Consider the following 57,671-nt stretch of genomic DNA (forward strand, 5'->3'; position numbering starts at 1 on the left):
CCACCACCACCACCACCACCACCATCTTTCGCGTAGGCGGAGCTCATGATGGACAGGCCAGCGGGCAATAATGGGGCGGCTGCAAGCATCATCACGCATGACATGACAGCTGCAAAACTCTTGTTTTTTAATAACATGGGTGGGTTCCGTGAGGTTGATATTGCACGAAGTAATTGACCGTTTCGGCCCCACACAGTTCAAAGGTCAACGACCAACGGGCAGGCAATGTGCAGTTATCGAACAATGCACATTGCTTCCCGTAGTTTACTGATCGTTATGCAGCGAGGGCGCGATTGGAATTTGTGGTTCCACTTCAATCGAATGCGCCATTGAGAACCTCGTAGATGATCCCGGTAGCGATGGCCACCAGTATCAAGTCAGTGCCAGCCTGCCGCCACTCGTAGCCATCGTAATGCGGAAGCCTGCCGAGCAATCGGCCATCGAGTTTTTTGGCGATCCCCGGCGGTAGCGGTTTTCCGCGGGCGAGATTTTTTTGAATACCGGGTGGCAAGGCGGGCCCGGGGCTCCAGTAGTCGCGATAACCACCCACGACTCCAAGAACACTTCCGTGATTGATGCTCGGGCCGTGACTCCAATCGTCACCCCCTGAACCTTTGCCTTTGTTTCCATGGCTGGCGTTGCCATGGTCCTGGATGTTTTGTGGATTTCCCTTGCCGTTTCCCTGGCCCTTCCCGTTTCCCGGGTCGGCCAATGCAGTCATTGAACCGGACGCCAAGGCAAGACACGTCATAGCGGCAATCAACGAGCGAGATCTAAACATATCCGTTCTCTCAGAAAGGGGATGCCCCCTGCAATGTAGACGGTTATGGCTGTGTTAGTTCAGAAAACGTGTGCACTGGAGGTGACGACAGGGCCAGATGGGAAAATCGAACGAACGGAGACATTCAGGCATTGATAGGGCACGACGAAAAGAAGATCGAGCACCTGGAGGTAGGCGCCGAGCTGGCGTTTTGAGTGGGGTCAAATCACAGACAACAAAAAAGGGCCCACCTTTCGGTGAGCCCTTCCAGACCGCCCAGCAGAGCGGATTTTGTTTGGTAGGCGCGATTGGACTCGAACCAACGACCCCCACCATGTCAAGGTGGTGCTCTAACCAACTGAGCTACGTGCCTGCTGTGAGGCGGCATTCTACGGAATTCCGGAGGGGTGTCAACACCTTTTTTTCACCTAACCCTATGAATATGCAAAATATTTAATTTTGCTGTGGCAAAGAAGATTTTCCGCTGGCTGGCGGTCGTTTTTTAACTCGGGTAGGATCGATGCACTCGTAAAATATATTAAACAGAGGCTGCAGGATGGCGAACACTCCCTACCCAGAGTCCTATTACGCCGCGTCGGCTAATGCGGCGCCGCCGCGTCCGGCCCTGCTGGATGATGTAGAGACTGATGTCTGTGTCATCGGCGCCGGTTATACCGGCCTGTCCTCTGCCCTGTTCCTGCTGGAGAACGGCTTTCGGGTAACGGTTCTGGAAGCGGCCAAAGTGGGTTTTGGCGCATCGGGGCGCAACGGTGGCCAGATCGTTAACAGTTACAGCCGTGATATCGATGTGATCGAGCGCAGTGTCGGCCCCAAGCAAGCTCAGCTATTGGGGCAAATGGCGTTCGAGGGTGGACGGATCATTCGTGAGCGGGTGGCCAAATACAACATCCAGTGCGACCTGAAGGACGGCGGTGTGTTCGCCGCCATTACCGCCAAGCAGATGGGCCATCTGGAATCCCAGAAGCGCCTGTGGGAGCGCTTCGGTCACACGCAACTTGAGCTATTGGATCAGCGACGCATCCGTGAAGTGGTGGCTTGCGATCAATACGTCGGCGGCATGCTCGATATGAGCGGCGGGCATATTCATCCGCTCAACCTTGTCTTGGGCGAGGCAGCCGCCGTGGAGTCGCTGGGCGGCACCATTTACGAGCAGTCGCCAGCGGTGCGCATCGAGCGCGGCGCCAATCCGGTGGTGCATACGCCTCAGGGCAAGGTCAGGGCCAAATTCATCATCGTCGCCGGCAACGCTTACATCGGCAATCTGGTGCCGGAGCTGGCGGCGAAGTCGATGCCCTGCGGGACTCAAGTGATCGCCACTGAGCCCTTGGGCGATGAATTGGCCAAGCGCCTGCTGCCTCAGGACTACTGCGTCGAAGACTGTAACTACCTGCTCGACTACTACCGCCTGAGCGCCGACAAACGCCTGATTTTCGGCGGCGGCGTGGTCTATGGCGCGCGCGATCCGGCGAACATCGAGGCGATCATTCGACCGAAGATGCTCAAGGCCTTCCCGCAGCTCAAGGACGTGAAAATCGATTACGCCTGGACCGGCAATTTCCTGCTGACGCTATCGCGACTACCCCAGGTCGGACGGCTAGGCGACAACATCTACTATTCCCAGGGTTGCAGCGGCCATGGCGTGACGTATACACACCTGGCGGGCAAGGTGCTGGCCGAGGCATTGCGCGGTCAGGCCGAACGCTTCGACGCCTTTGCCGACCTGCCCCACTACCCGTTCCCCGGCGGACAATTGCTGCGTACACCGTTCGCTGCGTTGGGCGCCTGGTATTACGGATTGCGGGACAAGTTCGGATACTGACCGATAGAGGTGAAAAGGTGCCAGCGAAGGCGTCATCACGTGCGCCTTCGCCGGCAAGTCGGATCGCCGCACCGCTGGCTCCGACGAAAAGCGGTTCACTCAGAAGTCGACCGTTGCCGAAAGGAGGTAGGTGCGCGGGGTCGCAAGCGTCAAGCCAGGCTCGCTGTCATCCGAGGCCCCGGCCGAACTCCAGTAGCGTTTGTCCGCCACGTTCTCGACATTGGCCCGCAGGGTGATGTTCTTCTCGTCGACCTTGAACGCGTAGCGTGCACCCACGTCGAAACGCTCCCAGGAGTCGATTTCCTTATTGTTGGACTGGTCCAGATACTGCGAGCTGGAATAGAGGCCGCGACTGGTCAGGGTCAGGCCCTGCACGGTCGGCACATCCCACTCCGCGCCCAGGTTGACGTTGTATTTCGGCGTGGCCGGTGCCCGGTTGCCGTCAAAGGTGCCATTGGTGGTGTTGCTCAACTCACTGTCGATGTACATGACACCGCCGAGCAGGCGGAAACCATCGAGTGGCTCACCGAACACACTCAGCTCCACACCCGTGTTCTCACGCTTGCCGTTCGGGCCGAAAACCCGCGTCGTGGCGTTGGTCTCATAGGCCGGCTGCTTGATCCGGAACACGGCGGCGGTGACGGCGAACGCTCCGGCGTCATACTTGGCGCCGACCTCGACCTGTCGACTGATGAACGGCGGGAATATCTCGTCCTCGTTCACAGAGGTCGATGGCGCGATCTTGCCCTGGCTCAGGCCTTCCATGTAGTTGGCATACAGCGACAGCTTATCGGTTGCCTTAAACAGGATGCCGCCCGACGGCGAAACCTTTTCCTCGTCGTAGGCCGTGGCGCCTTTGACATTATCCGTCCAGTCGTCAACCTTCACGCGCTGCCAGCGGGCGCCCAGGGTCAGCAACAGCCGGTCATCGAAGAAACCCAGGGTGTCGGACAACGCCACGCCGCTGAAGCGGTTCTCGGTGTAGACCTTCGAATCGAGTCGAGTGGGTCTGACAGGTGTTGGTGTCTCTACGGGATCGTAGAGGTTGCTGCGGGCCGCGGCATAACGGGCGCCGCCATTTTCGAAGTCCATGTAGAAATAGCTGGCGGCCAGATTGACTTCATGGCTCACCGGGCCGGTATGAAACCAGTTGCGCACCCCTGCCGTGGCTGTCCGGACATTTTCGTCACGGGTGAAGTCACGGGGCTGAACGCTGAAATCGCCGGCATCATTGGTGACCGCAACGGCATGCCGGAGGAAGTCATGATTGCTTTTGCGCGCACCCACGCCGCCGTACAGCATGACGGAATCGCTGACATCGAATTCGCCGTTCACCGCTCCGAAGGTGTCGTTGGTACTCGCCTTGCTCCAGGGCTGCGCATAGTTGTCGCGCACATCGTTCGCATTCGGCACCTTGGCATTGGCGCCGACCTGCACGCGTTCCTGCGGGGCATCGGTGTCACGCTCGGTGCGCCCGATGTCCGTCGAGAGTCGCAGGCGCTCACCGCGAAAATCCAGGCCCAGCACGGCCATCTCGCGGTCGACACTCTGGTGATCCCATTCGGGGTCGCCAGACTGCTTCACGCCGTTGAAACGAATACCGAACTTGTTGTCTTCACCAAAGCGCCGACCGACATCCACCGCACCGCCGACCTGGCTGTCGGAAGCGTAGCTACCGGTAAACGAAGTGATGGGCTTGTCGTTCGCGCGCTTGGGCACCACGTTGATCCCGCCACCCACACTGCCCCGCGGCGAGATGCCGTTGATGAGCTGGCTCGGGCCTTTGATGATGTCGACGCGGTCGGCCATCTCCATGTCGATCGTATAGGTCGGCAGGACGCCGTAGAGACCGTTGTAGGCGACATCACTGTTGAACAGGCTGAGCCCGCGAATGGTGAACTGCTCATAACGCCCACCCGCCGGATTGGTGGCGCGAACCGAGGGATCACTGGCGATCAAGTCGCCCAAGGTACGAGCCTGCAGGTTTTTGACCGCCTCACCGGTGTAGGTGGTCATGCTGAACGGCGTTTCCATGAAGTCTTTCGAGCCTAGCAAGCCTTGCGAACCGCGGCGCGCGACCTGGCCGCCGGCATACACCTCGCCGCCCGCCCCGCCCGTGGCACCGAGAATCGAAGTGGGGGCCAGTTGCAGGCTGCTGCCTTCTGGCGCCGGGGTCAGGATGTACGCCTGCTCGCCCACCGGTTGCAGTTGCAGACCGGAACCCTGCAACAGCCGAGCAAAGCCCTCCTCGACCGCGTATTCACCGGAAAGACCGGGGCTGGTGCGACTGCCCACCAGTGCCGGGTCAACCGAGAGATTGACGCCAGACAGACCGGCAAACCGGGTCAGCGCATCGCTCAGGCTGCCGGCAGGCACCTGATAATTGCGCCGGGCACTGTCTTCGGCCCAACTGGCAGTGATAAATAACGGACTGGCACTCAGGCCCAGCATCAGGCTCAGGTGCAACAACGGACGCAGGCAGGAAGAAGCCGGGCGCGGACAGCAATGTATTACTGCGGGCATTGATAGAGTTCTCTTGATTCGTTCACATGCCTTGAATGACAAGCGAGTCGAAAAAAGGGGACAGGCTTCACACACTATTTTTGCGCGGCAGCAACGTCACCCAATAACGGGTACGTGAATGCACCTCCAGCGGCAGGCTGGCCGCGAGCAACGCGAGGACGCGATCGGTGTCGTCCAGGCGGAAACTGCCGGTGACACGCAACGCTTCAAGCTCCGGCTCCCAACGCAGCACACCCGGTCGATAAGTGCTGAGTTCGCGCAGGAAATCTCCCAGCGGCTGGTTTTTCGCCATCAGCACGCCCTCTCGCCAACCCGGCGCAAGCACATCGAATGGACTGATCGGCCCGACACCGGCTGCTTGAAGACTGACTTGTTGACCACCGCGCAAAGCCAACACCGGCCCCTGCAAGGGCTGCAGTTGCACGGCGCCGCTGTACACCGACACGCGGCAACCGCGCGCCTCCTGCCGGACACAGACTTCGCTTTGGCTGACGATGATTTGTCCAAACTTCGATTGGATCGTCAGCGGTGACGCGCTTGGCACCTTCAGCGACAGTTCGCCCTCAATCAGCTTCAAGCGACGGCTCTGCAAATCCACATCGACGGCACTGGCCGTGTTGAGTTGCAAGGAACTGCCATCAGCAAGCTGCAGCTGTTTGCGCTCCCCCGTGGCCGTATGCAGATCGGCTCGCCAGACATCCAGAGGCAATTGTCGACTGATCAACCAAGCGCCCGGCACCAACGCCACCGCACTCAATGCACGCTTGAGCACCACACGCCGACCCGGCTCGGGGCGATCCAGACTTTTGAGCGCCAACGCTGAAGGCAGACTGGCAAACCGCTGACGCAAGGCTTGAGCCTTCTGCCAAGCCTGCTCGTGACTGACGCAACTGTCGCGCCAACGCTGCAGATTCGCACGATCCTGCTCATTGGCACTTCCAGATTCCAGCAAGGCGAGCCACTGCGCGGCAGCTCGCACTGCTTGACGGGCATCGGCCACCGGACTGTTCACAGTTCCACCAACAGGCAATGCTCATAGGCTTGCGCCATGTAGCGCTTGATCGTGCGCTCCGATACCCGCAGGCGCTCGGCGATTTGCTGATAGTTCAAGCCTTCCAGCTGACTCCAGAGAAACGCCTTACGCACTGCCGCTGGCAATCCATCGAGCAGTTCATCCAGGGCTTGCAGGGTTTCGAGCAACAACCAGCGCTGCTCGGGCGACGGCACACAGTCTTCCGGCAACGCCGCCAGTGCCGTCAGATAAGCCTGCTCGAGGCTTCGACGCTTATAGAAATTACTCAGCAGGCGTTTGCCCACGGTCAGCAGATAGGCACGGGGCTCTTGCAGGTCGGCAATTCGTTGAGAGCTGGCGAGTAAACGCAGGAACGTATCCTGACTGAGGTCCGCTGCATCACAGCCATTGCCCATGCGTCTTCTCAACCAGCCTTCAAGCCAGCCACGGTGATCGCGGTACAAGTCGTGGAAAGTTTGCTCCTTCGGCATCGCCACATCACTCATCTCAAGAAGCCCTGTGCCAAGGAGTTATCGTAAATGAGAGTGATTCTAATTAATGTCGGAGCTGTGAACCAAGTCCTTTATGCAATTGGGGCGCAGAAAGGTTGGACGGGAAGGACATGAGAGAGGAAAAGCCAAATCGCAGACACAAAAAACCCCGGTCTTTCGACCAGGGTCTTTGCTATCGACTCGAAACAGACACTGGCTTTACCAGCAGCTTGCTTCGTAGCTCCAAGGCGTTCAGTGGGCCTTGAGGCAGATATGGCGCAGCGGACGGGACTCGAACCCGCGACCCCCGGCGTGACAGGCCGGTATTCTAACCGACTGAACTACCGCTGCGTATCGCTTTGGACTTTCGCCCAAGTAACTCGTCTGACTGGAAAGCTTCGAGGCTTTTCAATCTCGAGACAGGTAAACCTGACTCGGAAAATATGGCGCAGCGGACGGGACTCGAACCCGCGACCCCCGGCGTGACAGGCCGGTATTCTAACCGACTGAACTACCGCTGCGCGTCGGTGGAGGCTTTTAAAAGCTTCCATCTTGCTTTCGCAAGACTCTCGGAAGTGGTGGGTGATGACGGGATCGAACCGCCGACATTCTGCTTGTAAGGCAGACGCTCTCCCAGCTGAGCTAATCACCCGTTTGCATCTCCGAGGCCGCGAAATTTACGCAGGTACCGAAGCTAAGTCAATACCCCGCTTGAAGTTTTTCTGAAAAAGACAAAATTGTGTCTTAACAGTCAGACCGCTTTCGCGAGCAAGCCCGCTCCCACACTGGATCTGCGACAGGCCACTGGTTGGTGATCGAGATAAATTCAGTGTGGGAGCGGGCTTGCTCGCGAAGACGGCGGCACATTCACATCAATGCTGGCTACATCCATCGCAACCACGCTTGGATTTACTCGCTGTAAATCATCTTCTTGGTCATGCCACCATCGACCACGAACTCCTGGCCTGTGACGAACCCCGCGTTCCTCGACAGCAACCACGCCACCATCGCCGCCACGTCCTCGACCGTCCCTACCCTGCCCGCCGGATGCTGCGCATGATCGGCGTCGGTCAACGGTTCGGCACGCCGCACCGCCGGGTCCCGCGTGTCGATCCAGCCCGGGCTGACCGCGTTGACGCGAATCTCCGGCCCAAGGCTGATGGCCAAGGCGTGAGTCAGGGCCAACAGACCGCCCTTGCTCGCCGCATAAGCCTCTGTGTCGGGTTCTGACTGGCCGGCACGGGTCGAGGCCAGATTGACGATGGCGCCGCTGTGAGCACGCAGGTACGGCGCGCAGTGCTTGGCCAACAGCATCGGCCCGCTGAGGTTCACCGCCAACACCCGATTCCAATAGGCCAGATCGAGGCTTTCCAGGGTGATGTTGTGCGGGTCGGCCACCGCGGCATTGCACACCAGCGCATCCAGACGCCCGAATTGCCCGAGCACCTCGGCCACGCCCAGTGCCACCTGCGCTTCATTCGCGACGTCCATGGCGATGAACCAGGCGTTTTCGCCAAGCACCTTCGCCACTTTCGAACCGCGCTCCCGATCCAGATCGGTCAGCACCACCTGCCAGCCTTCGCTGATCAGCCAGGCCGCAATCCCCAGACCGATGCCGCGCGCAGCACCGGTGACCAGCGCGACGCGGCCATGGGTGCCCGTGGTCGGCGTCGACAACTCGATCACAAGGCAGCCAACCCGCGCGCCAAATCGGCCTGCAGGTCTGCCACGTCTTCCAGACCAACCGCAACGCGGATCAGGCTGTCACGGATCCCTGCCGCTTCACGCTCTTGCGGCGCGAGACGACCGTGAGAGGTGGTGCTCGGGTGCGTGATGGTGGTTTTGCTATCGCCCAGGTTGGCGGTGATGGAGATCAGGCGAGTCGCATCGATAAAGCGCCAGGCGCCCTCTTTGCCGCCCTTGACCTCGAAACTCACGACCGCACCGAAACCCTTCTGCTGACGCTGGGCCAGTTCGTGCTGTGGATGGCTCTTGAGACCGGCGTAATGGACTTTCTCGATACCGTCCTGCTGCTCCAGCCATTCGGCCAGTTGCTGGGCATTGGCGCAGTGCGCCTTCATGCGCAGGCTCAGCGTTTCCAGACCCTTGAGGAAGATCCAGGCGTTGAACGGGCTCAGGGTCGGCCCGGCAGTACGCAGGAAACCGACGACTTCTTTCATCTGCTCGCTACGACCGGCCACAACGCCGCCCATGCAACGGCCTTGGCCATCGATGAACTTGGTCGCCGAGTGCACAACGATGTCCGCGCCCAGCTTCAACGGTTGCTGCAACGCAGGGGTGCAGAAGCAGTTGTCGACCACCAGCATCGTGCCCTTGGCGTGAGCAATTTCTGACAGCGCCTTGATGTCTACCAGCTCGGCCAGCGGGTTGGACGGCGATTCGACGAACAGCAACTTGGTGTTGGCCTTGATCGCCGCATCCCAGCCGGACAAGTCCGCCAGGGGCACGTAATCGACTTCGATACCGAAGCGCTTGAAGTACTTTTCGAACAGGCTGATGGTCGAGCCGAACACGCTGCGCGAGACCAGAACATGGTCGCCGGCGCTGCACAGGCTCATCACCACCGCCATGATCGCGGCCATGCCGGTCGCGGTGGCCACGGCTTGCTCGGCGCTTTCCAGCGCGGCAATACGCTCTTCGAACGCGCGCACGGTCGGGTTGGTGTAGCGCGAGTAAACGTTGCCCGGCACTTCGCCAGCAAAGCGCGCGGCCGCGTCAGCGGCGGTACGGAATACGTAGCTGGAAGTGAAGAACATCGGATCACCGTGTTCGCCTTCCGGCGTGCGGTGCTGACCGGCGCGTACGGCCAGGGTATCGAACGCTACGCCTTCGAGGTCGCTGTCCAGCCGACCGGCATCCCAATCCTGACTCATGCTGTCACTCCTTGCCCTGCTCTTGATTTAGAGAGTCTTTAGTAGATACAAAACCGGCCCCTAGGGGCCGGTAGTTACTCAGTTGTTGTACAGATCAATGATCGCACTGACTGCCTGCGTCTTGACCTTGGAGGCATCATTACGTGCCTGCTCGATCTTGTTCAGGTAAGCCTCGTCGACGTCACCGGTGACGTACTGGCCGTCGAACACCGCGCAATCGAACTTCTCGATCTTGATCTTGCCGCCACCGACCGCTTCGATCAAGTCAGGCAGGTCCTGATAGATCAGCCAGTCAGCGCCGATCAGGTCAGCCACGTCTTGGGTCGAACGGTTGTGGGCGATCAGCTCGTGAGCGCTCGGCATGTCGATGCCATAGACGTTCGGGTAACGCACGGCCGGTGCCGCGGAGCAGAAGTAGACGTTTTTGGCGCCGGCTTCGCGAGCCATCTGGATGATCTGCTTGCAGGTGGTACCGCGAACAATGGAATCGTCCACCAGCATCACGTTCTTGCCGCGGAACTCCAGCTCGATGGCGTTGAGCTTCTGGCGTACGGATTTTTTCCGTGCAGCCTGACCCGGCATGATGAAGGTCCGGCCGATGTAGCGGTTCTTCACGAAGCCTTCGCGGAACTTGACGCCCAAGTGGTTCGCCAGCTCCAGGGCCGCAGTGCGGCTGGTGTCCGGAATCGGGATGACCACATCAATGTCGTGATCCGGACGCTCGCGCAGGATCTTCTCGGCGAGCTTCTCGCCCATGCGCAGGCGGGCCTTGTAGACCGAGACGCCGTCGATGATCGAGTCCGGACGCGCCAGGTAGACGTGTTCGAAAATGCACGGAGTCAGCGACGGGTTGGTCGCGCACTGACGGGTGTGCAGCTTGCCGTCTTCAGTGATGTAGACCGCTTCGCCCGGTGCCAGGTCGCGAATCAGGGTGAAACCGAGCACGTCCAGCGAAACGCTTTCGGAGGCGATCATGTACTCGACGCCTTCGTCGGTGTGACGCTGACCGAAGACGATCGGACGGATGCCGTGCGGATCGCGGAAACCGACGATGCCGTAACCGGTCACCATCGCCACGACCGCATAACCACCGACGCAACGGTTGTGCACGTCGGTGACGGCAGCGAACACGTCTTCTTCGGTCGGCTGCAACTTGCCGCGCTGGGCCAGCTCGTGTGCGAACACGTTGAGCAGCACTTCCGAATCGGAGTTGGTGTTGACGTGGCGCAGGTCAGATTCGTAAATCTCCTTGGCCAGCTGTTCAACGTTGGTCAGGTTACCGTTGTGCGCCAGAGTGATGCCATACGGCGAGTTGACGTAAAACGGTTGAGCTTCGGCCGAAGTCGAGCTGCCCGCGGTCGGGTAACGCACATGGCCAATGCCCATGTGGCCGACCAGGCGCTGCATGTGACGCTGATGGAACACGTCACGCACCAGCCCATTGTCCTTGCGCAGGAATAACCGGCCATCATGGCTGGTCACGATACCGGCAGCGTCCTGGCCGCGGTGCTGGAGGACGGTTAGCGCGTCATACAGCGCCTGATTGACGTTCGACTTACCGACGATACCGACGATGCCACACATGCGACGCAACCCCTACTTAATGGATCTGAACTGAACACAACTCACTGAGGCGTTTTGGCCGTCGGCAAGAGGTGCTCCTTGAACGGTATATCAGCGGGTACGCTGATTCCGCTGGCAAGCCACTGACTACTCCAACCCAGGATCAGGTTTTTGGACCAGTCTGCGACCAATAGAAATTTTGGCACGAGCTGTGATTCTTTCCACCAGCCGTCCTGCTGTACCGGTCCCAGGCTCAACAGCCCGACCGCCACGACCACCAGCAACACGCCACGCGCAGCGCCGAAGGCCATGCCGAGGAATCGATCGGTCCCGGATAGCCCGGTGACGCGAACCAATTCGCCGATAAGATAATTGATCATTGCGCCCACGATTAAAGTGGCGACAAACATGATGGCACAGCCCGCGATCACGCGAGCCGACGGCGTTTCGATGTATCCGCCGAGGTACTCGGACAATGAGCCACCGAACATCCAGGCAACGCCTCCTGCGATGATCCAGGTCAGCAGCGAGAGTGCTTCTTTGACGAAGCCGCGGCTAAGACTGATCAAAGCGGAGATGGCGACGATTGCAACGATCGCCCAATCAACCCAGGTAAATGGCACAGTGCAGCCTACAGACAGATAAGGCGGCGCATTTTAGCAGAGCGCATGGCTATCGGTAAGCTGAGATTGTCAGTGCTTTAAAAATCAGGGTGATAGCTCTAACCGCGCTCAGGCTGGAAACGCACCACAAAACCTTTGAGGTTCTGCTGGCGACTCAACAAGTCACGCAGACGATCGGCTTCCGCCCGCTCGATCAGCGGCCCGACGAACACCCGATTCTTGCCATCGGCGGTGCGGATATAGGCGTTATAGCCTTGGCTGCGCAGGGTTTTCTGCAGGCTTTCAGCGCTCTCACGGCTCGCCAGGCTGGCCAGTTGCACGGACCAGCTGACCGACAGGCCATTGGCATCGACGCGGCTTGGGGTGGTAGCCGGCTTGCTCGGTGCGGCAGTAATTGGCTGGGCAGGTGCTGGCACAGGCTTGGCGACTGGCGCCGGAGGCGTGACAGGTTTGGCAGCCGGTGGCGCTGGTGGCGGTGCCACAGGAGCACTTGGCGCTATCGGTGTCGACGGAGCTTGCTGTGCGGCAATTTCCTCATCGCTTGGCACTGGCTCCTGCGGCAATGCCTGCGGTTCAGGCACTACCACCGGCTCGACCTGCACTTGCGGCACAGCAGGCGCTTGCGGTGCAGCCGGTGCGTCGACCCTCACCTGGCGTTGTTCGTCCTGACGGGAAAACAGCATTGGCAGGAAAATCACCGCCAGCGCCACCAGCACCAGGGCACCGACCATGCGCTGCTTGTACGCCTTATCCAGCAAAGCCATTTGCCGCTTCCTCCGTGGAGTGCCGGGCCAGCCATTCAAGGGCCTCGGCGACACAATAAAATGATCCGAACAACAGAATTTCGTCGTCGCTCGTCGCCTGCGCGCACTGCCCTTCCAGGGCGGCGGCCACGCTGTCATAAGACGTTACCGAGGCGCCAAGGTTCTGCAACGCCGCGTGCAACTGCTCAACGGGCCGTGCCCGCGGCGAATCCAGCGGGGCGACAGCCCAATGCTGGACACTAGCATTCAATTCACCGACAACACCATCCAGATCCTTGTCCGCCAACAACCCGAACACCGCCAGACGCTTGCCTGCCGGTGGCCGACTGGCCAGGCGACGGGCCAGGTATTCTGCCGCATGGGGGTTGTGCCCCACGTCCAGCAACACATTCAGACGCTTGCCCTGCCAGTCGAACTGACGGCGATCAAGACGACCGACCACCCGCGTCGTTTTCAGGGCATCAATAATCTGTGCATCCACCCAAGGCAAACCAAGCAGCAGGTAAGCCTGCAGGGCCAGTGCGGCGTTTTCCATCGGCAAATCGAGCAATGGCAGATCATGCAACTCAACTGCATGCCCTTGAGCATCAAGGCCGCGCCATTGCCAGTTGTGATCGGTGATACCCAGGTCGAAATCGCGCCCACGCAGGAAAAACGGGCAATTGAGCTCGCGCGCTTTATCCAGCAGAGGTTGAGGGGGATTCAGATCGCCACAGAGCGCAGGCGCGCCCTGGCGGAAAATGCCGGCTTTTTCGTAAGCCACGGACTCACGGGTATCACCCAGATAGTCCGCATGATCGACGCCGATGCTGGTGACCAGCGCCATGTCCGCATCGACCACGTTGACCGTGTCCAGACGCCCGCCCAGCCCCACTTCCAGCACCACAGCATCAAGCCCTGCCTGTTGAAACAGCCAGAACGCCGCCAGGGTGCCCATTTCGAAGTACGTCAGGGAAGTATCGCCCCGACCGGCCTCGACCGCAGCGAAGGCTTCGCACAGCTCGGCGTCAGTGGCTTCGACACCATTGACCTGCACCCGCTCGTTGTAACGCAGCAGATGCGGAGAATTGTAGACACCGACGTTCAGGCCCTGCGCTCGCAGCAACGAAGCCACAAACGCGCAGGTAGAACCCTTGCCGTTGGTGCCAGTGACCGTAATCACCCGAGGCGCCGGCTTGCCCAGCCCCATGCGGGACGCTACCTGTTGCGAACGCTCCAGCCCCATGTCGATGGCCGAAGGATGCAACTGTTCAAGGTAGGCGAGCCACTCGCCAAGGGTGCGTTGGATCATATGTTGGCAGGCACCGGCGGAACCACGATTGGCTCGATCGGCGCGGCGACGAATTTTGGCGTCGGCAGGCCCATCATTTGTGCCAGCAGGTTGCCCAGACGCGGACGCAGTTCCTGACGGTGAATGATCATGTCGATCGCGCCGTGTTCCAGCAGGAACTCACTGCGCTGGAAGCCTTCTGGCAGTTTCTCACGCACGGTTTGTTCAATAACGCGTGGGCCGGCGAAACCGATCAGGGCCTTCGGCTCACCGACGATCACGTCGCCGAGCATCGCCAGACTGGCGGAAACACCGCCGTAGACCGGATCGGTCAGTACCGAGATGAACGGAATGCCTTCTTCACGCAGACGCGCCAGCACCGCGGAGGTCTTGGCCATTTGCATCAGGGAGATCAGCGCTTCCTGCATCCGCGCACCACCGGAGGCGGCGAAGCAGATCATCGGGCAGCGGTTTTCCAGGGCGTAGTTGGCGGCGCGCACGAAGCGCTCACCAACGATAGCGCCCATCGAGCCACCCATGAAGGAGAATTCGAAAGCCGATACCACGACCGGCATGCCCAGCAAGGTGCCGCTCATGGAGATCAGTGCATCTTTTTCGCCGGTCTGCTTTTGCGCAGCGGTCAGGCGATCCTTGTACTTCTTGCCGTCGCGGAATTTCAGACGGTCAACCGGCTCCAGGTCCGCGCCCAGTTCGGCACGGCCATCAGCGTCAAGGAAGATGTCGATGCGCGCGCGCGCGCCGATGCGCATGTGGTGGTTGCACTTGGGGCAAACGTCCAGGGTCTTTTCCAGCTCCGGACGATATAGCACCGCCTCGCAAGACGGGCATTTGTGCCACAGACCTTCAGGCACCGAGCTCTTCTTGACCTCGGAACGCATGATCGAAGGGATCAGTTTGTCTACTAACCAGTTGCTCATGCTTTCTTTCTCCAGTACCGGTGGCCCGAACGCTCTGGTTCGCAGCCCCGCGTATGCCCTTGACCTAAATTCATGTGTGTGGCGATGATTGATCGGGTGGCCGGGTCAGCGAGACGCGACCTGCATACAACCCATCAATCCTCAGCCGTGCCTGCTTATGCAGCGCAGTGCATTTTGGGACGGCGGCAGTCTGCCAGCCGTCACATCAAGCCCCTACAACCGCTTTGATGAATGCCTGAATCTTTGCGTGATCCTTGATGCCCTTGCTCGCCTCTACTCCACCGCTGACGTCCACCGCGTAAGGCCGAACCCGGGCAATCGCCTCGGCGACGTTGTCCGGCGTCAAGCCGCCCGCCAGGATGATCGGCTTGCTCAGGCCTTGCGGTATCAGTGACCAGTCGAACGCTTCACCGGTTCCGCCGGGAATGCCTTCGACATACGTGTCGAGCAGGATTCCACTAGCACTGGCGTACGCATCGCAAGCTGCTGCGATGTCGTCGCCGGCCTTGACCCGCAACGCCTTGATGTAAGGCCGGTGCCAGCTTTCACAGTCGGCCGCGGTCTCGTCACCATGGAACTGCAACAGGTCCAGCGGCACGGCGTCGAGGATTTCCCCCAGCTCGCAGCGGCTGGCATTGACGAACAAGCCCACGGTGGTCACGAACGGCGGCAAGGCCTTGATGATCGCCCTCGCCTGCTGGAACGTTACGGCCCGCGGGCTTTTGGCGTAGAACACAAATCCGATGGCATCGGCCCCAGCCTCGACCGCCGCCAACGCATCCTCTATGCGGGTAATCCCACAAATTTTGCTGCGAACGGCTGACATGTCGATAGAACCTCAGGACAAATCCGGGAAAGTCCCGGATGGTAACAAAAGCGTTGGAGGGCGTCAGCCGTCAAGTTCCGAGAAACCGGTGAGGAAGTGTGGGCCGATGTAACGCTCGGGCAATTCGAACTCGTCGCGGTACTCGACCTGCACCAGGTACAGGCCGAACGGATGGGCCGTCACCCCACCGGAACGACGCACACGACTTTCCAGGACTTCCTTCATCCACTCCACGGGACGCTCGCCGGCGCCGATGGTCATTAGCACGCCGGCGATGTTGCGCACCATGTGGTGCAGGAACGCACTGGCGCGGATATCCAGCACGATCATTTTGCCATGGCGGGTGACGCGCAGGTGATGCAGCTCCTTGATCGGCGACTTGGCCTGGCACTGGCCGGCGCGGAATGCGCTGAAGTCGTGGGTGCCTACCAGAGACTGAGCAGCCTCGGACATGCGCTCGACGTCCAGTGGACGGTGATTCCAGGTGATTTCATCGTTCAGGTGCGCCGGGCGGATCTGATCGTTGTAGATCACGTAGCGATAGCGCCGGGCGATGGCCTTGAACCGCGCATGAAAATCCGCCGGCATGACCTTGGCCCAGCTGACGCTGACGTCATGCGGCAAATTGATGTTGGCGCCCATGACCCAGGCCTTCATCGAACGCTCGACCTGGGTATCGAAATGCACCACCTGCCCGCAAGCATGCACACCGGCGTCAGTGCGCCCGGCGCAATGCAGCGACACGGGTGAGTTGGCGACTTTGGACAAGGCCTTTTCGAGGGTTTCCTGCACCGTGGCCACACCGGAGGCCTGACGCTGCCAGCCGCGATAACGCGAACCTTTGTATTCAACGCCCAACGCGATCCGGAAAAAGCCGTCGGCCGCCATTTCGGCGGCCGGATTATCTATATTTGCCAAGGGGTGACAGCCTGCTGATCTACGCAAAGGCAGGCATTATAAGGCCGCCGGACCGGGATGCCAGAGCTGAGTGATCTTCGTGCCCTGCCCGACCGGTGCAATGCCGGGCTTGATGTTGAACGGGATGCCCTCATCGCGAGCAGGCTCGCTCCCACAGGGGATTGGTGGCTTGCGCAAATGATACGGACAACCCGACCAAATGTGGGAGCGAGCCTGCTCGCGATGGCGGTATAACTGTCGACATTTGGGTTGAATGTGTTGGCCTCATCGCGGGCAAGCCTCGCTCCCACAGGTTTTGTGTCGCACACAAGATATGCAGCCAGCATACATCCCTGTGGGAGCGTGGCTTGCCCGCGATAGCCGCGCCTCGGTTTATCTGGCAGGCGCCATCGCATCACCCCCAAACAAAAACGGCAGCCTCGATGGGCTGCCGTTTTGTTTATGCCTTACCGATGACTCACGCCAGACGCGAGAGCATTTCCTTGGCTTCGCTCTTCTGACCGGCATCGCCCTCGGTCACCACCTCATTGAGGATGTCCCGAGCGCCGTCGTTGTCGCCCATGTCGATGTAGGCCTGGGCCAGGTCGAGTTTGGTGGCGACTTCGTCGGTGCCGGAGAGGAAATCGAAGTCCGGCTCATCAGCCGCGGAGGCCAAAGCATCTTCCTCGGTGAAGCTCGGCTCACCGAGGCTCTGGGACAGACGATCCAGCTCGGCGTTGACGTCATTGAGTTCACTTTCGAAGGCATCAGGCTGATCCGGCGCGGCGGCGTCCATTTCATAGGCCAGTGACAGGTCGAAATCCGCAGGCAACTCCAGGTCGTCGAGCGTCGGCTCGGCCACGGTCGGCGCTTCGGCGGCAGGCAAGTCCTTGAGGTCTTCATCCAGACTCAGCAGGAAGTCGTCTTCGGCCATGGTTGCCGGCGAGGCATTGCCGCCCAGATCCATGTCCAGGTCGAAGTCCGACAGATCGTCGAGGCTTTCCTTGATTTCAGTCTGTTGCTGCAACACCGACTCGAAGCTCAGATCGTCGTCCAGCGGGAATTCGTCCAGCTCAGCCAGATCTTCTGGTGCTGGTGTTGGCTCTGGCACCGCTGTTGGCTCTGGTGCTGGCTCTGGCTCCGCCGCAACAACTGGCGCGATCGGAGTAGCCGCCTCCAGATCGTCGAGGCTCAGATCGAAGGCGCTGTCGAAGTCGGACAATGCCGGTTCCGGGGCTTGCGGCTCGTCCAGCAACAGGTCCTTGACGTACTGTGCATCCAGCTCGGCGGCGATCGCCGCAGCGGCCAGACCACCCGCTACTGCGACTGCCATCGCCGGGAAGCGGCTTTTCAATTCTTCAACCCGGGCGAAGTTATCGCCGTTGGCCACCAGTTGACGCTCCTGAGCGACGAACGCATCGCGGTCGCCCTGCTGACCGTAGACTTCCATCAGCTTCAAACGCAGGTCACTGCGTTGCGGCTCTTGCTTGATAGCGTCTTCCAGCAATGCGGCGGCCTGATTCAGACGACCGCCTGCAATGTGCGACTGCGCCTGAGCCAGTACGTCGTCGGAACGCTCGGAACGCTCGGCGGCAGGCGATACCAGTGGCGCAGCGATCGGCGGCGTTACCACAACCGGGGCAATCACCGGGGCCGGTGCTGGCGCAGGCGTTGGTGCGGTCGCAAGTTTCACGCTCGGCGGCGGAACTTCCAGACCTTCGAAGCTGCTTTCCGGCAGGTCCTGGTCGACGGAGAACTCTTGTTCCTCCTCCAAGGCACGGGCCATGCGCAGATGCTTCTCGGCCTCTTGCTGGGCTTTGCGGCGACGGGCCAGCAACAGCAGCAAGAGCAGCAGAACCACCGCACCGCCACCCACCAGACCCAACAGGATCGGGTTAGTCAGCAGCTCGTTGAATTTCTGATCATCGGATGTCGCAGGCGCTGGCTCGGCGGCTGGTGCCGGAACGGCTTCCGGTGCAGCAGCCTCTGGCGCAGAGGTCGCGTCCGCAGGCGTTGTCGCAGGGTTGGCCGCCAGCTCAGCCGACATCGCCGGAGCGGTCGGAGCGGTCGGAGCCGCCGGTGCGTCCGCGCCACCTTCGGCCTGCAATTTGGCCAGTTGGTTGTTCTTCAGTTCGATCAGGCGTTGCAGCTTGTCCAGCTGACTTTGCAGATCGCTCATGCGGCTTTTCTGTTCAGCGTTGTCACGACGAGCCGCGTCGAGGCTTTCCTGGGTGACGGCCAGTTTGTCGCTCAACGCTTTCGCATCACCAGCGGCCCCTTTGCCACCCTTACCGGTGTCGGCAGAGACCAGGCTCAGTTTGTCTGTGGCGGCTTGCGACGAAGCACCTTCACCGCGAGCGCGTTTGGTGGCGTCGAGTTGCTGCTGACCGGTTCCCGGTTTCGCCACGTAGCGACGACCCTGACGCCACGCGGTGTTCTGCGCGGCGACCTCAGCGACGGCCTTGGGTTGCGGCAGGTTGGTGCTCTGCACCTGATCAGGCAGGCGCAGCACCTGACCGGTTTTCAGTCGGTTGATGTTGCCGTCGATGAACGCATCCGGGTTCAGCGCCTGGATGGCCAGCATGGTCTGCTGAATCGAACCGCCGTTACGCACCTTCGAGGCGATTTCCCACAGGGTATCGCGCGGCGTGGTGGTGTGTTGCGACGGCTTGGAGGCGCCGGTGACTGGCGCGGTCACTGTTTGGGATGGCGCCGGTTGCGCGGCCGCATCGGCGGTTTGCGGCGAGAATTTGGACGGATCGAGCAGCACGCTGTAATCGCGCAGCAGACGACCGTTGGGCCACATCACCTGAACCAGGAATTTCACCATCGGTTCGGACAGCGGTTTGCTGGACGTGACGCGCAGGATGCTTTTGCCGCTGGCGTTAAGCACTGGGGTGAAGGTCAGGTCATTGAGAAACGCCTGACGATCGACACCGGCCTTGGCGAAATCTTCGGGCGAGGCCAGGCTCGGTACCACTTCGGCAGCCGTGAGGTCCTTGACGTCGAGCAACTCGATTTCTGCTACCAGAGGCTGGTTCAGCGTCGATTTCAGGGTCAATTCCCCGAGCCCGAGGGCATGCGCCATACCGGAGGACAGCGCCGACGCGGCCGCTATTGCTAACACCAGTTTGCGAACTTGAACCATAACCTCTTCCTTTGTTTGAACATTCCTCGGCCAGCGAGAAGGTGTTGATTGCCGCTGCCGTAAGGCATTGCGCGCGGCGGCGAAGGGTCGTCGCGCGCGATCATTTCATTCATGCAATGGGAAGCCCTGCGGGGTGGCTCACCTTAAGCATTCCGGTCAAGCATGACGCTCGATGGGAATCATTCGATAAATTGTTGCCAAGTATCTTTTACAGCAGGTCTTTTATCAACAATTCAGCCACCTGCACAGCATTGAGCGCGGCGCCTTTGCGTACGTTATCTGACGTCAGCCACACATTAAGTTCCGCCGGGTCGTCGATCCCGCTGCGAACCCGACCAACGTAAACCACGTCCTGCCCTACCGCATCGCCTACCGGGGTCGGATAATCGCCCGCCTCGACCAGTTCGATACCGGGCGCCACTTCCAGGGCTGCGTTGACTTTCGCCAGATCGACAGCGCTCGACGACTGCAAGGTCATGCTAAAGCTATCGCCGAAAAACACCGGAGCTTGAATGCAAGTGACGGAAATCTTTAATGAAGGTAGCGCCATGACCTGACGCAGCTCGCGCACCAGGCGTTTTTCCAGCAGCGTATGACCTTGAGCATCAGGCGTACCGACTTGCGCCAGCAGGTTGAACGCCATCTGCCGATCGAAGAACGCCGGCTCCAGCGGACGCACATTGAGCAGCTCGGCGGTTTGCCGGGCCAGTTCGGTGACCGCTTCGCGGCCCTGGGCAGAGACCGCCAGACACGCCGTCAGGCTGATGCGTTGCAGGTCGAGCAAACCGAGCAATGGCGCCAGCACCACCGCCAGCGTCGCGGCCGAAGGGCTTGGGCTACTGACCTGGAAGGGCTTTTTCAGGCCGGCCAGAATTTCAGCGTTGGCCTCAGGCACCACTTGCGGCGCCTGATCGGCCGGCAAGGCGCCGGACAGGTCGATCAGCGAGCAACCGGCGGCCGTGGCACGCGGAGCGAAACTGAGGGTCACCGCCGGGCCGGCGGCAAAGAACACCAACTGGACTTTGCTGAAATCGAATTCATCGACTTCCCGCACCCGCACGTTCTTGCCGCGAAACGGCACCGAATGACCGGCCGATTCACTGCTCGCCAGCAGGTGCAGGTTACCGACCGGAAAATCCCGCTCTTCGAGAATCTGGACGAGTGTTTCGCCGACAGTACCGGTGGCGCCGATCACGGCAATATCAAAGGACTGGCTCATGGTTCTACCTCTGGCGAAACGGGGGGAGCGGCACTTTACCGGGTGGTTGGCAGTGAGGCAATTCGGCGGAGACCTGCGGCGCCAGTTCCGGCCTCATCGCGGGCAAGCCCGCTCCCACAGGTTTTGTGTTGCTCCCATATTTTGCATACGACCTCAACCTTGTGGGAGCGGGCTTGCCCGCGATGACGCAATAGCTGACAACCGAACCCCTCAGACTGTCGCACATAAAAAAACCCGCACCTCTTTCAAGGCACGGGCTCTTCATTACTTCAACAGATCAACGCTCGAGCAGGATCCGCAGCATGCGACGCAGCGGTTCGGCCGCGCCCCACAGCAGTTGGTCGCCGACGGTGAAGGCACCGACGAACTGCGACCCCATGTTCAGCTTGCGCAGACGGCCAACCGGCACGTTCAGGGTACCGGTAACCTTTGTAGGGCTCAGCTCCTGCATGCTGATTTCGCGGTTGTTCGGCACCAGCTTGACCCAAGGGTTGTGCTGGCTGATCAGCCCTTCGATGTCAGCGATCGGCACGTCTTTGTTCAGCTTGATGGTCAGCGCCTGGCTGTGGCAACGCATGGCGCCGATGCGCACGCAGATGCCATCCACCGGGATCGGGCTCTTGAAGCGACCGAGGATCTTGTTGGTCTCGGCCTGGGCCTTCCACTCTTCGCGGCTCTGACCGTTTGGCAGTTCCTTGTCGATCCACGGGATCAGGCTGCCGGCCAGTGGTACGCCGAAGTTTTCGGTCGGGTACGCGTCGCTGCGCATGGCTTCGGCAACACGACGGTCGATGTCGAGGATGGCGCTGGCCGGGTCGGCCAGTTGATCGGCGACAGCGGCGTGGGTCGCGCCCATTTGCTTGATCAGTTCACGCATGTTCTGCGCGCCGGCACCGGAGGCTGCCTGATAGGTCATGGCGCTCATCCACTCGACCAGACCGGCTTCAAACAGACCGCCCAGGCCCATCAGCATCAGGCTGACGGTGCAGTTGCCGCCGATGTAGTTCTTGGTGCCCGCGTCGAGTTGCTGGTCGATGACCTTGCGGTTCACCGGGTCCAGCACGATCACCGCGTCATCCTGCATGCGCAGGCTGGAAGCGGCGTCGATCCAGTAACCCTGCCAGCCGGCTTCACGCAGTTTCGGGAAAACTTCGCTGGTGTAGTCGCCACCCTGGCAGGTCAGAATCACGTCGAGGGTTTTCAGCTCTTCAATGCTGTAAGCGTCCTTGAGCGGAGCAATGTCCTTGCCCACGGACGGGCCTTGGCCACCGACATTGGAAGTGGTGAAAAACACCGGCTCAATAAGATCGAAATCCTGCTCTTCCAGCATCCGCTGCATGAGCACGGAACCGACCATACCGCGCCAACCGATCAGACCTACACGTTTCATCGCAACTACACCTTCTTAAAAGTGGGCCGCTGCTTTCATGGTTGAAAGTTGCAGCGGGCCAAAGAGATTACAGATTCCGCAGCGCGGCGACTACTGCATCGCCCATTTCCTGCGTACCAACCTTGGTGCAACCGGCCGACCAGATGTCGCCGGTGCGCAGGCCCTGATCCAATACCAGGCTCACGGCCTTCTCGATGGCATCGGCCGCATCCTGCAGATTGAAGCTGTAACGCAGCATCATCGACACCGACAGAATGGTCGCCAACGGGTTGGCAATGCCCTTGCCAGCGATGTCCGGCGCCGAACCATGGCACGGCTCGTACATGCCTTTGTTGTTGGCATCCAGCGACGCCGACGGCAGCATGCCGATCGAACCGGTGAGCATCGACGCTTCGTCGGAAAGAATGTCGCCGAACAGGTTGTCGGTGACGATCACGTCGAATTGCTTCGGTGCACGCACCAGTTGCATGGCGGCGTTGTCGACGTACATGTGGCTCAGTTCGACATCCGGGTAGTCCTTGGCCACTTGCTCGACGACTTCACGCCACAGTTGGCTGGACGCCAGCACGTTGGCCTTGTCCACCGAGCACAGCTTCTTGCCGCGCACGCGGGCCATGTCGAAACCGACACGGGCGATACGGCGGATTTCAGTTTCGCTGTACGGCAGGGTGTCGTAGGCCTGACGCTCGCCGTTTTCCAGTTCACGCACACCGCGTGGCGCGCCGAAGTAGATGCCGCCGGTCAGTTCACGGACGATCAGGATGTCCAGGCCGGCCACGATTTCTGCCTTCAGGCTGGAAGCCTCGGCCAGTTGCGGGTACAGGATCGCCGGACGCAGGTTGCCGAAAAGGCCCAGTTGCGCACGGATTTTCAGCAGACCGCGCTCAGGGCGGATATCACGTTCAATGGTGTCCCATTTCGGACCGCCCACGGCGCCCAGCAATACCGCATCGGCGGCACGGGCACGGGCCAGGGTTTCGTCGGCCAGCGGCACGCCGTGCTTGTCGATGGCGGCGCCACCGATCACGTCATGACTCAGTTCGAAGCCCAGGCTGTACTTGTCGTTCGCCAGCTCCAGCACCTTGACCGCTTCGGCCATGATTTCCGGGCCAATACCGTCACCCGGGAGAATCAGAATCTGCTTGCTCATGCTTTCCTCATGTCATCAATCGGCACGCCCTTGGGCACACCCGGAAAAATTCTATCGCTCGACGTTTATGCTTCAGAGCTTATCGTTCAGCCATCAGCACCAGCACATCTGTACTGAACGAACCATCGGCCTCAATCTCAAAATATTCGCGCACTTCGTTGCCCATCGACTGCTGCAACTCGAGGATCGCCGCGCGCATCACTTGCGGCGTGCGCATGCGCTCAACCCAAGAGGTGTATTCAAGGCGCAGCCGTTGGCGCGTGGTGCTGCGGGTATGCAACCCCGCTTCGCTGACCTGACGCAACCACTCACCGGCAGAATAATCGCGCACGTGGCTGGTGTCGCGCAGCACTTCGACGCTTTGCAGGTAAGTGTCGAACAACGGGCTGCCCGGCGACAACACATCGATGAACGCCGCCACCCCGCCCGGCTTCAGTACCCGGCGAACTTCGCGCAGGGCCAGCCCGAGATCGCTCCAATGGTGTGCCGAATAACGGCTGAAGACGAAATCGAACTCGCCGTCAGCGAACGGCAAGCGCTCGGCGGCACCCAGCACCGTGGACACGTTGCTCAAGCCGCGATCGACGGCAGCAGTGGCGACCACGTCGAGCATCTGTTGGGACAGGTCATAAGCCACCACTTCCTTGACTAGCGAAGCCACGTGAAAACTCACATGACCGGCGCCGCAACCGAGGTCGAGCACGCGGGCATCGCCCTGCCCCGCCAGTTCAGCCTGTAGCAGCGCGAATTCAGTGCCTTGAGCGTGGACGGCGCTGCTCAGGTAGGCCGAGGCCTGTTCACCGAATTGCTTTTGTACTACCTGACTGTGCTGGGCGGTGCTGGTCATGGGGGACTTCCTTTTTGGGGTTTAGTCTTGTGTTGTTCGGGCAGCCGTCATGGCAGGCAAGCCCGCTCCCACAGGGATTTTCGGTGTTCACAAAACCTGTGGGAGCGGGCTGCCCGCGAAGAGGCCGGTCCTATCGTTACAAATCCCGGATCAATCACGCATCACGAAACAACCAAGGCTGGCTCGCGCGGTGTTTGGCTTCAAACGTGGCAATCGCCTCGTGGTCCTGCAACGTCAGGCCGATATCGTCCAGGCCATTGAGCAGGCAGTGTTTGCGGAAGGCATCGATTTCAAAATTCAACACCTTGCCATCCGGACGGGTCACGGTCTGGGCTTGCAGATCAACCTGCAACTGATAGCCCGGAGTCGCCTCAACCTGCTGGAACAGTTCATCAACTTCAGCGTCGCTCAGGATGATCGGCAGCAAGCCGTTCTTAAAGCTGTTGTTGAAGAAGATGTCGGCATAGCTCGGCGCGATGATGCTGCGGAAACCGTACTCTTCCAGCGCCCACGGCGCGTGTTCGCGGCTGGAGCCGCAACCGAAGTTCTCGCGGGCCAGCAACACGCTGGCGCCCTGATAACGCTCGGCGTTGAGGACGAAGTCCTTGTTCAACGGGCGCTTGGAGTTGTCCTGATACGGCTGGCCAACATCCAGATAACGCCACTCATCGAACAGGTTCGGGCCGAAACCGGTGCGCTTGATCGACTTCAAAAACTGCTTCGGAATGATCTGGTCGGTGTCGACGTTGGCACGATCCAAAGGCGCGACAAGACCAGTGTGCTGGGTAAAAGCTTTCATGCTGCGCTCCTTTAGATCAATTCACGGACGTCGATGAAACGACCGTTCACAGCGGCGGCGGCGGCCATGGCCGGGCTGACGAGGTGCGTACGGCCACCGGCGCCCTGACGGCCTTCGAAGTTACGGTTGGAGGTCGACGCGCAATGCTCGCCCGACTCCAAACGGTCCGGGTTCATCGCCAGGCACATAGAGCAACCCGGCTCGCGCCATTCAAAACCGGCTTCGAGGAAAATCTTGTCCAGACCTTCGGATTCGGCCTGAGCCTTCACCAGCCCCGACCCCGGCACCACGATGGCCTGCTTGATGGTCGAAGCCACTTTGCGACCCTTGGCGATCACGGCAGCGGCGCGCAGGTCTTCGATCCGCGAGTTGGTGCAGGAGCCAATGAATACGCGGTCCAGCTGAATGTCGGTGATCGCCTGATTGGCGGTCAAACCCATGTATTTCAAGGCACGTTCGATGGAGCCGCGCTTGACCAGGTCCATTTCCTTCGCAGGATCGGGAACATTCTGATCCACAGCCAACACCATTTCGGGCGAGGTGCCCCAGCTGACTTGCGGTTTGATCTGAGTGGCATCGAGCTCGACGATGGTGTCGAACTTCGCATCCGCGTCAGAGACCAGGTCTTTCCAGGCCTCGACAGCCAAGTCCCATTCCGCGCCTTTCGGAGCAAATGGACGGCCCTTGACGTAAGCCACGGTTTTTTCGTCGGCGGCCACCAGGCCAACGCGAGCGCCGGCCTCGATCGCCATGTTGCAAATGGTCATGCGACCTTCAACGGACAAGTCGCGAATCGCGCTACCGGCGAACTCGATGGCATGGCCGTTACCGCCGGCGGTGCCGATCTTGCCGATTACCGCGAGGACGATGTCCTTGGCGGTCACGCCGAACGGCAATTGGCCTTCGACGGACACCAGCATGTTCTTCATCTTTTTCGCGACCAGGCACTGAGTGGCGAGCACGTGCTCGACCTCGGAAGTGCCGATACCGTGAGCCAAGGCACCGAATGCGCCGTGGGTCGAGGTGTGGGAGTCGCCGCAAACCACGGTCATGCCCGGCAAGGTTGCGCCCTGCTCCGGGCCGATGACGTGGACGATGCCTTGGCGGACATCATTCATCTTGAATTCGACGATGCCGTATTCGTCACAGTTATCGTCGAGGGTCTGAACCTGCAAACGCGAGACCTGGTCGACAATCGCTTCGATGCCGCCCTTGCGCTCCGGGGTAGTCGGAACGTTGTGGTCCGGGGTCGCGATGTTGGCATCGATGCGCCAAGGCTTGCGCCCGGCCAGACGCAGACCTTCGAAGGCTTGCGGCGAGGTCACTTCGTGGATGATGTGACGATCGATGTAGATCAGCGCCGAGCCATCGTCGCGCTGCTTGACCAAATGCGAATCCCAGAGCTTGTCGTAGAGCGTTTTGCCGGCCATCAGACGGTTTCCTCATCAGCTTGTTTCTATGCCCCGGATCTTGAAAGTTTCAATAACCCCTTGGCTTGTGAGGTCGATCCTAGGGGGTTACATTAAATAACTCAAATTCATATTTTTCATGCTTTGCATAACCATCTGGAATACAACTGAGACATCATCATGGACCTCGCCAACCTCAATGCTTTTATCGCGATTGCCGAGACCGGAAGCTTCTCCGGCGCCGGCGAACGGCTGCACCTGACACAACCCGCCATCAGCAAACGCATCGCCGGCCTGGAGCAGCAATTGAAGGTGCGGCTGTTCGATCGACTGGGTCGGGAAGTCAGCTTGACCGAAGCCGGTCGCGCCCTGCTGCCACGGGCCTATCAGATCCTCAATGTACTGGATGACACCCGCCGCGCCCTGACCAACCTGACCGGCGAAGTCTCCGGTCGTCTGACATTGGCCACCAGTCATCACATAGGCCTGCATCGTTTACCGCCCTTATTAAGGGAGTTCACCCGACGCTACCCACAAGTGGCGCTGGATATTCAGTTCCTCGATTCGGAAGTGGCTTACGAAGAAATCCTCCATGGCCGCGCCGAACTGGCGGTAATCACCCTTGCACCGGAACCCCACGCACTGGTCAAGGCCACGCCCGTGTGGGACGACCCGCTGGATTTCGTGGTCGCCCCGGAGCATTCGCTGATCGCTAACGGTCCGGTCAGCCTGGCGGATATCGCCCTGCATCCCGCGGTTTTCCCCGGCGGCAACACCTTTACCCACCACATCGTGCAGCGCTTGTTCGAGGCCCAGGGCCTGACGCCAAACATCGCCATGAGCACGAACTATCTGGAAACCATAAAGATGATGGTCTCGATCGGCCTCGCCTGGAGCGTTTTGCCGCGCACCATGCTGGACGATCAAGTGGCGCGCATACCTTTGCCGGGCATACAACTCACTCGCCAGCTAGGCTATATCCTGCACACCGAACGGACGCTGTCGAACGCGGCACGGGCCTTCATGGCTCTGCTGGATGCACAAATCGATCAGCCAGGGACTCGCGGCTAAGCTGTGCTTCTTCTTTTTGTGCTACGCCTATAGAGCCCCAAAACCCTGTGCCTAACGCCCAATTCAGCCCAAGGCCTGTCATCCATGCCCAAATCTGTTGAACGTATGCCGCCGATGCCGCGAATTCAGGCACTTGACCCCAAACGGTCCGAGCAGAGCTGGGAAAGCGCCCCGCAGTTGCTGGCGGCCCTCAACGGCGCCCGGCTGGGCGCCTGGTATTGGGACATCGAGCGGGGGCAGATCAGTTGGTCTCGGGGTACTCAGGCGTTGTTCGGCTTCGATCCCCGGCAACCGTTGCCGGAAGACCTGGAATACCTCGACCTGCTGCCCCAGGAGGATCGGGCGAAAGCCATTCGCGCCTTCAATGCAGTGATCGCCGGCGCCCCGCTGGAGCAGGCGATGCACCACCGCATCCGCTGGCCCGACGGCAGTCTGCACTGGCTGGAAATCAACGGCAGCCTGCTGCCGGACAAAAACGGCCGACCGCGAATGATTGGGGTCATTCGTGAAATCACCCATCAACGCCAGCGCGAACAGGCGTTGAGCAGCTCGGAAAAACGCTTCGCCACGCTGTTTCACCTGTGCCCGAACATGGTCCTGCTGACCCGTCAGGAAGACGGCCTGATCAGCGAAGCCAACCAGTATTTCGAAAGCCTGTTCGGCTGGCCGGTGCAAGACGCCATCGGCCGAACCACGCTGGAACTGGGCCTTTGGGTCAACCCGGAACAACGAGTGCAACTGGTCAAAGCCACCAAGGCCAAAGGCGAGCTGATCAACATGGAGGTGCAATTTCGCGCCAGCAATGGACAGGTTCACGACGGCATCCTCAGCGCGCAAAAGGTTGAACTCGAAGGTCAGCCTTATCTGCTGAGCACGTTCCTCGACACCACCGAACGCAAAATTGCCGAGCACGCCCTCAAAGACAGCCAGGAACGTCTCGACCTGGCCCTGGATTCGGCGCAACTCGGCACCTGGGACTGGCACATTCCCAGCGGCATGCTTTACGGCTCGGCGCGTGCCGCCCAGTTGCATGGGCTGGACCCCAAACCCTTCCATGAGTCCTTCGATGCGTTTTTCGAAGGCGTGCCCGGCGAAGAACGCGACACCATGCGCGACGCCTACCGCAGCTTGCGCGAGGGCCCGGCCGGCAATTATCAACTGACGTACCGGGTGCAGCTGCAGGACGGCAGTTCGCGCTACCTGGAAAGCCGCGCCAGACTTTATCGAGACGACCACGGCAACCCGCTGCGCATGGCCGGCACACTGCTGGACATCACTGATCAGGTGGAACGCGAACAGCAACTGGTGGCGTCGGAAGAGAAATTCGCCACCTTGTTCCAGGTCAGCCCGGACCCGATCTGCGTCACGCGCCAGGACACCGGCCATTTCATCGAGATCAACTCCAGTTTCACTCAGACATTTGGCTGGAGCACCGGCGACGTGATTGGCCGCAGCGCCGACGAAATAGGCCTGTGGGACGCTTCAGCGAAAAGCCTGCAAAGGATCGAGCGGGTCATCCGCGAACAGGGCCTGAACAATGTGGCGATCATTGTTCAGCACAAGGACGGGCAGTCCCTGACCTGCGTGATATCGAGCCGGCAGATCAGCGTCGGCGACCAGCCGTGCATCGTCACCACCTTGCGCGACATCACCCAGCAGCAACGCTCGGAAGCGGCGCTCAAGGCCAGCGAGGAGAAGTTCGCCAAGGCCTTCCACTCAAGCCCCGACGCCATCACCATTACCGAGCGCGACACCGGACGCTACCTGGAGGTTAACGACGGCTTCTGTCGCCTGACCGGCTACCGCGCCGATGAAGTGGTCGGCCGCACGGTGTATCAGGTGGGCATCTGGGCCGAAGAGAAACAACGCTCGGCGTTGCTGGCGGAACTACAGATCAAGGGCCGGGTTCACCATCAGGAAATGCTCGGGCGCAACAAACGCGGTGAGTTGCTGACCGTAGAAGTCTCGGTGGAGCCGATCACCCTCAACGAAACGGCGTGCCTGCTGCTGACCGCGCGGGACGTCAGCTTGCTGAAAAACGCCGAAGCGCAGATCCGTCACCTGGCCTACCACGACCCGCTGACCAACCTGCCCAACCGCGCGCTGCTGATGGATCGTCTGAGCCAGCAGATTGCCCTGCTCAAACGCCACAACCTGCGCGGCGCGCTGATGTTCCTCGACCTCGACCACTTCAAGCACATCAACGACTCCCTCGGTCACCCGGTGGGCGATACAGTGCTGAAGATCATCACCGCACGCCTTGAAGCCAGCGTCCGCATGGAGGACACCGTCGCGCGCCTGGGTGGCGACGAATTCGTGGTGTTGCTCAGCGGCCTGGAAGGCTCGCGCAGCGACGTCAGCGCTCAGGTCCGGGAGTTGGCGGACACCTTGCGCGAACTGCTGTCCGAACCGATGTTCCTCGATGGACAGCGCCTGCAAGTGACGCCGAGCATCGGCATTGCGCTGATTCCCGACCACGGCTCGACTCCGACCGACCTGCTCAAACGCGCCGATATCGCCCTTTACCGCGCCAAGGATTCGGGCCGCAACACCACGCAGATGTATCACAACACCATGCAGAAGGCCGCCAGCGAACGCCTGCGCATGGAAACCGACCTGCGCCTGGCCCTTTCCCGGGGCGAGTTCAGCGTGCAATACCAACCTCAGGTGGATGCTCGAGACAACCGCATAACCGGCGCCGAGGCTTTGGTGCGCTGGCACCATCCACAACTGGGCGCGCAATCGCCCACCGAGTTCATCAAGGTGCTGGAAGACAGCGGGCTGATTCTGGAAGTCGGCACCTGGATCCTCGACGAAGCCTGCAAGGCCTTCAAACAACTGACCGCCAAAGGTCTGATCGACCCGCTCAATTTCAGCCTGTGCGTGAACATCAGCCCCCGGCAATTCCGTCAGAACGATTTCGTCGAACGCATCGAACACAGCCTCGCCAGCCATGGCCTGCCCTGCGCGCTGCTGAAACTGGAAATCACCGAAGGCATCGTCATCCAGAACCTGGACGACACCATCAGCAAAATGCGTCGCCTGAAAAAACTCGGCGTGAGCTTTGCCATGGACGATTTCGGTACCGGTTATTCCTCGCTGACCTACCTCAAGCGCCTGCCGGTAGACACCCTGAAAATCGACCAGTCGTTCATCCGCGACGCCACCACCGACCCCAACGATGCCGAAATCATTCGCGCCATCGTCGCCATGGCCCACAGCCTGGAGCTGGAAGTCATCGCCGAAGGGGTGGAAAACCTGGAACAACTGGCTTTTTTGCAGGGGCTGGGCTGCCATTTGTATCAGGGGTATTTGCACAGTCGGCCGTTGCCGGTTGAGGAGTTTCAGAAACTGCTCAAATGAGTCGGACACGGGCACAAAAAAGGGCGCCAGTGCGGCGCCCTTTTTTGTTGCTCTGACTCAGTGCTGCAGAGCCGGTTTTTCCGTCCCGTTGATCGGGATGCGTTTGGCTTTCGCTTCTTCCGGAATCACGCGCAGCAAATCGATACTCAACAAACCGTTGCGCAGTTCGGCGGCCTTGATTTCAATGTGGTCCGCCAGACGGAACGACAGTTTGAAGGCGCGCTGAGCGATGCCTTGGTACAGGTAAGTGACGCTTTCGTCCGCGTCACGTTTGCCGCCACTGATGGTCAGCACACCTTTCTCCACTTGCAGGTCCAGGTCTTCTTCCTGGAAACCGGCGGCCGCTACGACAATGCGGTATTGGTCATCACCGTATTTTTCAACGTTGTAGGGTGGATAGGTGCTGCCTGGCTCATTGCGCAGGGCGGTTTCGAACAGGTCGTTGAAACGGTCGAAACCTACCGAGGAACGGAACAGTGGGGCCAGGGAAAATGCAGTACTCATGATTCAAATCTCCTGAACATAATCAGCAAGTTTTTTTGTCTCCGCGACCCGAATTCGGCATCGCGTAATCCTTAGATAAGGACCGCTGATTACTTTTCAAGAGCTCTTTTTCTGTTTTTTTAAAGTAGCTTCAGGCTGCTTCAGAGACCTGCAGACCCAGCAAACGCGAGACATTATCCAGTTCGGTCTCACGACGCAGGACGGTGAACAGCTCCACCGCTTCAGGATAATTGCGGGTCAGCATCGCCAGCCACTGCTTCAAGCGACCCGGCGATTGACGCGGTGTCATCTGCGCTTTGGCTTGCAGCCAAAAGTCCTGAATCAGCGGCAGCAGTTCGGCCCAGGTCATCTCGACGACGTCTTCACCGGCGCGGGCGGCGGCGATTTGCCGGGCCAGATCCGGGCGCGATACCAGTCCACGACCGAGCATGATGTCTTCGACGCCGCTGATCTCGCGGCAACGACGCCAGTCTTCGACGCTCCAGATGTCGCCATTGGCAAACACCGGGACCTTGACCACGTCCTGAACCCGAGGGATCCATTCCCAGTGGGCTGGCGGCTTATAGCCATCGGTCTTGGTCCGCGCATGAACCACGATGTGCGCCGCGCCGCCTTCAGCCAGGGCCGTGGCGCAGACAAGCGCACCGTCCGGGCTGTCGAAACCGAGGCGCATCTTGGCGGTCACTGGAATGTGCGCTGGCACCGCCCGACGGACGTGTTCGACAATTTCATTGAGCAGTTCAGGCTCTTTGAGCAGCACCGCGCCGCCACGGGATTTGTTGACGGTCTTGGCCGGGCAGCCGAAGTTCAGGTCGATGACTTCGGAACCCAACTCGCAGGCCAATGCGGCGTTTTCCGCCAGGCACACCGGATCGGAGCCGAGCAGTTGCACCCGCAGCGGCACACCGGACGCGGTTCGGGCGCCAGTCAGCAGCTCCGGGCCGAACTTGTGGTAATAGGCAGGCGTGAGCAGTTGATCGTTGATCCGAATGAATTCGGTCACACACCAATCAATACCGCCCACACGGGTCAGCACGTCCCGCAGGATGTTGTCGACCAACCCCTCCATGGGCGCCAAAGCAATTTGCATGAAAAACACACTCAACGAAAAACGTGCGGCAGTTTACTGGATTGCGCGAGGAATCTGCAGAACATCGCAGATTCCCTTGTGGGAGCGAGCCTGCTCGCGAAAGCGGTGTGTCAGTCGAAACATAAGTTGTTTGATACGCCGCCTTCGCGAGCAGGCTCGCCCACATTAGATTTTGGTCGTATCCAACATCTGCAACGCAGGCCCGTAGCCCTCGATAAACTCCGCCGGCATGCGCTTGGGCTTGCCGGTCGACAGTTCGATGCACACGAAAGTGGTCTGCGCCCGCAGCAACGTCGTGTTGTCGCTGGGGCGCTTCAACTGGAAGTGTCGGGTCATTTTCAGGCGCTGATCCCAATCGACGATCCAGGTCGCCAACTGCAACTCATCGCCCTCATAGGCAGCGGCCAGGTAATCGATCTCGTGCCGTACCACCGCCATCGCCCGATCCAGCCGCCGGTACTCGACCAGATCCAGCCCAAGCCGTTGTGAGTGACGCCAGGCGCAGCGCTCGAGCCAGGTCACGTACACCGCGTTGTTCGCGTGGCCCAGCCCGTCGATGTCCTCGGCGCCCACTTCCAGATCAATGATAAACGGCGTTGCCCGATCCCAGCCCATGCCCCACTCCCGGTCAGATTATTTCGACCGGGGCAGTGTAACGGATGCTCAGGCCGATTGGCGCGATTGCAGGCTGCGACCGGCCAGCAGCGAAAGAACGCCATCGATCACCCGCGGATCGGCGAGCACCCGCTGATGACCTCCCTCTTCCAGGCGCAACAGACGGCTGTCGAACCAGGCTTCGTGGATCAATTGGGATTCCTTGACTGGAACAAAGTTGTCGTCCTCGGCATGGACGATCAGCCCCGGCATGTCGAGCTGATAGTGCGCAACATCCAACGCAGCGGCGCGCATACCGACGTCTTTCTCGACCTGGCGAATAAACGCCGAACGCGCTTTGGGCGGCAGGCGCACATAGCGTGCGAACCCACGCAGTACCCCGAGAATTCGCGCCGGGGCGGCGATCGAGACCAGGGTTTCGGTGCGCAAGCCCAACTGAACCGCGAGCATGGCACTGGCGCCGCCCATGGAGTGACCGATCACCGCTTGCAGCGGCGGCAACTCAGCAGCCGCTTCGAGCATGGCCCGAGCGAACAGCACCACATTAGCCTCGCGACCAGGCGAGCGACCATGAGCCGGGCCATCCAGGGCAACCACGGTGTAACCGGCATCGACCAGCGCCGTGATCAGCGCGGCAAACTGTGTCGGCCGGCCCTCCCAGCCGTGCATCAACAACACCGCCGGCCCTTGCCCCCAACGCAGCGCCGAGAGACCGAAGCGCAAGGTGATTCGTTCGGATTTCGCCAGCAGCGGCAACTCCCAGTCACGCGGCAGCAATTGCCGCGGGGTCATGAATGCCAGGCGCATCTTGCTCGCCACCAGCTTCGGCGCGAACCAGCCCAAGGTGCCATTAACGCCACGAACCCAGCTCAACGTGTTCATCGCCCATCTCCTCAGGCTGACGCCTTTAGGTCATAACACCGCCGACTTGGCGGCGCGCAGCAAACGATCGGACAACTCTCCAGGCCCCAGCGCCCGCGCCAGAGCCAAACCACCAACCATCAAGGCGATGTCGGCCAAGACCTTGTCGGTGTCTTCCGGGCTGGCCGCCAACTGCGCGACCATCAACTCAACATGCTCATTCAACGCCACACGAAATTCGTCCGGCAGACGGCCCAGCTCGCCGACCGACGCTGGAATCGGACACGCATGCTCGGTGGAATCACGGTGTTTGCGCGACAGGTAGAACGCCGCGACCAACGCGCGACGCTCTTCACCGGTCAACTCGGCGTCCATATCGGCGATCAAGCCACGACGATGGCTAAGCAGTTGCTTGAACGCTTCCAGCATCAATGCGTCCTTGCTTTCGAAGTGCGCGTAGAAGCCGCCGACCGTCAGGCCTGCCGCGCCCATCACTTCGCCCACGCTCGGCTCGGCCGGGCCGCGCCGAATCAGCGCGGCACTGGCAGCCTTGAGGATGCGTTCGCGGGTTTGAGCTTTTTTATCGTTCATCGTTGCCTCCGAATATTACGACTAGAATATTATTCTCATAATAATTTTTCGCAAGTCGTGGATGTGACCGCTGGTCTGAAGAACAGTTTTGAGGAAAAAGGAGAGTTGGCCAAACGCCAGACAAACAAAAGGGCCATTCAATAATTGAATGACCCTTAAAAATCCCGCAGAGCGGGTAATCGTGGCGTCCCCTAGGGGACTCGAACCCCTGTTACCGCCGTGAAAGGGCGGTGTCCTAGGCCACTAGACGAAGGGGACACAAACCCTTCTATACAACTGATCAGTGCTGAGAGCTGATCGATTCAAGGCCGGTGTGGCCAGACCTTGAACTGTAAAATTGGTGGAGCTAGACGGGATCGAACCGTCGACCTCTTGCATGCCATGCAAGCGCTCTCCCAGCTGAGCTATAGCCCCGGATTTTTCGCCTCGCGGCGGAGCGAAATTTTGCAACATCGCTTCTGTAAAACTGGCGTCCCCTAGGGGACTCGAACCCCTGTTACCGCCGTGAAAGGGCGGTGTCCTAGGCCACTAGACGAAGGGGACGCAAACCCTTCTATACAACTGATCAACGCTGAGTGTTGATCGCTTCAAGGCCGGTGTGGCCAGACCTTGAACTGTAAATTGGTGGAGCTAGACGGGATCGAACCGTCGACCTCTTGCATGCCATGCAAGCGCTCTCCCAGCTGAGCTATAGCCCCTCATCGCTGAGGACGGGGCGAATCTTAATGGCGCATCGGAAGGCTGTCAAACTTATTTTTAACAATTTCCAAAATTTTTTGTCGCCATAACAATCACTTACCGCCCTCCCCCCGAAAAACGGGGGTGGCGCCGAAGAGCAGGATCAAAAGATCGCAGCCTTCGGCAGCTCCTACGCAGGATCAAACGACCTTAAGCGATATTGCCCAACAGTTTTTCCCACTCCTTGTTTTCCTTCTTCGACACGCCGCCCAGCAGGTCGATGGCCTGGCGCAGACGGAAACGGGTCAGGTCCGGACCGAGGATTTCCATCGCATCGAGTACCGACACCGAACTGGCCTGGCCTGTGATCGCGGCGAACATCAGCGGCATCGCATCACGCAGTTTCAGTTCCAGCGATTCGACCACCGCCTGAATCGTCGCGGTAATGCTGTCCTTTTCCCACTGACGCAGGCTTTCCAGCTTCCACAAAATCAACTGCATCAACTGACGAACCTGATCGCCCGAGAGCTTCTTGGACTCGAACAGCTTGGCGTCCGGGTTCACGCCACCGGCGAAGAAGAAGCCGGCCAGCGGTGCGACCTGGCTGAAGGTTTCAACCCGGCCCTGCACATGCGGTGCGATCTTCATCATGTATTCAGGGTTCAGCGCCCACTTTTGCAGACGAGCGGCGAACTCCTCCACCGGCAGATCACGCAACCACTGGCCGTTGAGCCACGACAGCTTCTCGATGTCGAAAATCGGCCCACCGAGGGAGACGCGGCTCAGGTCGAAGTTGTCGACCATTTCCTGCAGCGAGAACTTCTCGCGCTCGTCCGGCATCGACCAGCCCATGCGGCCCAGGTAGTTGAGCATTGCTTCCGGCATGAAGCCCATGCGCTCGTAGAAGGTCACCGAGGTCGGGTTCTTGCGCTTGGACAGCTTGCTCTTGTCCGGGTTACGCAGCAGCGGCATGTAGCACAGCTGCGGTTGTTCCCAGCCGAAGTATTCGTACAAGAGGATCAGTTTCGGCGCCGATGGCAGCCACTCTTCACCACGCAATACATGAGTGATGCCCATCAGGTGGTCATCGACCACGTTGGCCAGGAAGTATGTCGGCAGGCCGTCGGTCTTCATCAGCACTTGCATGTCCATGCGATCCCACGGGATCTCGACGTCACCACGGAGCATGTCAGGCACCACGCACACGCCTTCGGTCGGCACTTTCATGCGGATGACGTGCGGCTCGCCGGCGGCCAGGCGGCGCGCGACTTCTTCCTTGGAGAGCAACAGCGCACGGCCGTCGTAACGCGGGGTTTCGCCGCGGGCCATTTGCTCGGCGCGCATCTGGTCCAATTCTTCGGCCGTGCAGAAGCACGGGAAGGCATGACCCATGTCGACCAATTGCTGGCAGTACTTCTGATAGATATCGCCGCGCTCACTCTGACGATAAGGACCGTGCGGGCCGCCGACGTCCGGGCCTTCGCTCCAGTCGATACCCAACCAGCGCAGGGCGTCGTAAATCTGCTGTTCGGACTCGCGGGTCGAACGCAGTTGGTCGGTATCTTCGATCCGCAGGATGAACTCACCGCCATGCTGCTTGGCAAAGCAGTAGTTGAACAAAGCGATGTAAGCGGTACCTACGTGGGGGTCCCCGGTAGGCGATGGCGCGATGCGAGTGCGGACGGTGGTCATGGCATGTCTCGAAAAGAATAAAAGCGAAGATCAAAGCGAACTTCCAACAAGAGCCGAATGGTAACAGGCGTAGCCTGCCATGCTCCAGTCAGCAGGGCATATAAGCCAATATTGCATTGGGGGATCAGCTTGGTGGCGGTGTTGCCTACCAGGAGGTTGCAGGCAGGGCTGAGGGCCAGGGAAGTGCGCAATTGATATTTGTAGTGTTCCGGCGGGCCTCATCGCGGGCAAGCCCGCTCCCACAGGATCTGTAGGTGGCCACATATTGTGTGAATACCCTCAATCCTTGTGGGAGCGGGCTTGCCCGCGATGAGGCCCGCCCATTCACTGCGCATCTCAAACTGTTATCAACCGCTCCCGCAACTTGCCGATTTCGTCGCGCAACTGCGCCGCGGCTTCGAATTCCAGGTCGCGGGCGAGCTGGTACATCTTTTCTTCCAGCTGACGAATGCGTTTGCTGATCTCGCTCGGCGAGCGCAGTTCGGCCTCGTACTTGGCACTTTCCTCGGCGGCCTTGGCCATGCCTTTGCGCTTCTTGCTGCGCGAACCCGGCACGACCGCGCCTTCCATGATGTCAGCGACGTCCTTGAACACTCCCTTCGGCGTGATGCCATTGGCCAGGTTGAAGGCGATTTGCTTGTCGCGACGACGCTCGGTCTCGCCGATCGCCCGCTCCATGGAACCGGTGATGCGATCTGCGTACAAAATCGCCCGCCCATTGAGGTTGCGCGCCGCCCGGCCGATGGTCTGGATCAGCGAGCGCTCGGAACGCAGGAAGCCTTCCTTGTCCGCGTCGAGAATCGCCACCAGCGAGACTTCCGGCATGTCCAGGCCTTCACGTAGAAGGTTGATCCCCACCAGCACATCGAAGACGCCGAGACGCAAGTCACGGATAATTTCGACTCGCTCCACGGTGTCGATGTCCGAGTGCAGATAACGCACACGCACGCCGTGGTCGGCCAGGTAATCGGTCAAGTCTTCGGACATGCGCTTGGTCAGCGTGGTGACCAGTACCCGCTCTTCCAAGGCCACGCGCTTGGTGATTTCCGAGAGCAGGTCGTCGACCTGAGTCAATGCCGGACGGATTTCGATTTGCGGGTCCACCAGGCCAGTCGGGCGCACCAATTGCTCGACCACTCGGCCAGCGTGCTCCGCCTCGTAATTGCCCGGCGTGGCCGAGACAAAAATCGTTTGGGGGCTGATGCTTTCAAACTCATCGAAACGCATCGGCCGGTTATCCAGGGCCGAGGGCAAGCGGAAACCGTACTCCACCAGCGTTTCTTTCCGGGAACGGTCACCTTTATACATGGCGCCGACTTGCGGCACGCTGACGTGGGATTCGTCGATCACCAGCAAGGCGTCAGCCGGCAGGTAGTCGAACAACGTGGGCGGCGCCTGGCCGGACTCACGGCCCGACAGATAGCGCGAGTAGTTTTCGATGCCGTTGCAGTAGCCCAGCTCGAGGATCATCTCCAGGTCGAAACGGGTGCGCTGCTCCAGTCGCTGAGCTTCCACCAGTTTGTTGTTGGAGCGCAGGTATTCCAGGCGCTCCTGCAATTCGATCTTGATCCCTTCGGTGGCCTCCAGCAGGGTTTCCCGCGGCGTCACGTAGTGGCTCTTCGGATAGAAGGTGAAACGCGGCAGTTTGCGAATGACCTCACCGGTCAGCGGGTCGAAGGCGGACAGGCTCTCCACTTCGTCATCGAACAGCTCGATGCGGATCGCTTCGAAATCGGATTCCGCCGGGTGGATATCAATCACATCGCCGCGCACCCGGAAGGTCGCCCGGGCGAAGTCCATGTCGTTGCGGGTGTATTGCAGGTCGGCCAGGCGACGCAGCAGCGCGCGCTGATCGAGCTTGTCGCCGCGATCGACGTGCAACACCATCTTCAAATAGGTTTCCGGACTGCCCAGACCGTAGATGCAGGACACCGTGGTGACGATGATCGCGTCCTTGCGCTCCAGCAGCGCTTTGGTCGCGGACAGGCGCATCTGCTCGATATGGTCGTTGATCGAGGCGTCCTTCTCGATGAAGGTATCTGACGACGGCACATAGGCTTCGGGCTGGTAGTAGTCGTAATAGGACACGAAGTATTCAACGGCATTGTTCGGGAAGAATGCCTTGAACTCGCCATACAACTGCGCGGCCAGAGTCTTGTTGGGCGCCAGCACCAGCGTCGGGCGCTGTATCTGGGCGATCACGTTGGCGATGCTGAAGGTCTTGCCCGAGCCGGTCACACCGAGCAACGTCTGGTGCGCCAGCCCGGCCTCAATGCCCTCGACCATCAGGCGGATGGCTTCCGGCTGATCGCCGGCGGGCTCGAAGCGGGTGACTAGCTGGAATTCAGACATAAATACCTCTCGGTTCTCGGTGCGGGGATTCGCGACTGTCCGGTCAAACCGGACAGCAACGAAAAAGACCGCAAACGACCGATGTCGCCCGAGGAAAAAACTGGATTGTGCTCAATGTGGAGCCGATTGCCATCGCTTTCAAGGCAAACGTCCTACATCGGGTAGAACCTTTGACGACATCACTCGATCAACGATCGAAAAATAATTTGAAAAACTTACCGTAAAAGCCGAATCGCCTGTCGCCATCAATCGCTGATGGCCTCTATACTAGCTCCCCGTTTGTGCACCGCTCTAGTGCATTCGGCTGGAGCGCGACACGTCCCTCCACACTCCATTCAGAGCCGCCGCAATAATGAGCCTGTTCTCCGCTGTCGAAATGGCACCACGCGATCCAATCCTGGGCCTCAACGAAGCATTTAATGCCGATACCCGTACCAACAAGGTCAACCTGGGGGTCGGTGTTTACTGCGACGAGGAGGGGCGAATTCCACTCCTGCGCGCCGTTGTCGAAGCCGAGACGATTCGCGCTGCTCAACACGTTTCCCGTGGCTACTTGCCGATCGATGGCATCGCAGCCTACGACCAGGCCGTGCAAAAACTGCTGTTCGGCAATGATTCGCCGCTGATCGCCGCTGGCCGGGTTATCACCACTCAAGCTGTCGGCGGTACCGGCGCGCTGAAAATTGGTGCCGACTTCCTCAAGCAACTGCTGCCGAACGCCGTCGTGGCGATCAGCGACCCGAGCTGGGAAAACCACCGCGCGCTGTTCGAAACCGCCGGTTTCCCGGTGCAGAACTATCGCTACTACGACGCCGCCACCCACGACGTTAACCGCGCCGGCCTGCTGGAAGACCTGAACGCCCTGCCGTCCGGATCCATCGTTGTGCTGCACGCTTGCTGCCACAACCCAACCGGCGTGGACCTGAGCCCGGCAGACTGGAAAAACGTGCTGGAAGTGGTCAAGGCCAAAGGTCACGTGCCGTTCCTCGACATGGCCTACCAGGGCTTTGGCGACGGTATCGATGAAGACGCCGCGGCCGTGCGCCTGTTCGCCGAATCGGATCTGACCTTCTTCGTTTCCAGCTCGTTCTCCAAATCTTTCTCGCTGTACGGCGAGCGCGTTGGCGCCCTGTCGATTGTCAGCGAATCGAAAGAAGAAAGCGCGCGCGTGCTGTCGCAAGTCAAACGCGTGATCCGCACCAACTATTCCAACCCGCCGACCCACGGTGCAAGCATCGTCGCCGCCGTGCTGAACAGCCCGGTACTGCGCGCTCAGTGGGAAGAGGAACTGGCAGAAATGCGCCTGCGGATTCGCGGCATGCGCACCCAGATGGTCGACCTGCTGGCGAAAAACGCTCCACAGCGTGATTTCAGCTTCGTCGGTCGCCAGCGCGGCATGTTCTCCTACTCCGGCCTGACGGTTGAACAAGTAACCCGTCTGCGCAGCGAGTTCGGCATCTACGCCCTGGACACCGGCCGCATCTGCGTTGCCGCGCTGAACCAGAGCAACATCGACGCAGTGACCAAGGCCATCGTTCAGGTGATCTGAGTCGTCGCGTGATTGAAAACGGGAAGCCATATGGCTTCCCGTTTTTTATTTGTCTTTGATAATTCCCAGTTCGGCGACCGGTCGCTCTAGACTGCACGCAGATCAAAAATGTGGGAGCGGGCTTGCTCGCGAAAGCGGTCTATCTGTCACATTGATGCTGGATGTGCCGCCGCCTTCGCGGGCAAGCCCGGCTCCCACAGGTTATGAGTACACCCGAGAGCTCTTGAGAACCCACATGAAAAACGATGACCTACGCGCCGACCGCGACGAGCTGGACCACTTTGTGCCCCGCTCCTCGGCCAAACGCGGTAATAACCTGGTGCTGCAAGTGGCTGCGGGCGTGTTCCTTGGCGGCCTGGCGTTGTGGCTGGTGCAACTGACCGCCACGATGCTGTACGCCAAGCTGATGCTCGGCACCATTACCTTCGGCGGTTAAGCCAGTTCGGTTGCACGCTGGCTGGCTGCGTCGTCATAGGCCACATAAAGCGACTCGGCCACCTGGCTTTTGATCGCCTTGGTGCTTTCCAGGCCCAAAACAAAACCTTCGGCCTTGCCGCCCGCGCGGTTCAATTCGTCAGCGGTGCTGGCCTGAGTGATGGCGTCGAACAGTTTCTCGGCGTGCGGACCAACGCCTTTGGGCAGGCTGATCTGAGCGATGCTCATGCGAACACCCCGCTGTTTTGAGGTGTGAGGGTTGGGTGATTCATGGCGCATACCTTTTCGGCTGAGGGCCGGCAGCGCGTGTCACCACTTCCGGGCGACCATGGTAGACCTCTACCGCGATTCTGGTAACCGCCAATGGCCGATAACCCCCTCTGATCCGATGAAAACATCAAACTGCCAACAGAGGCTTGACTTCTCTTTTTGAATCAGTAACATAGACGCCATTCCGCGATAGCTCAGTTGGTAGAGCAAGTGACTGTTAATCACTGGGTCCCTGGTTCGAGTCCAGGTCGTGGAGCCAGACAGCAAAATCGAAAAGCCCCTGAATCGAAAGATTCAGGGGCTTTTTTGTGCTCGCCATAAAGTCAAAAGATCGCAGCCTGCGGCAACTCCCAGGGGGATCGCATCGCACACGAATCCCCGTAGAAGCTGTCGCAGGCTGCGATCTTTTGATCTACCTGCCTTTTTATCGGGTAGCGCCGTCAGACATGCTCACTGCTTTTCGCATGCGCCGCCCGCGGCTCGGCATGCCCATGCTCTGCCTCCACCACCGGAATCTCATTCCCGTCGCAGTCACGCAGCTTGCCTTCGCTGAAGTAATCCCCTTCCCGCAACGCCGCCAGATCCTGATAACGCAAGACGCGCTCGGTACCGGCCGCAAACACCGACTGTTGATCCGAGTTGCCGGCCGTGAGGTGGTTGAAGGTCAGGTTCAGCACGATGGCCATGATCGCCGAGGAGCTGATGCCTGAGTGGAAGATTGTCGCGAACCAGCTGGGGAAGTGGTCGTAGAAGTTTGGTGCGGCAATGGGGATCATGCCGAAACCGATCGAAGTGGCGACGATGATCAGGTTGACGTTGTTGCGGTAGTCGACCTTGGACAGGGTCCGAATGCCGCTGGCCGCCACGGTGCCGAACAGCACGATGCCGGCGCCACCGAGGACGGAGGTTGGCACGGCGGCGATGACCCGGCCCATGAAGGGCAGCAATCCGAGCACCACCAGGAACACGCCGCCGGTGGCCACCACAAAACGGCTCTTGATCCCGGTTACCGCCACCAGCCCCACGTTCTGGGCGAAAGCACTCTGGGTAAAGGAGCCGAAGATCGGCGCGACCATGCTCGACAGCATGTCGGCGCGCAGACCGTTGCCCAGGCGTTTGGAGTCGACTTTGGTGCCGATGATTTCACCGACGGCAAGAATGTCGGCGGAGGTTTCCACCAGGGTCACCATGATCACGATACACATCGACAGAATCGCGGCGAAATGGAAAGTCGGCATGCCGAAATGAAACGGTGTCGGGAAGCCGAACATTGGGCCCTGGGTGACGGACGAGAAATCCGCCATGCCGAGAAACACGGCGATGACTGTGCCGATGACCATCGCCAAGAGGATCGACAAACGGGAAATGCTCGCACTGCCGATCTTGCTCAGCAGCAGTACCAGCACCAGCGTAACCGCCGCCAGGCCAATGTTCGCCATGCTGCCGAAGTCCGGGGCATGGCTGTTGCCGCCCATGGCCCAGCGTGCGGCCACCGGCATCAGCGTCAGGCCGATAGTGGTGATCACAATGCCCGTCACCAGCGGCGGAAAGAACTTGGTGATTCGCGAGAACACCGGCGTGATCAGCAAGCCGATCAGCGACGCGGCAATCACCGCCCCGAGAATCGACTGAAAGCCGCCCTCCCCACCACTGCTGACAATCGCCACCATGGTCGCAACGCCGGAGAACGACACACCCTGCACCAGCGGTAACTGACAACCGAAAAACGGTAAACCCAGGGTCTGCAGCAACGTCGCCAGCCCCCCTGCAAACAATGAAGCAGCAATCAACAAACCGATGTCCGCCGGCGAGAGCCCGGCCGCTTGGCCGATGATCAAAGGCACCGCGACGATACCGCCATACATGGTCAGAACGTGTTGCAGGCCGTAAGCCATATTCGCGCCGATCCCGAGATTCTCATCCTCGGGCCGTTGTTGTGAAACATGGGGCGTTTTCATGGTTGGGGGGTTCCCTGGTTTTTGTTGTGCTCACACTGTATTCAATAGTCAGGACAAATGTCTATAGAGTTGTATACAACCAGCTAGTCAAATTATGGACAGATGTTCACACCGCCCTTTAGCCATAGAGCCCCCAGCCTAAAAAACTCTTGAAATACATCCTTCCTCCCCTTTCCCTCCCCACCGCTAATCTTTTGCTTTCCAAGCGACCGCCGGCACGGCCGCCTCTCGCTTATACATATAAAGTATGCATAATGAAGTCATTCGAAATTCAGTACCACAAGGCAAAGAACGCGGCCAACAAACTAAAGCATCAAGGCGTCAGCCTCGCAGAGACAGAACCCGTGTTTTATGACGAACGAGCGCTGACGCTTCAGGACAACCACCATGATGAGCCGCGATGGATCATCATCGGGCTGGATGCCAAAGGTCGACTGCTGGTCGTTGCATACACCTACCGCGACCCGAATTTCGTGCGAATCATTTCCGCGCGCATCGCCACCAAAAACGAGCGTCGCCACTATATGGAGGCTTGACCGATGAAAGATGAATACGACTTCAGCAACGCCAAGCGTGGAGCGGTTGCCTCCAGCAAAGGCAAGACCCGAATCACCATCATGCTCGATGATGTCGTCATAGAGGCCGCGCGTGCGGCGGCAGAAAGCGAGGGGTATGGCTACCAGACGGTGATCAACAATACATTGCGCCAGGCATTGCTCAGCGATAAAGACAAAATGGCGAAGCCCGATCAGAACACTGCTGTTGCCAATGTCGGGCATCTCAAAAAAGGCATCACCGCCTCCGAGCTGAAAAGCCTGGAGAAAAAATTGTCAGAGGCCCTCAGCGAAATCCATCACGTGATGGAGCTTGAAGTTCGTTCCTAGACACAACACCGATCAAAAGAAAAAGGGGCGAATTGATCAAATCCGCCCCTTTACGTGTCGCTCAATTTGCCTGCTACACAGGCTCAATCAACCGCCCAAGCACCCGCTTCAACACTTCCTGCGCCGGCACTCGAAGCCCGAATTCACTTTCCAGTAACCCGATCAACTCATCCACATCCGCCACCTCCCGCCGTTCGCTCTCACTGCCCATGCGATGAATGGTAAAGCTGCCGTTAATCAATGTGCGTCGCCATCCCTCCCCCGTCCGCGCCACCATCAGTTGTTTCACGAAGGACGATTCGGGATGGGTCGAGACGTACCAGTTGCCGAGGGTGTAATCGATGTCTTCCTGACGTTGCAGATCGAAGATGTATATCGCCCGCCATTCACCGCCGACGTTGGCACGCAGGGTATAGCCGTCGGCGTGCGGTTCGATGCGATAGGGTTCGTGAGGGGTGAACTGCTCGGCTTCGGTATCCAGCATCAGCGGTGCGGTGGGCACCATGCCGCCGAAGCCGACGTCAGTGATGTAGCGCACGCCGTCGAGGGTTACCAGACTCAAGCGGTGCGTTCGGGCGGTCCATGCGCCTTCGGGCTGACCCATGACCACGCGACCGGTGATGCCACGTGCGTCGAAGCCCAGTACCTGAAGCAAGGCCAGGAACAGGTTGTTGAGCTCATAGCAGTAGCCACCACGACCGTCGTGCAGGACTTTCTGCTCCAGGGACGGCAGATCGATGAGCACTGGTTCGCCCAATAACGTGGTGAGGTTTTCGAACGGGAAGGCACCCGTGTGGCGCAGTTGCAGTTGGCGCAGGGTTTCCAGGGTCGGTGCCGGGGGCTTATCGAAGCCCAGGCGCTGCAGGTACAGCGCAAGATTTTTCAGTCGTGTCTCGCTCATCGCTCAATCCTTTATGCAGAGGTCCGCGGATCGCTCCGCCGATGGGCGCCATGTATAAGGGAAAACACGGTCGGACTGACAATTGATTTAGCCAATCGCCGCACACGCCAAGGTTATCGACGCTTGCGCGAACTCAATCGAATCCATGTCGGCGCATGATCGCTGGCATGAGGTTCATTGCGAACCCAGGCATCGACGCCGGCCTCTTGCAGGTAAGGACTCAGTGCCGGGTTGAGCAGCAGATGATCGATGCGCAACCCCGAGTTTTTCTGCCAGTGCTGACGGAAATAATCCCAGAAGGTGTAGATCCGCTCCTCTGGATACAGATGACGCAGGGAATCGGTCCAACCCTGATCCAGCAACCGCTGATAACACGCACGACTCTCGGGTTGCAGCAGCGCGTCCTTGAGCCAGGAGCGCGGGTTGTAGATGTCCAGATCAGTGGGCACCACGTTGTAATCGCCGGCCAGCACCACCGGATGTTCGCTGCTCTGCAGGTCTTTGGCGTGCGAGATCAGCCGCTCGAACCACGCCAGTTTGTAATCGAACTTCGGTCCCGGCTGCGGATTGCCATTGGGCAGGTACAAACAACCCACCAGAACCCCATGCACGGCAGCTTCCACGTAGCGGCTATGGGTATCGCTGTCATCACCCGGCAAACCGCGCCGGCTCTCCAATGGTTGCGCATCGCGCGCCAGAATCGCCACCCCGTTCCACGACACCTGGCCGTGCCAGACGGCGCCATAGCCGGCCGCCTCCAGTTCCGCGACGGGGAATGCGCCGTCAACCGATTTGAGTTCTTGCAAGCAGGCGATGTCTGGCTGCTCCCGCGCAAGCCAAGCCAGTAGATTCGGCAAGCGGGCGCGCATGCCGTTGACGTTGAAGGTGGCGATTTTCAGGTTCTTCATGATCCGACGCTCGCAACGGATTGGGCGGTATCCAGTTGTGACCGGGGTGCGTCACGGCAGTTGCCGTGGCGCACGAAACAGGCGACTAAAGGTGCGTACCCTGCGGCGGAAAATCATCCCTTGATGCCTTGAGTAACGGCAGCAGAGCATACTTGTCCACCGGCCGACTGAGGTAGAAACCCTGCACTTCATGGCACTGGTCCGAGATCAGGAAGTCCAGTTGCTCCAGCGTCTCGACGCCCTCTGCGGTCACGGTCAGGCCCATGGCCTTGCCCAGATTGATGATCGCCTGCACCACGGCGCGGTCATTGCTGCCGCTGCTCATGGACGCTATGAAGCGCTTGTCGATCTTGATCCCGTCGAACGGATACGTGCGCAGGTAACCCAGCGAAGAATAACCGGTGCCGAAGTCGTCCATGTTCAGTCGTACGCCCAACTCCTTGAGCGCATTCATGGTCGCCAAGGCGCCATCTACGTCGATGAGCATCACGTTTTCAGTGATCTCCAGTTCCAGTCGACTGGCGGGCAATCGGCTCTGGATCAACGCCTCCCGGACATCCTCGATCACATCGCTACGGGCAAACTGCACCGGCGACAAGTTGACCGACACCATCATCGCACCGGGCCAGGTCAGGGCCGTCTCGCACGCCTCGCGCAACACCCAGCGCCCTAATGGCACGATCAGATCGGTCTGCTCGGCCAATGGAATAAACGCGTCGGGGTTTAACAAGCCTTGCACCGGATGCTGCCAGCGCAGCAGCGCTTCGACCGAGACGATCTGCTTGCCATCGACGTGATAACGCGGCTGGTAATGCATCACGAATTCGTTGTTCTTGATCGCCTTACGCAGGTCGCTTTCCAGTTGTCGGCGGTGCTGGATCTGATCGTTCATGTGCGCCGCAAAGTAGCACCAGGTCTTCTTGCCATTGGACTTGGCCTGATACAACGCGATATCGGCACAGCGAATCAGCTCCTCCGGAAGATGCCCCTGGCGCCGACTCAGGGCGATACCGATGCTCGCGCCGATGTGCAGCGTGTGGTGATCGTAATGGATTGGTTGATGCAAGCTGTCGAGCAAGCGCTCGCAAAACCGGTCGATTTCCGCGTGGCTGTCCATGCCGTGGAGCACCAGCACGAACTCGTCGCCACCCAATCGGGCGACCAGATCGATGTCCCGCGTGCACTCGCGCAAACGAATAGCAACCTCCAGCAATACCGCATCACCGGCCGGGTGGCCGAGGGAATCGTTGATCGGCTTGAAGTTATCCAGGTCGATCATCAACAACGTCAGCGCCGCCGATTGCTCTTTCAGTGCCAGCGCGTCTTCGAGGTAGCGCGCCAGTTTGTTGCGGTTCGGCAAGCCAGTCAGTGCGTCGTGCATCGACAGATGCTGGATCTGCGCATGGGCGGCGACTTCATCAGTGATGTCGCTGGCCGTCCCGCGAAAACCCAGCACCGCGCCCTTGCGCTGGATGGGTCGTGCCGACACCCGGCACACCCGTTGTTGCCCCGATTGATCGCGGTAGGAACAGCGTAAGTGACTGACAGCCTGCTCTTCATCGAGTTTATTCAGCCACAGCGACAAGGGCGTGGTATCGCAATTGAGCAGTTGCCCGATGTTCTGCCCCAGCCATTGCTGATCGGAAAATCCGGTGACGGTGCTGAAGCGCCCCGACAGATAGGTGATGCAATGCTGGTCGTCGATTTCCCAGATCCAGTCGGACGCGGCTTCGGCCACAGCACGAAAACGTTCTTCACTGGCCTCCAGCGCCTGATTCGACAAGTCGAGACTGGTGTAACTGGCGTCCACATGCCCGGACGTGCGCAGGACATATCGAAAGAAGTACGCCGTCAACAACGCCAGAATCAACAGCGCTCCACCCAGTGGCGGCAGCAACGACCAGAGCAATTGATGACCCGGCCGCTCAAGCCGGGAGACCAGGCTGTAACCGGTGCCAGTCAGAGTGACAGCTGGCTGACCGGGAATAATGCCGTCGTCGGCCGTCAGGCTCAAATCATTCAACCCGTAATCGGCACTCAAGGTATTGAGCTTTTCAGGGTTCAATTGATCGACATATATCAGCACTGAGGTGCTCTTGGGATCGACCGCCGGGCGTTCGTCATTGGGCACGATCGCGGCCGCCGTCAACAGCGCCGGGTTGCCTTCGAACAAGGTGTACCGGCTGACAGGCTCGATGAGGCTCTCCTGGCTCTGAACCTCCTCGATGAGGCTCGCCATCGACGTCGACAGATAGGCCGTCGCTTCGCCCTGCACCTGAAGCCCGCGCACTATGGCGTATTTGGTTCGCTGACGATCGATCACGAAAACGCCATCGTAGTGATCGATAGTGAACAGGGTTTTACCCACGTTCTGATCGACGTAGGCCCACTGCACATCGACTTTGTCGTTCAGGTGGTCGTAGGCGGTCGTCCAATTGGCGTAGCTGGCGATGTAGTTTTTCGAGGCGGTGATGCGGTTCTCAAGTGCGCGTTGCGTGTAGAACGTGGTTTTGCTCAGATCCTGAGCATCGAGCCGTGCGGCAATGCTGAACAGGGCCATCAGCGCGATCAACACCCCAACTACAAACAGCAGGCCGATGACGAACATCAGGTTGCGGGTAATCGGTGTATGACGCGCAGGTGCCGCGGTGGTAATGGCAGTCAAATCCATGCACTTGATCCTGTCGATCGGTCGCCTTATCGGGTGAGGCCGGCGGGGTCTGGTCTGTCGTCATGACAGCCAGGCTCTCCACAGACCATAGCAGCCATGCTCGGTCACCGCTTCTGAATACGCAAGTCATTGCCACACTTGAAAAACCCAGGCTCGTTGCCATCCCGTCCCACCACTTGTCATCCAACCGGCACCAACCGCCCCGCCATCGCACCAATATCAGACAACGGCTCATTGTATGGAGACGTAACCCTGATGAATATCAGAATGACCTCACTGTTATTGGCCGGGTTAGTGGTCACGGCATCTGCAAACATCTTTGCGGCGTCCGGAGATGGAGCGGAGGCCACCAGCACTCAGTCGGGCGGCATCAGCAGCTCGACGTTTCCACCCGACAATACCCCCGGCTCGCCTGCGGGCGGGACCAGTTCGGACACCCATGGAAGCGGCACGGGCACCGATGGCGGGGCCAGCGGTTCCGGCTCGGGTGCTGGAGGTGGAACCGGGTCTGCCGGTGGTGGCACCGGCGGTGCTGGCGGTGGGACGGGCAGTTCGACGCATAAAAGCAATCCATGACACTAGCGGTCCGAGCGCATCAGTGCCTCGACGCCGCCTTCCATGGACAACACCGCCGAACGATTTCGCCCCGAATGCTTGGCCTGGTACAACGCCGCATCTGCGCGTTTGATCAACATTTCGGTGCTGTCGTGCCCTGTCGGCACAAACGAATAACAGCCAAGGCTGACCGTCACGTAACCCGTGGGTGAGCCGCTGTGGATGATGTTCTTGTCCATGACGCTGCGACGGATCTGCTCGGCGATCGTCAGCGCACCATGGATGTCGGTGTCCGGCAGCAACACTGCAAACTCTTCGCCGCCGTAGCGCACCGCCAGATCGGCATTGCGGTGACAGCAACTCTTCAGTGCCCGCGCCACTTCGGCCAGGCAATGGTCCCCCGCCACATGACCGTAGGCGTCGTTATAGCGCTTGAAATAATCGATATCGAGCATGATCAGGCTCAGCGGACTCGACCGCCGGGCACCACGCCCGAACTCGATCTCCAGCGCCCGCTCGAACAATCGACGGTTGGCCAACCCGGTCAGGCTGTCGTGGGTGGCGATCAATTCCAGGGTTTTTTGCGCCTCGCGCAAATCCGCCTCGATGCGCTCACCCGCGCGCACCTGATGAATGAACACCCAACCGAACACCCCCACGCCAAGGACGACCAGAGCGACGATCAAACTGGATTGAATCGCCGTGTCGTACCAGTCCTTGAGGATTGCGTCTTTGGAAGAGGCCGCCGCCACCACCACCGGATAGGCATCGAGCTGACGGTAGCCATACAGCCGGACGATGCCATCCACCACCGAGCCGATCATGGCGTTGCCCGATGTCGCGCTGGGCAAGTGCGTTTGAAAGATCTCACCCTGAGCCAATGACGTACCGATCTGCGATTCCACAAACGGTCGTCGCGCCAGCAGTGTTCCATCGGTCAACGCCAAAAACATCGCGCCGTTGTTATCGAGGCTGAAGCTTTTGAAGAACTGATCGAAGTACGACATCTTGATCCCGGCCAGCAACACGCCCTGAAAATTGCCGTTCTGGTCGTTGACTCGCCTGGATACCGGAATGATCCATTCGCCATTCTCCCGACTGCGAATCGCCGGGCCGATGTGCGCCAGGGACGACGCGTTTTGCTGGTGAAACCTGAAATATTCGCGGTCCGCCACACCTGGGCCACGGGGCAGATTTTCGAACGACGTCACGACCCATTGCCCCTGCTTGTCGAACAGAAATATCCCGTGCAATTGATGCAGCGTCTGCACCCGCCGCGCGAAAGTTTTCTGTAAACGTGGCGTCTGGACAGCGTCGAAACCCTCCGCCTGAATCCAGTCCACCAGACTGGTCAGCACCAGATCGGCTTTCATGAAGGTGTCTTCGGCCTGCTGCGCCATGGCCCGGGTCAGGTTTGACGAAGACACCTCGGCCAACGCCAGATCGTGACGGCGCGACTGCTCCAGTTGCAGGTAAAGCAGCCCACAAAGACAGAGGCACACGGCTGCAATAAACAGCACCGCAGCCTTGAGCAGAGGCAGCCGCCTCAAGGCACCCTCGGGCGCGTGGTGCGGATCGGGAATGGGGATAGGCAAAAGCGAGTCCTGAAAGGGTAAGGCATGGGCAGAGGCCCAAAACCCTTATTCTTTGTGAGCTTACTCTACGGGGTTATGCGGGGCAATTGCGCCAGTTTTACAGAGACCGATTTGCCCGCGCGAGCGAAATACGAAAACCCTCTCTGCTAGGATGAAAAACCTCAGGAGCCTATCGAACACTTCGATATCGGCTGCCGCGCCTGCCCCGAACCGTTTACCCAAGGAGGAAAAACATGAGCGCTGCGCACCACCCTGCCCCCATTGACACCGTTGTGTTCGATCTCGGCAATGTCCTTATCCGATGGAACCCCAGAAACCTTTACCGAAAGTTGTTCGGTGAAGATTTGGAGGCCATGGAAACATTCCTGTCAGAGGTCTGCCATACCGCCTGGAACGAACAACAGGACCAAGGCAGAACCTGGCAGGAGGCTATTGAGGAAGCCATCGCCCGGCATCCGTCCCAGGAGGCATTGATTCGCGCCTACCGCGAGCGCTGGGAAGAAATGCTCGATGGCGCCATAGAAGAGACGGTGAACATCCTTGATGAACTGCACGCCAAAGGTATGCGACTGTTGGCTCTGACCAACTGGTCCGCCGAAACCTTTCCGATTGCCCTTGAGCGCTTTGAGTTCTTGCAGCGATTCGAAGGCATTCTGGTGTCGGGTGCAGAGGGGATAATCAAGCCTTCGCCGGAGATTTTTCAGTTGCTGCTATCGCGGTTTGACGTTGATAGCCGCCGCGCGGTGTTCATCGATGATCATGCGCCGAATATTGCAGGAGCACGCCGGGAGGGATTTCATGCGGTTCAGTTCGTCAGCCCGGAACAATTGCGCGAGGAACTGGTGGCGCTTGGGTTGCCCGTACAAGGCCAATCAGCGAGGTAAACCGCTTTTCGCAGGAGCCAGCGGTGCGGCAAGCCTGGCTCCTGCTGGCCCGCCCATTTTCTTCAAGACCGCGGGTGTTTCAATCACATGACGCAAGGCAAAACCGCATGACCTTGAAGGAGCTACGATTAACTGACATCACGACAGGAAATCGAAATGAATAAAGCAGACGAGCTCGCCGAGAAGCTGAAACAATCCCGGCCAACCAGTACCGACGCGACCATCGCCGATCAGGCCATCGACAGCTGGCCCGCCCAGGTCTATGAGCTGTATCACCAGATCGAAGCCTGGCTGCAGCCACTGATCGAAGTGGGCCTGAAGCTGCGACGCAATTCCACTCACGTGTTCGAGAGGGCTCCGGACGGGGCGAGTTACGATTACGCCATCGACCAACTGCTGATCGAAGGCAACCACCACAGCATCAACTTCGACCCTGTCGCTCGCTTCACCGCCGACGGTGCCGGGCGGATCGAGATTCACTCGACAGACAAGGAACTCGCCCTATTGCGAACCGTGGACGAACACGGTGAGACGCATTGGTGGCTTCAGGCGATCGAACAGTCCGGACAACAACCGGATGCGATCGCCCTGACGGAACACAACCTGCTCCTGGCGGTGCAAGAAGGGCTGGGGCTTTAAGCTTTAGAGCTTGTTCTGCCCCACCGCCATCGAGGGAGGCGCCGGTCGCCTCCCGTCCAGCGTTGGCCGTTCCGAAGGCAGATTCAGCGCACGCAACACAGGGTTATCGTACCCATACACATCGGGTTTGAACGTCACTCGCCCATCAAGACTCAGGTCCACCGTCCAATAGGCCAACAGCACCGGCACTTTCACGGGGAGCCTGATGTTCTCTGTCTTGCCGTTGGCTAACTGCTTTTGAATCCCTTCACTGCCCCAGCGAACCGGGTCGTTGAACAATAGCTCCACCAATTGCAGCGGGTTTTCTACCCGAATACAGCCGGAACTGGTCGCGCGATTGGATTGCGCAAACAACTCGCGATGGGGCGTGTCGTGCAGGTAAATGGCGTAGTCATTGGGAAAGCGAATGACCACCTGCCCCAGTGAGTTGTCCGACCCTGCATCCTGCCGCAGCGTAAGGCCGCGCGGGTTGTCCCAATCGACGGTCGACGGGTCGAGCACATTGCCTTCCCGATCGATCACACGAATCCGGTTTGCATTAAGGTAACCGGGATTGTTGCGAATCTTCGGCAGCATGTCCTTGACCAGAATGGTCGGCGGCACGGTCCAGGTCGGGTTGAACGTGATGTAGGTGATCTCGGATTGAAAAATCGGCGTGCTGCGATACGGTTTACCCACCTGCACCCGTGAGCGCCATATCAGCTTGCCATCGCGATAGAACGAAACCTTGTACCCGGCGATGTCGACGATGACAAAGGTGCCTTGGAGTTTGTACAGCAGCCACCGCGCCCGCTCCATGTTCACGCGGACCTGGTCGATTCGAGCCTCGACCGGCACATTCAGCGCCGCGAGTGTCGCCGGCCCCGCCACACCATCCGCCCCGAGGTATTGCTCGGCCTGATACTTCTTCACCGCCGCCATGACGGTGTCGTCATAGTCGGAGCGCGCGTTCATTTTCGCAGTCAGATAACCACCCGCTACCAAACGGGCTCGCAACTGCGCAACCGAGGCGTCGTCCATGCCGGGCCTGAGGGTCTGCCCTTGCGGAATCTTCGGCCAGCCGCCACTGTCGCGAACCCTGCGCAGTTGCGCCAGGCCCTGTCGCAACGTGCCATAAATCGCTTCTTGTGGCGGCGCCTGGGCGAACGCGCGCGCGACGTCATGGCTGTCGAGGGCGGCGAAGAAAAGATTAACGTCCTCCCGAGGGTCGATGCCGACCGGGTCGAAATTCCAATGGATGTCCAGTCGCGAAGGGTCAACCTTGCCGCGCCGCAACTGCAGCAGCGCCGTGATAAACGTCTGGGTCGCCGAGATATCAAAAGCCGCTCGTTGCCCGGGGGTTGTCGCAGTTGTCTGCATCGAGTTTCTGGCCGTGACCAGTTCGGCAATTCGAAAATCCTCGGGGTCCAGGCCATCGACCCCGGTGTCGCTCAGGCTTTTCAATAACTGGACGACATCGTCCTCGTCCGTCCAGGCGGCGCGATAGCCACGATGGCTGTAAAAGTCCAGCACTGCTCGGTTAACGTCGACCCGTTGATGACGTGGCGAGGTGAGCAATGGGGGAAACGCCGAACTCAATGGCGCCAGCGCCGCCTGAATCGCCTGACCAACGTAATCGCCAGGCGCTGCCTCCGCGACCACGCTAACGGGAGATGGCGGCTCAATCGGCGAAGTTTCCGCAATTGCCATGCCGCTTATCAGAAAGCCCATAAAAAATATGCGGCTTATGACGAATAACCTTGTTAACTGCCCCATGGATAATCCTTAATCTCCCATTTTCAACCGGCTAGCGTCGTGCGCGCTGCTAGACTCGAAACAATCAGATGAGACTTGCATATGGCCCTAGACCGCTTCGGCTTTTTAATGACGGCCCTGTTGCTGACCGCGTGTACCTTACCGGCAGCCTACGCCGATTCGCTTGAAGCCGCGCTGATCAAAGCGGCCCCCAATGCCAACGCCAAGGTGATTGCCCTGGCCGTACGCGCTTCCCAATGCAGCCGGGCCCAAAGTGCGGCTCCGGCTCAAAGACTAGCAGTGATCGATTATTCCCTGCCCTCGACCGCGCAACGCCTTTGGGTGTTCGACCTTAAACAACGCAAATTGTTGTTCCACGAACTGGTCGCCCACGGTCGTAACAGCGGCGAGAACATGGCCCGCCAGTTTTCCAACCGCAATGCCAGCTTCGCCACCAGCTTGGGTTTGTACCGAACTCAGTCCAGCTATGTCGGGCAGAACGGCTATTCGTTGCGCATGGAAGGGCTGGAGGCGGGTTTCAACGACAATGCTTTCGAGCGGGCAATCGTTATTCATGGCGCGCCGTATGTCAGCCCCGACCTGGCGCGAGCGAATGGCCGAATCGGCAGAAGTCTGGGCTGCCCGGCAGTGAGGCCTGCAATTGCGCATCAGCTGATCGACTCGATGAAGGATGGCCAGTTGTTGTTTTCCTACTATCCGGATCAGCGCTGGTTGAAGTCTTCTTCGTATATCAATTGCGGTAACGCTACCGTGGCGGACTCCGCCAGGCCGACTGGAAAATCATTGAACACAAAATGAAACTGTCAGAAATGTAATCTTGGCCTCAGTCTGCTGAAAGGCGCCGCCCGTTAGCCTTCACCTCATTAAGTTCTCCTCCCTCCGCTCAGGATGGACTTGAGGACTTCATCAGGCTGATGGACGGGAAAAACGGCATGCATTCCAACACCTCAAGACGCACTTTCGTGAAGGGCCTCGCCGCTGGCGGGGTTCTTGCTGGCCTCGGGCTGTGGCGCACGCCGGTCTGGGCGGTCACCAGCCCCGGCGAACCGAACGTGCTGGCCGGTACCGACTTCGATCTGTTCATCGGCGAAACCCCGGTCAACATCACCGGCAACCCTCGCACGGCGATGACCATCAACGGCGGCATTCCCGGCCCCCTGCTGCGCTGGCGTGAAGGGGACACCGTCACGTTGCGGGTGAAAAACAAACTCAAGGACAGCACCTCGATTCACTGGCACGGCATCTTGCTACCCGCCAACATGGACGGCGTGCCAGGCCTGAGCTTTCACGGCATCGAGCCAGATGGGATGTACGTCTACCAGTTCAAGGTCCGGCAGAACGGCACTTACTGGTATCACAGCCATTCCGGCTTTCAGGAACAGTCCGGGATTTACGGGCCATTGGTGATCGACGCCAAGGAACCGGAGCCGTTCCAGTACGACCGCGACTACGTGGTGATGCTCACCGACTGGACCGACGAAGATGCCGTCGACCTGATGAGCAAACTCAAGAAACAATCGGACTACTACAACTACCATAAGCGCACCGTGGGCGATTTCATCCACGACGTCAGCGAGAAAGGCTGGGGCTCGACGGTCGCTGATCGCAAGATGTGGGCCGAGATGAAGATGAACCCCACCGATCTGGCGGATGTCAGCGGCGCCACTTACACCTACTTGATGAACGGCCAGGCGCCAAACATGAACTGGACGGGCGTATTCCGCCCCGGTGAAAAGCTGCGCCTGCGCTTCATCAACGGCTCGTCCATGACCTACTTCGACGTGCGCATCCCCGGCCTGAAAATGACCGTGGTCGCGGCGGATGGCCAATACGTCAAACCGGTGAGCGTCGACGAATTCCGTATCGCGGTGGCGGAGACGTTTGATGTGATCGTCGAGCCGACCCAGGACGCCTACACCCTGTTCGCCCAGTCGATGGATCGAACGGGTTATGCCCGCGGCACCCTTGCGGCGAAGGCCGGGTTGTCGGCGCCGGTACCACCGCTGGATCCGCGACCGCTGGTGACCATGGATGACATGGGCATGGGCGGGATGGATCACGGCAGCATGGGTGGCGACATGGCGGGGATGGATCACAGCACCACGCAAAGCATGACAGGCATGGACGGCGGTGACATCCAAGGCATGGACAACATGGCCGGGATGGATCACAGCAGCATGGCCATGGGCGGCATGGCCGGTATGCAATCCCATCCAGACACGGAGAAAGACAATCCGCTGGTGGACATGCAAGCCATGACCACCTCGCCGAAACTCGACGACCCGGGCCTGGGCCTGCGCGACAACGGCCGCCGCGTGCTGACTTACTCCGACCTGCGCAGCACCTTCGAAGACCCGGACGGCCGTGAGCCCGGCCGCACCATCGAGCTGCACCTCACCGGACACATGGAGAAATTCGCCTGGTCGTTCAACGGCGTGAAATTCTCCGATGCCGAACCGCTGCGACTCAAGTACGGCGAGAGAATCCGGATTGTCCTGGTCAACGACACGATGATGACTCACCCCATTCATTTGCACGGCATGTGGAGCGACCTCGAAGACGAGAACGGCCAGTTCATGGTGCGCAAACACACCATCGACATGCCGCCGGGATCAAAGCGCAGCTACCGGGTCACCGCCGACGCGCTCGGCCGCTGGGCCTATCACTGCCATCTCCTGTACCACATGGAAATGGGCATGTTCCGTGAAGTTCGCGTGGAAGAATGAGGCGCTACCCATGACCAGATTGATTCGCTCTACCCGCCTCGCTTTGGCACTCGCTGGCTTCACGGCTTCTTCGGCCATGGCCGCCACCGGTGACATGCAGGGCATGGACCATAGCCAGATGTCGGGCATGGATCACAGCCAAATGCAGAGCATGGACGACGGCCAGATGCAGCCCGCCGCGCCAACCCAAAGCCGCACGCCGATCCCGGCATTGACCGACGCCGACCGCGCCGCCGTCTACGTCAGCCCCGCCGGCCATGCCGTGCATGACTCCGCGCTCAATTATTACTTCCTCGCCGACAAACTCGAGTGGCAGGACGCTGACGACGGCAGCGCCTTGGCGTGGGATCTGTCCGGCTGGATCGGCGGCGACATCGATCGCCTGTGGTTGCGCTCCGAAGGCGAACGCGTCAATGGCAAAACCGAAGACGCGGAAGTCCAGGCCCTGTGGGGTCACGCCATCTCCCCCTGGTGGGACGTGGTGACCGGCGTGCGCCAGGATTTCAAACCCGGCGATCCGCAAACCTGGGCCGCGTTCGGCGTGCAAGGCATGGCGTTGTACAACTTCGAAACCGAGGCCACGGCCTTCATCGGCGAAGGTGGCCAGACCGCCGCACGGCTGGAAGGTGACTACGACATTCTGCTCACCAACCGACTGATTTTGCAGCCGACCGCCGAGCTCAACGTCTACGGCAAAAACGACCCGCAACGGGGCATCGGCTCCGGGCTGTCCAACACCGAAGCCGGCCTGCGATTGCGCT

Annotated in this window: 47 protein-coding genes and 9 tRNA genes (1 of these 56 running past the window's edge); 14 read left to right on the forward strand and 42 right to left on the reverse strand. The window is 59.8% G+C overall.

Translation table 11 applies throughout. The annotated features are described in order from the left end of the window. Nucleotides 1-313: 313 nt before the first annotated feature. A complete protein-coding gene (locus KGB18_RS02165; protein ID WP_123720988.1) occupies nt 314-781 on the reverse strand; it encodes an anti-virulence regulator CigR family protein in 468 nt (155 codons plus the stop codon). A gap of 275 nt (nt 782-1,056) precedes the next feature. After that, nucleotides 1,057-1,133 (reverse strand) — tRNA-Val (locus KGB18_RS02170). Between the two features lie 183 nt (nt 1,134-1,316). Here KGB18_RS02170 and KGB18_RS02175 point away from each other — a divergent pair. Continuing rightward, nucleotides 1,317-2,600 carry an NAD(P)/FAD-dependent oxidoreductase gene (locus KGB18_RS02175; RefSeq protein ID WP_123720987.1) on the forward strand — a complete coding sequence of 428 codons (1,284 nt, stop codon included), beginning with the start codon at nt 1,317-1,319 and terminating at the stop codon, nt 2,598-2,600. Nucleotides 2,601-2,699: 99 nt separating this feature from the next. Here KGB18_RS02175 and KGB18_RS02180 read toward each other — a convergent pair whose 3' ends face one another. The 22 genes from KGB18_RS02180 to leuC all read right to left on the reverse strand — a co-directional run bounded on the left by KGB18_RS02180 (nt 2,700) and on the right by leuC (nt 26,384). Further along, nucleotides 2,700-5,123, reverse strand: a complete 2,424-nt coding sequence (locus tag KGB18_RS02180; RefSeq protein WP_223569332.1) for a TonB-dependent receptor — start codon at nt 5,121-5,123, stop codon at nt 2,700-2,702. A 67-nt stretch (nt 5,124-5,190) separates the two neighbouring features. Then, the gene (locus KGB18_RS02185) at nt 5,191-6,135 is read right to left on the reverse strand and encodes a FecR domain-containing protein (RefSeq protein WP_123720985.1); all 945 of its coding nucleotides are present in this window, start codon (nt 6,133-6,135) and stop codon (nt 5,191-5,193) included. Then, nucleotides 6,132-6,641, reverse strand: coding sequence for a sigma-70 family RNA polymerase sigma factor (locus KGB18_RS02190; protein WP_123720984.1), 510 nt, complete (start codon nt 6,639-6,641; stop codon nt 6,132-6,134). Before KGB18_RS02190 ends, KGB18_RS02185 begins: the two co-directional genes overlap by 4 nt. A gap of 259 nt (nt 6,642-6,900) precedes the next feature. Next, a tRNA-Asp gene (locus KGB18_RS02195) sits at nt 6,901-6,977 on the reverse strand. A gap of 93 nt (nt 6,978-7,070) precedes the next feature. Further along, nucleotides 7,071-7,147 (reverse strand) — tRNA-Asp (locus tag KGB18_RS02200). A gap of 55 nt (nt 7,148-7,202) precedes the next feature. Then, nucleotides 7,203-7,278, reverse strand: a tRNA-Val gene (locus KGB18_RS02205). 257 nt (nt 7,279-7,535) lie between these two features. Then, nucleotides 7,536-8,312 (reverse strand): SDR family oxidoreductase, encoded by a 777-nt coding sequence (locus KGB18_RS02210; protein WP_123720983.1) that lies wholly within the window; start codon nt 8,310-8,312, stop codon nt 7,536-7,538. Continuing rightward, the gene (locus KGB18_RS02215; protein WP_048395135.1) at nt 8,309-9,520 is read right to left on the reverse strand and encodes an O-succinylhomoserine sulfhydrylase; all 1,212 of its coding nucleotides are present in this window, start codon (nt 9,518-9,520) and stop codon (nt 8,309-8,311) included. Before KGB18_RS02215 ends, KGB18_RS02210 begins: the two co-directional genes overlap by 4 nt. Before the next feature lie 78 nt (nt 9,521-9,598). Then, entirely contained in the window at nt 9,599-11,104 is a 1,506-nt protein-coding gene (gene purF / locus KGB18_RS02220; RefSeq protein WP_007905939.1) for an amidophosphoribosyltransferase, read from the reverse strand. 41 nt (nt 11,105-11,145) lie between these two features. Further along, on the reverse strand, nt 11,146-11,706 hold the full coding sequence (locus tag KGB18_RS02225) for a CvpA family protein (protein ID WP_038980084.1): 561 nt from the start codon (nt 11,704-11,706) through the stop codon (nt 11,146-11,148). A gap of 98 nt (nt 11,707-11,804) precedes the next feature. After that, nucleotides 11,805-12,470 (reverse strand): SPOR domain-containing protein, encoded by a 666-nt coding sequence (locus KGB18_RS02230; protein ID WP_123720982.1) that lies wholly within the window; start codon nt 12,468-12,470, stop codon nt 11,805-11,807. After that, complete coding sequence (gene folC / locus KGB18_RS02235) at nt 12,454-13,761, reverse strand: bifunctional tetrahydrofolate synthase/dihydrofolate synthase (protein WP_223569333.1); 1,308 nt, start codon at nt 13,759-13,761, stop codon at nt 12,454-12,456. Before folC ends, KGB18_RS02230 begins: the two co-directional genes overlap by 17 nt. Beyond that, a complete protein-coding gene (accD, locus tag KGB18_RS02240) occupies nt 13,758-14,678 on the reverse strand; it encodes an acetyl-CoA carboxylase, carboxyltransferase subunit beta (RefSeq protein ID WP_007905946.1) in 921 nt (306 codons plus the stop codon). Before accD ends, folC begins: the two co-directional genes overlap by 4 nt. Before the next feature lie 205 nt (nt 14,679-14,883). Continuing rightward, complete coding sequence (locus KGB18_RS02245) at nt 14,884-15,504, reverse strand: phosphoribosylanthranilate isomerase (RefSeq protein ID WP_201059988.1); 621 nt, start codon at nt 15,502-15,504, stop codon at nt 14,884-14,886. 63 nt (nt 15,505-15,567) lie between these two features. Beyond that, nucleotides 15,568-16,392: a tRNA pseudouridine(38-40) synthase TruA gene (gene truA / locus KGB18_RS02250; RefSeq protein WP_123720979.1), complete on the reverse strand. Its 825-nt coding sequence runs from the start codon at nt 16,390-16,392 to the stop codon at nt 15,568-15,570. 487 nt (nt 16,393-16,879) lie between these two features. After that, nucleotides 16,880-19,549 (reverse strand): FimV/HubP family polar landmark protein, encoded by a 2,670-nt coding sequence (locus KGB18_RS02255; RefSeq protein WP_223569334.1) that lies wholly within the window; start codon nt 19,547-19,549, stop codon nt 16,880-16,882. Between the two features lie 208 nt (nt 19,550-19,757). Further along, entirely contained in the window at nt 19,758-20,768 is a 1,011-nt protein-coding gene (locus KGB18_RS02260) for an aspartate-semialdehyde dehydrogenase (protein ID WP_123720977.1), read from the reverse strand. 277 nt (nt 20,769-21,045) lie between these two features. After that, nucleotides 21,046-22,158, reverse strand: coding sequence for an aspartate-semialdehyde dehydrogenase (gene asd / locus KGB18_RS02265; RefSeq protein ID WP_047531244.1), 1,113 nt, complete (start codon nt 22,156-22,158; stop codon nt 21,046-21,048). 67 nt (nt 22,159-22,225) lie between these two features. Continuing rightward, nucleotides 22,226-23,308 carry a 3-isopropylmalate dehydrogenase gene (gene leuB, locus KGB18_RS02270; protein WP_008007203.1) on the reverse strand — a complete coding sequence of 361 codons (1,083 nt, stop codon included), beginning with the start codon at nt 23,306-23,308 and terminating at the stop codon, nt 22,226-22,228. Nucleotides 23,309-23,387: 79 nt separating this feature from the next. Further along, on the reverse strand, nt 23,388-24,155 hold the full coding sequence (locus tag KGB18_RS02275) for a class I SAM-dependent methyltransferase (RefSeq protein WP_223569335.1): 768 nt from the start codon (nt 24,153-24,155) through the stop codon (nt 23,388-23,390). Nucleotides 24,156-24,309: 154 nt separating this feature from the next. After that, complete coding sequence (leuD, locus tag KGB18_RS02280) at nt 24,310-24,954, reverse strand: 3-isopropylmalate dehydratase small subunit (RefSeq protein WP_030132381.1); 645 nt, start codon at nt 24,952-24,954, stop codon at nt 24,310-24,312. Between the two features lie 11 nt (nt 24,955-24,965). Beyond that, nucleotides 24,966-26,384 carry a 3-isopropylmalate dehydratase large subunit gene (gene leuC, locus KGB18_RS02285; protein WP_038980073.1) on the reverse strand — a complete coding sequence of 473 codons (1,419 nt, stop codon included), beginning with the start codon at nt 26,382-26,384 and terminating at the stop codon, nt 24,966-24,968. A 159-nt stretch (nt 26,385-26,543) separates the two neighbouring features. On the opposite strand from leuC, the gene KGB18_RS02290 reads away from it, so the two are divergent. Next, entirely contained in the window at nt 26,544-27,434 is an 891-nt protein-coding gene (locus tag KGB18_RS02290; protein ID WP_007905966.1) for a LysR family transcriptional regulator, read from the forward strand. An 84-nt stretch (nt 27,435-27,518) separates the two neighbouring features. After that, nucleotides 27,519-30,797 carry a PAS domain S-box protein gene (locus tag KGB18_RS02295; protein ID WP_123720974.1) on the forward strand — a complete coding sequence of 1,093 codons (3,279 nt, stop codon included), beginning with the start codon at nt 27,519-27,521 and terminating at the stop codon, nt 30,795-30,797. A gap of 57 nt (nt 30,798-30,854) precedes the next feature. Here KGB18_RS02295 and KGB18_RS02300 read toward each other — a convergent pair whose 3' ends face one another. From KGB18_RS02300 to uvrB, 11 genes are all read right to left on the reverse strand, one after another. After that, a complete protein-coding gene (locus tag KGB18_RS02300; RefSeq protein ID WP_008075938.1) occupies nt 30,855-31,301 on the reverse strand; it encodes an Hsp20 family protein in 447 nt (148 codons plus the stop codon). 130 nt (nt 31,302-31,431) lie between these two features. Next, entirely contained in the window at nt 31,432-32,391 is a 960-nt protein-coding gene (locus tag KGB18_RS02305) for a tRNA dihydrouridine synthase (protein ID WP_030132385.1), read from the reverse strand. A gap of 165 nt (nt 32,392-32,556) precedes the next feature. After that, entirely contained in the window at nt 32,557-33,006 is a 450-nt protein-coding gene (locus KGB18_RS02310) for an acyl-CoA thioesterase (RefSeq protein ID WP_056744388.1), read from the reverse strand. Nucleotides 33,007-33,054: 48 nt separating this feature from the next. Then, entirely contained in the window at nt 33,055-33,888 is an 834-nt protein-coding gene (locus KGB18_RS02315) for an alpha/beta fold hydrolase (RefSeq protein ID WP_123720973.1), read from the reverse strand. A 30-nt stretch (nt 33,889-33,918) separates the two neighbouring features. After that, nucleotides 33,919-34,458 (reverse strand): TetR/AcrR family transcriptional regulator, encoded by a 540-nt coding sequence (locus KGB18_RS02320; RefSeq protein ID WP_123720972.1) that lies wholly within the window; start codon nt 34,456-34,458, stop codon nt 33,919-33,921. Between the two features lie 182 nt (nt 34,459-34,640). Next, nucleotides 34,641-34,716: transfer RNA gene (locus KGB18_RS02325), tRNA-Glu, on the reverse strand. Between the two features lie 80 nt (nt 34,717-34,796). After that, nucleotides 34,797-34,872 (reverse strand) — tRNA-Ala (locus KGB18_RS02330). Nucleotides 34,873-34,925: 53 nt separating this feature from the next. Beyond that, a tRNA-Glu gene (locus tag KGB18_RS02335) sits at nt 34,926-35,001 on the reverse strand. Nucleotides 35,002-35,080: 79 nt separating this feature from the next. Further along, nucleotides 35,081-35,156, reverse strand: a tRNA-Ala gene (locus KGB18_RS02340). A 190-nt stretch (nt 35,157-35,346) separates the two neighbouring features. Further along, entirely contained in the window at nt 35,347-36,828 is a 1,482-nt protein-coding gene (gene gltX / locus KGB18_RS02345; protein ID WP_123720971.1) for a glutamate--tRNA ligase, read from the reverse strand. 336 nt (nt 36,829-37,164) lie between these two features. Beyond that, entirely contained in the window at nt 37,165-39,180 is a 2,016-nt protein-coding gene (uvrB, locus tag KGB18_RS02350) for an excinuclease ABC subunit UvrB (RefSeq protein WP_123720970.1), read from the reverse strand. Nucleotides 39,181-39,532: 352 nt separating this feature from the next. Here uvrB and KGB18_RS02355 point away from each other — a divergent pair, with 352 nt between their 5' ends. Next, nucleotides 39,533-40,729, forward strand: coding sequence for an amino acid aminotransferase (locus KGB18_RS02355; RefSeq protein WP_123720969.1), 1,197 nt, complete (start codon nt 39,533-39,535; stop codon nt 40,727-40,729). 235 nt (nt 40,730-40,964) lie between these two features. After that, nucleotides 40,965-41,165 carry a hypothetical protein gene (locus tag KGB18_RS02360; RefSeq protein WP_007905992.1) on the forward strand — a complete coding sequence of 67 codons (201 nt, stop codon included), beginning with the start codon at nt 40,965-40,967 and terminating at the stop codon, nt 41,163-41,165. Here the strand turns inward: KGB18_RS02360 and KGB18_RS02365 are convergent. Next, a complete protein-coding gene (locus tag KGB18_RS02365; protein WP_008007186.1) occupies nt 41,162-41,392 on the reverse strand; it encodes a hypothetical protein in 231 nt (76 codons plus the stop codon). The genes KGB18_RS02360 and KGB18_RS02365 overlap by 4 nt on opposite strands. 225 nt (nt 41,393-41,617) lie before the next feature. Here KGB18_RS02365 and KGB18_RS02370 point away from each other — a divergent pair. Beyond that, nucleotides 41,618-41,693, forward strand: a tRNA-Asn gene (locus KGB18_RS02370). Nucleotides 41,694-41,874: 181 nt separating this feature from the next. Here the strand turns inward: KGB18_RS02370 and KGB18_RS02375 are convergent. Next, on the reverse strand, nt 41,875-43,392 hold the full coding sequence (locus KGB18_RS02375; protein WP_123720968.1) for a nucleobase:cation symporter-2 family protein: 1,518 nt from the start codon (nt 43,390-43,392) through the stop codon (nt 41,875-41,877). 254 nt (nt 43,393-43,646) lie between these two features. Here KGB18_RS02375 and KGB18_RS02380 point away from each other — a divergent pair, with 254 nt between their 5' ends. After that, nucleotides 43,647-43,928: a BrnT family toxin gene (locus tag KGB18_RS02380; protein WP_123720967.1), complete on the forward strand. Its 282-nt coding sequence runs from the start codon at nt 43,647-43,649 to the stop codon at nt 43,926-43,928. Nucleotides 43,929-43,931: 3 nt separating this feature from the next. Further along, entirely contained in the window at nt 43,932-44,276 is a 345-nt protein-coding gene (locus KGB18_RS02385; RefSeq protein ID WP_223569336.1) for a BrnA antitoxin family protein, read from the forward strand. A 73-nt stretch (nt 44,277-44,349) separates the two neighbouring features. Here the strand turns inward: KGB18_RS02385 and KGB18_RS02390 are convergent, their stop codons facing one another. The 3 genes from KGB18_RS02390 to KGB18_RS02400 form a co-directional block, all read right to left on the reverse strand. After that, nucleotides 44,350-45,177 carry an arylamine N-acetyltransferase family protein gene (locus KGB18_RS02390; RefSeq protein WP_123720965.1) on the reverse strand — a complete coding sequence of 276 codons (828 nt, stop codon included), beginning with the start codon at nt 45,175-45,177 and terminating at the stop codon, nt 44,350-44,352. Nucleotides 45,178-45,290: 113 nt separating this feature from the next. Then, nucleotides 45,291-46,085, reverse strand: coding sequence for an exodeoxyribonuclease III (locus KGB18_RS02395; RefSeq protein WP_223569337.1), 795 nt, complete (start codon nt 46,083-46,085; stop codon nt 45,291-45,293). Nucleotides 46,086-46,170: 85 nt separating this feature from the next. Next, entirely contained in the window at nt 46,171-48,756 is a 2,586-nt protein-coding gene (locus KGB18_RS02400; protein ID WP_123720963.1) for an EAL domain-containing protein, read from the reverse strand. A 255-nt stretch (nt 48,757-49,011) separates the two neighbouring features. Here KGB18_RS02400 and KGB18_RS02405 point away from each other — a divergent pair, with 255 nt between their 5' ends. Then, nucleotides 49,012-49,332, forward strand: a complete 321-nt coding sequence (locus tag KGB18_RS02405; RefSeq protein ID WP_410003841.1) for a hypothetical protein — start codon at nt 49,012-49,014, stop codon at nt 49,330-49,332. 2 nt (nt 49,333-49,334) lie between these two features. On the opposite strand, the gene KGB18_RS02410 is transcribed toward KGB18_RS02405, so the two are convergent. Next, a complete protein-coding gene (locus KGB18_RS02410; protein WP_123720962.1) occupies nt 49,335-50,906 on the reverse strand; it encodes a sensor domain-containing diguanylate cyclase in 1,572 nt (523 codons plus the stop codon). A gap of 233 nt (nt 50,907-51,139) precedes the next feature. Between KGB18_RS02410 and KGB18_RS02415 the strand changes: the two genes are divergently transcribed. Next, a complete protein-coding gene (locus tag KGB18_RS02415) occupies nt 51,140-51,790 on the forward strand; it encodes an HAD family hydrolase (RefSeq protein WP_201059973.1) in 651 nt (216 codons plus the stop codon). A 156-nt stretch (nt 51,791-51,946) separates the two neighbouring features. Beyond that, nucleotides 51,947-52,429, forward strand: a complete 483-nt coding sequence (locus KGB18_RS02420) for a hypothetical protein (protein ID WP_123720960.1) — start codon at nt 51,947-51,949, stop codon at nt 52,427-52,429. A gap of 3 nt (nt 52,430-52,432) precedes the next feature. Here KGB18_RS02420 and KGB18_RS02425 read toward each other — a convergent pair whose 3' ends face one another. Then, nucleotides 52,433-54,184 (reverse strand): murein L,D-transpeptidase, encoded by a 1,752-nt coding sequence (locus tag KGB18_RS02425; protein ID WP_223569338.1) that lies wholly within the window; start codon nt 54,182-54,184, stop codon nt 52,433-52,435. An 81-nt stretch (nt 54,185-54,265) separates the two neighbouring features. Between KGB18_RS02425 and KGB18_RS02430 the strand changes: the two genes are divergently transcribed. The 3 genes from KGB18_RS02430 to KGB18_RS02440 form a co-directional block, all read left to right on the forward strand. Next, a complete protein-coding gene (locus tag KGB18_RS02430) occupies nt 54,266-54,982 on the forward strand; it encodes a murein L,D-transpeptidase catalytic domain family protein (protein ID WP_123720959.1) in 717 nt (238 codons plus the stop codon). Nucleotides 54,983-55,116: 134 nt separating this feature from the next. Beyond that, nucleotides 55,117-56,910: a copper resistance system multicopper oxidase gene (locus KGB18_RS02435; RefSeq protein WP_123721252.1), complete on the forward strand. Its 1,794-nt coding sequence runs from the start codon at nt 55,117-55,119 to the stop codon at nt 56,908-56,910. Between the two features lie 10 nt (nt 56,911-56,920). Then, nucleotides 56,921-57,671: the 5' portion of a copper resistance protein B gene (locus KGB18_RS02440; protein WP_123720958.1), read on the forward strand. 140 nt of this gene lie beyond the right edge of the window; 751 of the gene's 891 nt are visible here — the first part of the coding sequence; the start codon lies at nt 56,921-56,923; its stop codon lies off the right edge, out of view.

Source organism: Pseudomonas sp. BF-R-26, assembly GCF_019947395.1.
Lineage (GTDB): Bacteria > Pseudomonadota > Gammaproteobacteria > Pseudomonadales > Pseudomonadaceae > Aquipseudomonas > Aquipseudomonas farris.

Excerpts from the sequence above, each read along its gene's own strand:
- KGB18_RS02165 (WP_123720988.1), bottom strand. The coding sequence starts at position 781 with ATGTTTAGATCTCGCTCGTTGATTGCCGCTATGACGTGTCTTGCCTTG.
- KGB18_RS02175 (WP_123720987.1), top strand. The coding sequence starts at position 1,317 with ATGGCGAACACTCCCTACCCAGAGTCCTATTACGCCGCGTCGGCTAAT.
- KGB18_RS02180 (WP_223569332.1), bottom strand. The coding sequence starts at position 5,123 with ATGCCCGCAGTAATACATTGCTGTCCGCGCCCGGCTTCTTCCTGCCTG.
- KGB18_RS02190 (WP_123720984.1), bottom strand. The coding sequence starts at position 6,641 with ATGAGTGATGTGGCGATGCCGAAGGAGCAAACTTTCCACGACTTGTAC.
- KGB18_RS02215 (WP_048395135.1), bottom strand. The coding sequence starts at position 9,520 with ATGAGTCAGGATTGGGATGCCGGTCGGCTGGACAGCGACCTCGAAGGC.
- purF (WP_007905939.1), bottom strand. The coding sequence starts at position 11,104 with ATGTGTGGCATCGTCGGTATCGTCGGTAAGTCGAACGTCAATCAGGCG.
- KGB18_RS02230 (WP_123720982.1), bottom strand. The coding sequence starts at position 12,470 with ATGGCTTTGCTGGATAAGGCGTACAAGCAGCGCATGGTCGGTGCCCTG.
- folC (WP_223569333.1), bottom strand. The coding sequence starts at position 13,761 with ATGATCCAACGCACCCTTGGCGAGTGGCTCGCCTACCTTGAACAGTTG.
- accD (WP_007905946.1), bottom strand. The coding sequence starts at position 14,678 with ATGAGCAACTGGTTAGTAGACAAACTGATCCCTTCGATCATGCGTTCC.
- KGB18_RS02245 (WP_201059988.1), bottom strand. The coding sequence starts at position 15,504 with ATGTCAGCCGTTCGCAGCAAAATTTGTGGGATTACCCGCATAGAGGAT.
- truA (WP_123720979.1), bottom strand. The coding sequence starts at position 16,392 with ATGGCGGCCGACGGCTTTTTCCGGATCGCGTTGGGCGTTGAATACAAA.
- KGB18_RS02255 (WP_223569334.1), bottom strand. The coding sequence starts at position 19,549 with ATGGTTCAAGTTCGCAAACTGGTGTTAGCAATAGCGGCCGCGTCGGCG.
- KGB18_RS02260 (WP_123720977.1), bottom strand. The coding sequence starts at position 20,768 with ATGAGCCAGTCCTTTGATATTGCCGTGATCGGCGCCACCGGTACTGTC.
- asd (WP_047531244.1), bottom strand. The coding sequence starts at position 22,158 with ATGAAACGTGTAGGTCTGATCGGTTGGCGCGGTATGGTCGGTTCCGTG.
- leuB (WP_008007203.1), bottom strand. The coding sequence starts at position 23,308 with ATGAGCAAGCAGATTCTGATTCTCCCGGGTGACGGTATTGGCCCGGAA.
- KGB18_RS02275 (WP_223569335.1), bottom strand. The coding sequence starts at position 24,155 with ATGACCAGCACCGCCCAGCACAGTCAGGTAGTACAAAAGCAATTCGGT.
- leuD (WP_030132381.1), bottom strand. The coding sequence starts at position 24,954 with ATGAAAGCTTTTACCCAGCACACTGGTCTTGTCGCGCCTTTGGATCGT.
- leuC (WP_038980073.1), bottom strand. The coding sequence starts at position 26,384 with ATGGCCGGCAAAACGCTCTACGACAAGCTCTGGGATTCGCATTTGGTC.
- KGB18_RS02290 (WP_007905966.1), top strand. The coding sequence starts at position 26,544 with ATGGACCTCGCCAACCTCAATGCTTTTATCGCGATTGCCGAGACCGGA.
- KGB18_RS02295 (WP_123720974.1), top strand. The coding sequence starts at position 27,519 with ATGCCCAAATCTGTTGAACGTATGCCGCCGATGCCGCGAATTCAGGCA.
- KGB18_RS02300 (WP_008075938.1), bottom strand. The coding sequence starts at position 31,301 with ATGAGTACTGCATTTTCCCTGGCCCCACTGTTCCGTTCCTCGGTAGGT.
- KGB18_RS02305 (WP_030132385.1), bottom strand. The coding sequence starts at position 32,391 with ATGCAAATTGCTTTGGCGCCCATGGAGGGGTTGGTCGACAACATCCTG.
- KGB18_RS02310 (WP_056744388.1), bottom strand. The coding sequence starts at position 33,006 with ATGGGCTGGGATCGGGCAACGCCGTTTATCATTGATCTGGAAGTGGGC.
- KGB18_RS02315 (WP_123720973.1), bottom strand. The coding sequence starts at position 33,888 with ATGAACACGTTGAGCTGGGTTCGTGGCGTTAATGGCACCTTGGGCTGG.
- KGB18_RS02320 (WP_123720972.1), bottom strand. The coding sequence starts at position 34,458 with ATGAACGATAAAAAAGCTCAAACCCGCGAACGCATCCTCAAGGCTGCC.
- gltX (WP_123720971.1), bottom strand. The coding sequence starts at position 36,828 with ATGACCACCGTCCGCACTCGCATCGCGCCATCGCCTACCGGGGACCCC.
- uvrB (WP_123720970.1), bottom strand. The coding sequence starts at position 39,180 with ATGTCTGAATTCCAGCTAGTCACCCGCTTCGAGCCCGCCGGCGATCAG.
- KGB18_RS02355 (WP_123720969.1), top strand. The coding sequence starts at position 39,533 with ATGAGCCTGTTCTCCGCTGTCGAAATGGCACCACGCGATCCAATCCTG.
- KGB18_RS02360 (WP_007905992.1), top strand. The coding sequence starts at position 40,965 with ATGAAAAACGATGACCTACGCGCCGACCGCGACGAGCTGGACCACTTT.
- KGB18_RS02365 (WP_008007186.1), bottom strand. The coding sequence starts at position 41,392 with ATGAGCATCGCTCAGATCAGCCTGCCCAAAGGCGTTGGTCCGCACGCC.
- KGB18_RS02375 (WP_123720968.1), bottom strand. The coding sequence starts at position 43,392 with ATGAAAACGCCCCATGTTTCACAACAACGGCCCGAGGATGAGAATCTC.
- KGB18_RS02380 (WP_123720967.1), top strand. The coding sequence starts at position 43,647 with ATGAAGTCATTCGAAATTCAGTACCACAAGGCAAAGAACGCGGCCAAC.
- KGB18_RS02385 (WP_223569336.1), top strand. The coding sequence starts at position 43,932 with ATGAAAGATGAATACGACTTCAGCAACGCCAAGCGTGGAGCGGTTGCC.
- KGB18_RS02390 (WP_123720965.1), bottom strand. The coding sequence starts at position 45,177 with ATGAGCGAGACACGACTGAAAAATCTTGCGCTGTACCTGCAGCGCCTG.
- KGB18_RS02395 (WP_223569337.1), bottom strand. The coding sequence starts at position 46,085 with ATGAAGAACCTGAAAATCGCCACCTTCAACGTCAACGGCATGCGCGCC.
- KGB18_RS02400 (WP_123720963.1), bottom strand. The coding sequence starts at position 48,756 with ATGGATTTGACTGCCATTACCACCGCGGCACCTGCGCGTCATACACCG.
- KGB18_RS02405 (WP_410003841.1), top strand. The coding sequence starts at position 49,012 with ATGAATATCAGAATGACCTCACTGTTATTGGCCGGGTTAGTGGTCACG.
- KGB18_RS02415 (WP_201059973.1), top strand. The coding sequence starts at position 51,140 with ATGAGCGCTGCGCACCACCCTGCCCCCATTGACACCGTTGTGTTCGAT.
- KGB18_RS02420 (WP_123720960.1), top strand. The coding sequence starts at position 51,947 with ATGAATAAAGCAGACGAGCTCGCCGAGAAGCTGAAACAATCCCGGCCA.
- KGB18_RS02425 (WP_223569338.1), bottom strand. The coding sequence starts at position 54,184 with ATGGGGCAGTTAACAAGGTTATTCGTCATAAGCCGCATATTTTTTATG.
- KGB18_RS02430 (WP_123720959.1), top strand. The coding sequence starts at position 54,266 with ATGGCCCTAGACCGCTTCGGCTTTTTAATGACGGCCCTGTTGCTGACC.
- KGB18_RS02435 (WP_123721252.1), top strand. The coding sequence starts at position 55,117 with ATGCATTCCAACACCTCAAGACGCACTTTCGTGAAGGGCCTCGCCGCT.